Origin of the sequence: Hymenobacter aquaticus (genome assembly GCF_004765605.1) — a bacterium.
In the GTDB taxonomy this organism is placed as follows: Bacteria; Bacteroidota; Bacteroidia; order Cytophagales; family Hymenobacteraceae; genus Hymenobacter; species Hymenobacter aquaticus.
Genome location: NZ_SRLC01000001.1, coordinates 571,853 through 628,418 on the forward strand (window position 1 = coordinate 571,853; position 56,566 = coordinate 628,418).

Genomic DNA, 56,566 nt, shown 5'->3' on the forward strand with positions numbered 1-56,566 from the left:
TTCGTGGCCAAAATGCAGTTCCAGAGCAAGCACGACCAGCTGGAAAAGCTGCTGCTGCAAACCGACGAGTTCCGCGCCCTGCTGCTGTCGGGCGCCGACTTCCCCAGCCAGCACTACCACGACGTGCACCCCCACCTGGTGCGCGCCAGCCTGCCCGGCGCCTACCTCGACGTACCGGCGTTTTTCGCCGTGAAAATGTCGCTGCGCACCATCCGCCAGGCCCTGACGTTTTTTACCCACGCCGAGGAAACGCTGTATCCTACGCTGCGCCTGCTGGGCATCGGCGTGCAGGTCGACCGTAACCTGCTGGCGGCCCTGGACAAGGTGGTGGACGACGAAGGCCAGGTGCGCGACAACGCCTCGCCGCTGCTTTCCCAGCTGCGCCAGGAGCTGATCAACCGCCAGGGCATGCTGCGCAAGCAGATTGCCGGCATCCTGCGCCACGCCAAAACCGAAGGCTGGGTGCCCGGCGACGCCGAGCCCACCATCCGCGGCGGCCGCCTGGTGCTGCCCGTCATTGCTGAGCACAAGCGCCGCGTGAAGGGCCTGATCCACGACGAGTCGGCCTCGGGGCAGACGGTGTTTATCGAGCCGGAAGCCGTGTTCGAGCTCAACAACGACATCAAGGACCTCGAAAATGCCTACCAGCGCGAGCTGATCCGCATTCTGACCCACCTGACCGACCAGCTGCGGCCCCACATTCCGGATCTGCGCCGGGCCTACCAGTACCTGGGTTTGCTCGACTTCATCCGGGCCAAAGCCCTGCTGGCGGGCCGCCTGGAAGCTACGCTGCCCGTGTTGCACCCCCGCCCCCTGATTCAGTGGAAAAAGGTGCGGCACCCGCTGCTGTACCTGTCCTTCCGGGAGCACTTCAAGGATAACCCGCGCGAAGTGGTGCCCCTGGATATGGAGCTGAATCCCGACCAGCGCATCCTGCTGATTTCGGGCCCGAACGCCGGGGGTAAGTCGGTGAGCATGAAGACGGTGGGTCTGGTGCAGTACATGCTGCAGTGCGGCCTGCTCATCCCGGCCGGCGACGGTTCGGAGGCCGGCGTGTTCGACGATATTTTCCTCGACATCGGCGACGAGCAAAGCCTGGAAAACGACCTGAGTACGTACTCGTCGCACCTGCTGAGCATGAAGCAGTTCGTGACCCTGGCCGGCAAGCGCAGCCTGGTGCTCATCGACGAGTTTGGCACCGGCACCGAGCCGGCCCTGGGCGGCGCCATTGCCGAGGCCGTGCTCGACCAGCTCAACCGGGCCCGCAGCTTCGGCGTGATTACCACCCACTACACCAACCTGAAGAACTTTGCCGAGCGCACGCCCGGCATCGTGAACGGGGCCATGCGCTACGACCCCGAGCAGCTGCAGCCGCTCTACCGCCTCGAAATCGGGAAGCCGGGCTCGTCGTTTGCCATCGAAATTGCCCGCAAGATCGGCTTGCCCAAGCAGATTGTGGAGCGGGCCACCCAGCTCGTGGGCAAGGACAAAATCCGCTACGACCGGCTGCTGGAAGGGCTGGAAAAGGAAAAGGCCGACCTGGAGCAGCGCAACGCGGAAGCTGCCAAGGCCGAGCGCCGCATGAAAAAAGCCGCCCAGGAGTACCAGGACCTGCGCAAGCACCTCGACGAAACCACGCTGGAAGTGCTGCGCAACGCCAAGGCCCAGGCCAAGCTGCTGCTCAAAGACACCAACCAGCAGATTGAGGCCACCATTGCCGAAATCCGCTCGAACCAGGCCGACAAGGAAAAGACCAAGGACGCCCGGCAGAAGCTCGACACCTTCGTGCGCGAAAAGCTCCAGATGGAGCCGCCCAAGCCCAAAGCCAGCCGCGAAGCCGCCGACCCCAAAACCCTCAAGCCCGGCGACAAAGTGGCCCTCATCGGCCAGGATGGCTACGGCGAGCTGATCAGCATCAAAGGCAAAACCGCCGAGGTACTCTTTGGCGGCATGAAAACCATCGTCAAGGCCAGTCAGCTGGAAAAAGTGGGCCGGGCCGAAATCCGGGAGCGGGAGAAAAAGGCTGAAAAAGCCAGCTTCAGCTCCTCGGCCTCCCTGGGCATGGACCTGACCGGCCGCATGGCCAACTTCAGCCCCGTGCTCGACCTGCGCGGCGAGCGGGCCGAAGACGCCCTGCAAAAGGTCATGGCCTTCGTCGACGACGCGGTGATGCTGGGTATTCCGGAAATCAAGTTCCTGCACGGCCGCGGCAACGGGGTGCTGCGCCAGGTGGTGCGCGACTACCTGCACCGGGTGCGGGCTGCCGCCAGCGTCGCCGACGAGCACGCCGACCGGGGCGGGGATGGGGCCACCGTAGCCGTGCTGAAGTAGCCGATGTTTGTCAGCCAGCCCCAGCACTTTGCGTATCGCAGCAACCTGTCGGCCGAAGCCTTGCGCGCTTCGGCCGACGAGTTTATTGCCCAGCAGGGCGGCCCGCTACACCCGAACGTGTACTCCGCCAGCTGGCAATCGGCGACGGTACTTGAGCTAATGCCCAAGGGGGCCTTGCACGGACTCAAACATACCGGCCGGCAACGGGCCACGCTCGAGTTGCGGCCCGCTGCCACCGGCACGGAAGCACACCTGACCGTGTATCCGGCCACCTCCCTATCCACGCTGTTCTACGGCATCATCGTGGTGGCCCTGTGGTCGGGCTTTTCCTGTCTGCGGCACAGCCACTGCGTGCACGTGGGAATTAGCGCGGGCTTTGGCGTGCTAGGCACGGGCGCGCTACGGGTCCTGCACCAGGCCTCAACCAGGCTGCTGCGGCAGGATTTGGAACGCAGCTTCCAGCTCACGAAGCTTGCTTAGATAGACAACGAAGCTGTTCAGAAAATCGCCCGAAACTCGTTAGCCCGTCATGCAGAGGCGCAGCCGAAGCATCTCGCGTGCAGTGGTAATCAAATTACTTTGGCAACGTCAGCACGCGAGATGCTTCGGCTTTCGCCTCTGCATGACGTTCCTATTTCACTTTCTAGACAGCTTTCAGCACAAAAAAGGCGACTCCCGATTCGGGAGCCGCCTTTTTTGTGCTTGCCGCGGCGGAAATTACTCTACTGCCACGCGGCTAATCTGCGTCGATTCGGGCGGCTTCGGCCCTACGCGGTCCGCGTCTCGCGGTGGGCTTCCAGCTGGGTTACGAAGGCCGTCACCACCTCCAGCTCGGCCTCGGTGCGGACCTCGGCCAGCTCGGCCAGGGCCTGGGCGGCCCCCGAGGCCCCGCGCAGCGCCAGCTCCTTTTGCTGGGCCACGAGGCGGGCCTGCTCGGCCTCCAGCTCCAGGCGGCGGCGCGAGGTGCCGGCGGGCAGGTCGGCTAGCTGGTCGTTCACCCCATCGAGGCGGCTCTGCACGCCGATGAGGGTGTTTTTGGCGTTGTCGGCCCGGGTTTCGGCCTTGTCGCCGCGGTAGTCGAGGTTAATGTCGCGGTTGGTTAGGTCCTTGAGCAGGGCGCGGGCCGGGGTCAGGGCTTCGTCGCAGGCCGCTTTGGTGTCGAGGGCCGAAAAATCGAACGTGGGAACAGTCATAAATAGATAGAAAAGGGAAAGTGAATAACCGGTGCCGCCACCCGGCTGCACCCGGCCCACCGCCAGCGGTGGGCCGCCCTCCTAACGCAAACGCGCAGGGGTATTGTATTGCCGCTACGAAATATTCTATAACGGCAATACAATGCCGCCCGCGCTATGGCTGGGCCGTTGTATGGTCTGCCGCTCTGCCGTGGGGCGTGGCGCCGCCACTGGCTGCTCCGCCGCCCAGCACGGCCAGCTCGGCGCGCAGGCCGGCGCAGGCGGCTTGCAGCAGGCGGCGGTCGGCCTGGGCGAGCGGGCCGGTCCAGTGGCCGGCCTCCAGGGCAAAGCGCGGGTCGGCGGCCAGGGTGGCGGGGGCCCCGGGGCTGGCCAGCAGCGCCAGCCGGGCCTGGCCAGCCGCCACCCGGGCGTCGACGGCGGCCAGGGCGGCCTCGGCGCGGCGCAGGGCCTGGGTGGCCTCGTGGCGGCGGGCGGCCAGGGCCGGGAGGTGGGGTGGGGGGAGCGGGGCCCCAGCCGGGGCGAGCGGCGGCGCGGCGTGGCCGGGGTCGATGGTCAGGGCCCGGCGGGTAGGGGCGGGCAGGGCCGCCAGCAGGGCCGTGAGGGCGGCCTCGGCGGCGGCCGGCAAGGGGCGGGTGCCCGCCTCGGCCTGGGCCAAGCGGGAGCGGGTGGTGCCGAGTAAGGCGGCGGCCCCGGCCTGGGTGAGGACCAGGTAGCGGCGCAGGGCGGGCAAGGGGCCGGGACGGGGCAGGCGCATAGGCGGGGGGGGGGGCGCAAGTTGGGGAGGCGCAAATATAATTGCGCCCACCAAAATTGCGCCCCCCTAATCCTTATGATAGACTGTAGGAGAGCCAGGCTGAGTGGACAGGCCCGAAACATGCTCGGCATAAGGTTCTACGAAGCTGTTTGAGTTAAAGTACTGAAACTGTCAGTGCGGTGTAGAGACGCAATATGTTGCGTCTCCTCGTTGTTGAATCCGCTACCCTCAGATGCTAACTGTTCAACGAGGAGACGCAAAATAGTGCGTCTCTACCTCGTTCACGGCCAACTCAAACAGCTTATAAAAGTATCACTGTCCACACGCCCTGGGACGCATTTTCGTCTTAACTGACACTGAAGAACCGGCTGCCGTGGTGGAGGCCTGTACTAGCATTCTTGCAACAGCGGGGGGTAAATCACGCTAAGCTGCCTCCGGGGAGTTGTACAGGCTGTGCAGCCCGTTGCGCGGTACGCCCACTTGGCTGGGGAAATGGCACCGGGTATAGTATGAACAGTGCCGCGAGGAGTAATATTTTGTATAGGGCATCGTGTGGATGGATGGCGCACTTCATCTTGCACGCATGTCTAAATTATTTCTACCCTGCGCCATTTTGATTTTAGGAAGTATATCCTGTCAGGCGCAAAGCCCCCGCTTCGGCCTGAAAGCCGGCGTTAATTACAGCAACACCTACATTCCAAACGTCACCCGGCCCGACCGGATACTGGGCGTAGCAGCCGGCGGATTTGCCCAAGTAGCACTGTCGCAAGACGGATTCTTTCTGCTGCAGCCCGAACTGATGTATTCGGCCAAAGGCTCAGAGCAGCGTTTTCAGGGCAAAACGTATCAAGGCCGGCTCCATTATCTGGAGTTGCCGGTCTTGGCTAAAATCAATGCCGACGGGTTTGTGTTTGAAGCCGGCCCCCAGCTCAGCTACTTGCTGGCCGCTCGCAACGAAACGCCGGTCGGCACCTTCACCGACCTATCGGGGGCTAACCGATTGGTCGTGGGGGCAGTGGCCGGTGTCGGCTACCAGCTGCCCATGGGGCTGGGCCTCACCCTGCGCTATGCCAACGACCTGACCAGAATCAGTGACGCAGGGCCCCGCAGTTCCGTGTATCAGCTCCAAGCGAGCTATCTGCTCACCGGCAAATAAGCTACGCCACCAGGTATCTGAAAGGCCCAAGGCCCTCTACTGAAAGAGTGCCCTGGGCCTTTTCTATTTCTTGTCGCTACTCGTTCGGCGCTTTCGGCGCTGAGGGCTTGGCTAGGGAGCTACCAGTAGCTTACAGGTTTGTACGTTTCCTTCGACCTCCAGGCGCAGCAGGTACAATCCGCTAGGCAAGCTTAGCTCTTTCGCAGACAGCTGCAACTGCTGCCCGGCGGTGCTGCGTAGCCGGCCAACAAGAATGGTCTGCCCGGTGCTATTCGTGACGGTAAGCAGCATGGTTTTGCCCTGCGGCACCGCGTAGTGCAGCAAGAACGTATCATCGGCCGGATTCGGGGCTACATAGATATTGGCCGAATCTTTTGGCCTGACCGTCCCCAGGGGGCCATTGGTAATCGTTACGGAAAAATCCAGGTACTGCCCGCGGGTGACCGTGCAGGGCCCAGTGCCCAGAAAATTGGAATCGGTGAGGATGCGTAGGCGGAGGGGCACGTTGAGGACGGCTCCCGGCGGCAGCGGCAGCGTTCGGGAAAACGCAGTGGGGCTCACGATGCCGGACGTCCAGAGCTCACTGGTGCTGAAAGTACCGTCGTTGTTGGCGTCGAGGTAAACCCGCACGGCCCGCTGCTTGTGCCACTTCGCTGCCAACCGCTTCAAGCCCGCTACCAATCAAGGCGTAGTGGTCTTTCACCGCTTCTTTTAGCAAGCCGTCGAAATAAGGCTTTAGAATACATGCCACTATCATGGTTGGCATATTCATCTTGAGCCGTGGAAAGCGAAGAGTTAAAAATTGATTAACCGTTTCCAGGTATACAAAACCGGCGGCCCCCCACCTGGGAAGCCGCCGGTTTGGCGTTCATACTATCCGGTAAGCAGGACTACTACTCCACTACCACGCGGCTGGTCTGCGTCGACTCGGGTGTTACGATCTGCACCATGTACAGGCCGGCCCCGAGGCCCGAAGCGTCTACTTTCACTTCTTCGCCGGCACCGATGTTCTCGGTCTGGGTCAGGACGACGCGGCCGGTTACGTCGCGCAGGGTGACGGTGGCGGTGCGGGCCTTGCTGGCCTCAACCCGCAGGCGGAACTTGCCGCTGGTGGGGTTCGGGTACACCTGCACCGTGGACTGCTGCACGGTAGCGGCTTTGTTGGCCAGCACCAGGGTGCAGACCGTAATGCCGCGGTTCTGCTCGGCAATGCGGCTGGCAAACTCCTGGTAGTAGCGGTTCACCACCTTCGCGTCGTGCACCACCAGGGTGTTTTCGTCGTTGGTCGTGTTGGCCGAGGCGCTCCAGTTGTGCGAGCCCACGAATACCTGCGGGTCCGACTGCGAAGCGCCGGCGTCGATGATCATGGTTTTGTGGTGCATGATGCCGCTGGTGTTTTTCACCAGGATGCGGTTGCCCAGCGCCGTGCGGATGGTGCGGAAAATCGCGCCCGTACCGGTGTTGGCGGTGTCGTTGAGCAGGCCTTCCGAGCAATTGGCAATGTTGCGCAGCTGCACCTGGTCGCGGATGGTCTGGCCGATTTCGGCCTGGGTGATGAGCATCGTGGCGAAGTGCAGGTCGTTGTCGGCCGTGCGGATGGTTTCGAGCAGGCGGGCATTCACGTTGTCGGTGGGGCTGAACCACGATTCCACCGGCGAGCCGCCAATCAGGAAGAAGTGGGGCGTGTTGTCGGTTTTGCGGTTACCGAAGGCCGGCGTGCCGGGCGTCAGGCCCGCCGACCCCCAGATTTCCTGGAACTCAAGGGTGTAGGTACGGGCCAGGCTCTGGTCTTGCAGGGCAATGACGTTGTTGCGGTCCGTGAACAGCTGGGCGGCCGTCCAGTTCGTCGAGCCGGTCCACACCCAGGGGCGGTTGGCGTCGATGCTGTTGGCGTCAATTACCACAAACTTGTTGTGCATGATGCCCCGGTTGCTGGCGTCGTTGTCCGAGTCGCGGCCGATGCGCGGAATAGCCGCGTTCAGGGCCGGCAGGCTGGCGTTGGAGTTGGTGGCTTCGTAGATCAGGCGGATTTTCACGCCCCGGGCCTGGGCCCGGTTCAGCGCGTCGACGATGGTCTGGTTGTTCCAGTTGTAGATGGCCACGTCGATGGTTTCCTGGGCCCGGTCGATGTAGCGGGCCAGCGTGTCGGGCACGGTCTGGTTCAGGTACACGGCCGCGTTGCCGGGCAGCGCCAGGCTGGTCGTCACCGGGTTGTTGAAGTAGTTGCGGATCTTACCCGTCGAGTTCGACACGGTAATCATGGGCACGATGCCGCTGTTGGACGAGCCGTTGGCGTTGGTCGACGACACGCGCACGTAGTACACGGTGGCGGGCTGCAGGCCGGTCAGGGCTACCTGGTGGGTGGTCGTAGCCGTGGGCGTAGTCACGACGGTGCCCAGGGCGGGCGTGGTGCCGTACTCCACCTTCGTGTCGCCGGCAAACTGGGTGTTGAAGTTAACCGTGAAGCTGGTCTTGGTCAGGGCCGAGGGCACCGGGCCGTTCAGGATCTTGGGGCCGTCCAGGATAAAGTCGGCGTAGAGGCGGGGCAGCAGCTGGTAGCCGCCGGTGCCGGTGCTCGAAAACTGGCCCATTATGCCAATCACGTCGAACGGACCCGAGGGCGCGGGCTTGCCCACGATGCCGTTGGCCCCGGTCGAGGCCGAGTTCGGGCGGAGGATGAGCGTGCTCTGGCCGCTGAGGATGTAGTTGGTGTTGCCGGTAAACGTGCTGACCGGGGCGCCGGAGGCCGAGGTAATGCCCGTGTTGTCGTTGATGCGCACCAGGCGGCCTTCGTAGGCTTCGGCGTACACCGAAGTAGCCGTGGCCACGTCGACCTCCGTAATCTGCAGCGGGCGGTTTTTGGCCAGCACCGTCACCGACGTCACCGGGTCTATTTCCAGAATGCCGCTGAAGTTTTTCAGGGTGCCGCTGACTTCAATACTGTCGCCCACCACCAGGCTGGTGAAGTTGGCCGCCGTGGAATAGGCGGCCAGGCCCGCTACTTTGTCCTGCAAATAGCGAATGGCGCCCAGCTCCGAGCCGTTCGATACCGTGCCGCGCACGGTGACCGTCGCGCCCACGCCTTTGGCCCGGGCCGAGGCAATCGACTCCACGGTTTGGGCCAGGGCCGGTCGTACGCTTGCCCCGAGGGTGAGCAGGGCGAAAAGGGTAATTTTTTTCATGAAATGTGGGTAGGAGGCACTGAAAAAAAACGCGCGCAAAGAAACACAAACCCGTGTTAGCCAAAGGATAAGCTGAGGCTGCTATGGGTTTGCTGAGCAAAGCAAGTTCGGCAAGGAATAGTTCGGTCCGGAGCTTATTCGGCCCCCTCGGTGGTGCGGGTGCGGGGCGTAGAACGCTTCTTGGTGTCCGTAATCATGGGCACGGCCGGCGAGGAGGAGGTGCCCACCGCGTTGGTCGACGACACCTTCACGTAGTACACCGTGCCGGGCTGCAAGTCGGTCAGGGAGATGTTGTGCTTGGTGGTAGGCGTGGCGTTGGCCACCACTGTGCCCAGGGCCGAGGTTTTGCCGTACTCCACCTTCGTGTCGCCGGGGTTCTGGGTCTGGAACGTGACGGTGAAGCCGGTGCGGCTCATTTCCGTAGGCACCGGCTCGCCCATCACGTTGGGCAGGCCGCCGCCGAGAATGAAGTCGGTGTAGAGGCGGGGCAGAATCTGGTAGCCGCCGGTGCCGTTGGGTGCAAACTGGCTGACCACGCCCACCAGGTCGAACTCGCCGACCGGCACGGGCTTGCCCACCAGGCCATTGTCGCCGTTGGAGGCCGTGTTGACGCGGATCTGGGTGCCTTTCTGCCCGTTGATCAGGTAGTTGCTGTTGCCGTTCATGGCCGCCAGCGGGGAGCCGTTCATCGTGGTCAGGCCCGAGACGCCCTTGATTTTCACCAGGCGGCCTTCGTAGGCTTCGGCAAATGCCTTGGTCAGGTCGGCGGCGGGCATCTCCACGATGCTCAGGCGGCGGTTTTTGGCCAGCACCTTCACCGAGCTGATGGGGTCCATTTCCAGCAGGCCGTTGTAGTTCTTGAGCGTGCCGCGCAGCTCCACACTGTCGCCCAGCACCAGGGACGAAAAGCCGGGGGCACTAAGCGAGTAGGCGGCCAGGCCGGCGTCCTTGTCCTGCACGTAGCGCAGGCCACCCAGCTCGGGACCGTTGCTGACCGTACCCCGGATGGTAACCGTAGCGCCGGGGCCGGCGGTGCGGGCAGCGGAGAGGGTGGCGGGGGTTTGCGCGTAGGCGCTGGTTGCGCCGCTTGCCAGCAGCGCCAGGAGAGTAAGGGTTTTCATCAAGCTAAAAAAGCAATAAGTGGGTTGGGCGGGCCAGATTGGAAAATACAAATATGCTTATTTCCAGTCTAACCGCATTATGGATCAGGCAGAAAAAGCCCCGCATCTTTGCCAGGTTGGTTGGTAGCCGGAAAAAGCGCGCCGGCTTTACAAAATGTTAACCTCGGGGTGCAGCTCCACGCCGAACTTCTCCCGCACGGAGGCAATAATTTCGTGGGCCAGATCCCGAATGGCGCTGCCCTGCGCCCCGCCGTGGTTGACGAGCACCAGCGCCTGCCGGTCGTGGACGCCGTGGGCCCCGAAGCGGCGGCCTTTCCAGCCGCACTGCTCGATCAGCCAGGCGGCGGGCACCTTCACGCCGCCGGGCACGGGGTAGCCGGGCAAATCGGCGTACTGGGCCTTAAGCTCGTCGTACTTGGCCTGGGATATTTCCGGGTTTTTGAAAAAGCTGCCCGCGTTGCCGATCTGGGCCGGGTCGGGGAGCTTGCTGCGCCGGATCTGGATGACGGCCTCGCTCACGTCGTGGGGCGTGGGCTCGGTTTCGATGCCCATGTCGGCCAGCGTGGTGCTGATGGCCCCGTAGCTGACGTTGAGCTGGTGCTTGCGCCGCAGCTGCAACACCACGCCGGTGACGATGTACTGGTTGCGCAGCGGGCCCTTAAACACACTTTCGCGGTAGCCGAAGCCGCACTGCTCGTGGGTGAAGGTGCGCAGCTGCCCGGAGCTGATTTCCACGGCTTCGAGGTGGTCGAAGGTGTCTTTCAGCTCGGCCCCGTAGGCCCCGATGTTCTGCAAGGGCGCCGCGCCCACCGTGCCGGGAATCAACGACAGGTTTTCGATGCCGCTCAGGTTCTGGCTCAGGGCGTACTGCACCAGCCCGTGCCACGACTCGCCGGCCCCGGCCCGTACCAGGGCGGTATCCTGGGCTTCGTCCTGGGCAATGATTTCGAGGCCGGTAATCTCGTTTTTGAGCACCACGCCGTCGAAGTCCTGGGTGAAGAGCAGGTTGGAGCCGCCGCCCAGCACCAGCTTTTCGGTCTGCTGCACCTCGGGCAACGCCAGCAGGGCCCGCAGCTCCTCCACCGAGCGGAAGCGGGCAAACAGGCGGGCCTTGGCGTCGATGCCGAAGGTGTTGTAGGGAAGCAGGGAAACGTGGTGTTCGAGAGCGGGAGCCGAAGCCATATGCGGAAAGAAGTGGTTTTGGGCAAAGGTAGCCGTTTGCTGCTTGTCGGCGCGGCTGGCGGGAGCTAGCGAAATAGCGCCTCTGAAATCGTCGGGCGAAACAAAAACGGCTACTGGCTAGCCCCGCTTTTTCCCAAAAGCCAGGAGTTCAGGAAACTTATGCCCCTGAGCGTTTTCTATACTTTAATTAGCTGAACCAGTTTTCTGAACTCAATCTGGTGCGTAGCCTCACTTTGCATGCTGGCAGGCGTGGGTGGGCAGCAGTTCAGGAAAAGGAGGGTTTTCAATTGGCGCTATCTTCTGATAACGTACTCCTTAAGTAATTTTGAAAAGGCCTCCAGCGTCGTAGTGTAAGGCACTTGCTTGTTTTCTGGAGCTCCCATAATTGTATCCCAAATTTTGACGTGGTTATCCGTAAAGCGGATAATTATCCGGTACACATTGCCTTCTTCTTCAAAAGTGGTGTTGGGTGCTTCTAGGCCAGCAGCAATAGCTTCAAGTAATTGCTGTTTGTGTAAGGCAGAGGCTACCTCTATTTCAAAGAATGAGTCCAAGTCAACGTATAGCATGGTTCAGGAAAACGGTCCGAAAAGTAAAAGAAGGGTTAGGTGCTAGTCATACTTCGTTCCCGAACGTCGAAGGCGTTGCAGACTAAGTAGAAGTGAGATTTGCGGTGCTCATCAATGCCAAGCGGTGGAATGAGAGCCGGCATGAAGTCGAAGACAAATGTATCACCCCAGACCACGGCAGTTAACTCAAATAGCACTTGCATGCTAGTCCCTGGGGGAAGGCGAAACTCTTGCACCTGCTCGAAGGTCATATCGAGCAACACCCATTCGCCTTCATCGATCTGTTTCATGCACTGAACAGTCACTTGTATGGTGAGGCTTTGAGGCGCGTACTTAAGCCTTACTTCCGCCACCAAGGCATCGTGCAGATCCCCGTAGGTAGCGAAGAAGTCGGGTAGGTTGTTCATGCGGCAAGTATACGTTTGGTACTCAGCTTAGCGAAACCGTGGTTTTCATTCAAAGAGCGATACGCACCGCTCACTCTACTATAGCTCCTACTTTCTTGGGGACCATCAACCGTAATAAAAAAAGTGTTTCGACCATAGACCGAAACACTTTTAAACGTTGGGTAAGAGCAGGATAGTTAGGCCAACTCAAGCCGATCTACCGCACCCGGTAGCCGCGCAGGCTGTAAAACAGCAGATAGGCATAGCACAGCGCCGGCAGCACAAACGCCACGCGCAGCCCGCCGCCGTTGGTGGCCACCCAGCCCATGAGGGGCGGAATGATGGCCCCGCCGACGATGGCCATAATCAGGTAGGAGGAGCCCTGCTTGGTGAAGCGGCCCAGGCCGGTAATGGCCAAGGGAAACACCACGGGCCAGATAATGGAGTTGCACAGGCCGCAGAGCACCACCAGCCACAGGGCCGTTTCGCCGTGGTTGAAAATGGAAGCCAGTACGAAGAAGGTGCCGGCCGCGCACACGCCCACCAGCAGCTTGCGGGCATTGAAGCGGCTGAGCAGCGGAATGCCGATAATGCGGCCCACCATCAACCCAAACCAGTACGATGACACCAGCACGGCACCTACGGCCTTGGTGAAGCCCGTGTTGGTATCAATCGGTTCGGGGGCGTGGCCAAACAGGGCCCCGGCCCAACCCGTGGCCACGCTCAGGCCGCGTACCAGCTGCTGAGTGAAGCCGCTGAGCTGGGTGATGTTCTGACTTTCGCCGTAGCGAATCAGGAAGGAGCCCAGGCCCACTTCCACGCCCACGTACATGAAAATGGCCCCCACGCCCAGGGCCAGGTGGCGGTAGTCGAGGGCGGAGCGGCGGCCGGCGGTGCCGGCTTCGGCGGCCAGGGTGGCTTCCTCATCGGCCGGGATACTCTCGATTTCGGGCAGGCGCACCAGGAAAAACAGCACGGCCAGCAGGGCCAGAAACAAAGCCAGACCCAAGTACAGGGGCTTGACCAGCGTGGCTTCCTGCGTCAGGCGCTGCTCCAGGGGCAGGGCCGCCAGCTGGGCCTTTAGCACGGCCGAGCCGCCGAACAAGATCAGGCCGCCAATCAGCGGGGAAATGGTGCCGCCCAGGCCGTTGGCTACGCCCACGATGCTCACCCGGCTGGCCGCCGTGCGGGCCGGCCCCAGCACGCTCACGTAGGGGTTGGCGGCCACCTGTAGCAACGTGACGCCCGCGCCGAGCAAGCTCAAAGCCAGTAGGAACAAGCCAAACGTGCGCGAGTTGGCGGCCGGCACAAACAGCATGGCCCCGAAGGCCATAACCAGCAAGCCCAGCACGATACCGCGCTTGAAGCCGATGCGCTCCAGCACTTTGCCCGCCGGCAACGACATCAGAAAATAGGCCCCGAAAAACGCCGACTGCACCAAGGACGACTGCAAGTCGGTGAGCTGGCACACGTCCTTGAGGTAGGGCATGAGCACGTCGTTGAAGTTGGTGACGGCCCCGAACAGGAAAAACAGGGTGGTCATCAGCAGCATGGGCCCGGCGTAGGAGCGGGTAGCGGTGCTGGCGGAAGCGGCGGAGGAAGAGGAAACGGGAGCGGCCATGCAGGCGGGATAGGAAGAATAGTGGGGCCTTAAAGATAGGAATTACCGGCAAAGCCCGGATTTCGGCCCTAACGGCCCCAAAACGAAAGCAGCCAGCCCCCGCACCGGGAGCTGGCTGCTGGCACGGCGGCCTGGCCGCGCTTAGCCGTTGACGACGTCGCCGCCGTTGGGGTGGAGCACCTGCCCGGAGAAGTAGGAGGCGTCTTCCGAGGCCAAAAACACGTAGGACGGGGCCACTTCCGAGGGCTGCCCGGCCCGGCCCATCGGCACGTTGTGGCCGAACAGGGGCAGCTTGAGCAGCCCGATACCCGTCACGAACGGGGTCCAGATCGGGCCCGGGGCCACGGCGTTGACGCGGATGCCCTTCTTGATGAGCTGCAAGGACAAGGCCCGGGTAAACGCGACGATGGCGCCCTTAGTGGAGGTGTAGTCGATGAGCTGCTCGTTGCCCTTGTAGGCATTCACCGAGGCCGTGTTGATGACCGAGTCGCCCTCGTGCAGGTGGGGCAGCGCCGCCCGCGTGATGCGGAACATAGCAATGATGTTGAGGTTGAAAATGCTGTCAAGCTCATCGTCCTCGAGGTCGGCGAAGTCGTCGTGCCAGGTTTGCTCGGCTGCGTTGTTGACCAGCACGTTGAGCTTGCCGTACTCGGCCACGGTGCGCTCCACGATGTGCTGGCAGAAGGGCCGCTCCCGCAGGTCGCCGGCCAGCAGCAGGCAGCGGCGGCCCTCGGCCTGCACCAGCTGCTGGGTTTTCTCGGCGTCTTCCTGCTCGGTGGGGAAATACACGATGGCCAGGTCGGCGCCCTCGCGGGCGTAGTGCACGGCCACGGCCCGGCCGATGCCGGAGTCGCCGCCGGTAATCAGGGCCACTTTATCCCGGAGCTTGCCGGCGCCCTGGTAGGTGGCGCGGATGTGCTCGGGCTCGGGCGTCATTTTGGCTTCAATGCCGGGCTGGCCGGCCCGCACGTCCTGGTGCTGGGGCGGAAAAATACTGGGTTGATCAGACATGTACTACTGGTAGATAAGGTGATGGTGTGGACCTGCACTAACGTAGCTCCTCCGTCAGGGTTAGTGCGGCGGCCCGGGGCAGGCCGGGGGCGCAGTCCAGGGAAGAATGCCGACCTTTGCCCCGTACCTGAGTTTAATTCTGCCGCCTTATGTCCGAAAACCGCCGCGACGCCCCCTTTTTTATGACTGCCACCACCCAGTTTGGCCTGGAAGAAGTCTTGGCCCAGGAGCTGCGGGCCCTGGGCGCCAAAATCGAGAAAGTGGGGCAGCGGGCCATTGAATTTACCGGCACCAAGCAACTGCTCTACGAGGCTAACCTCTGGTGCCGCACCGCCGTGCGCATCCTCAAGCCCTTCGCCGGCTTCTACGCCCGCGACGAAAAAGCCCTCTACCGCGAAGTCGGCCGCATCGACTGGCAGGACTACATCCGTCCCGACCAGACCTTCGCCATTACCGCCGTGGTCAACAAGTCCACCTTCGAGCACTCCCTGTATGTGGCCCAGCTCACCAAGGATGCCATTGTGGATCAGTTCCGCAACCGCACCGGCTCCCGGCCCAGCGTCGACGTGAAGAACCCCGACATCCGCCTGCACCTGCACATGATTGAGAATGACGTGGTGCTCAGCCTCGATGCCTCGGGCGACTCGCTGCACCGCCGCGGCTACCGGCAGCAAACCAACGTGGCCCCGCTGAACGAGGCCCTGGCCGCCGGCATCATCCTGCTCACCGGCTGGGACGGCAAAAAGCCCTTTATCGACCCCATGTGCGGCTCGGGCACCCTGCTCACCGAGGCCGCTCTTATTGCCCAGCGCATTGCGCCCGGCCTGTATCACCAGGGTAAGTTCAGCTTCCAGAACTGGGCCGACTTCGACCAGTCGCTCTGGGATTCGGTGCTGATGGACGCCCGCAGCGCCCGGATCGAGGAGCCCCAGGCCTACCTGGCCGGATCCGATTTGTCGCGCGAGTACATCGAGCTGGCCCGGGAAAACGTGGCCGCTGCCGATTTGGAGGACTACATCCGCCTTGGGGTGCGCGACGTGAAAGACGCCCAGGCCCCCAAGAATGAGCCCGCCGGCATCGTGGTGTCGAACCCGCCCTATGGGGAGCGGATCGGGGAGGAGGCCCAGATGGAGGCCCTCTACAAAACCATCGGCGACACGCTCAAAACCGGCTTCCAGGGCTACGACGCGTACTTGTTCACCGGCAACCTGGAAGCCGCCAAGCGCGTGGGACTGAAAGCCTCCCGCCGCATCCCGCTCTTCAACGGCCCCATCGACTGCCGCCTGCTGAAGTACGAATTGTACCAGGGCACCCGCAAGGTTTCGAAGCCGGAGTAGCCGTATTTCGCGCAGTGGTGCGCGGTGGGAGGCGCAGGGTCTCGCAGTGTCGTTCAACGAATCACTGCGAGACCCTGCGCTTTTTTCCCCTGCGTGCCCCTGCGTGAAATGCCGTTGGCCCCGTATCTTCCGCTCCCAATTTCCCTGGTTATGAAGAAAACACTCTATACGCTGCTGCTGGCCGCAACTTTACCGCTGACGGCCCCGGCCCAGTCCATTACCCGCGTAAACCCGACCAACTGGTGGGTGGGCATGAAAACCAGCAACGTGCAGCTGCTCGTGTACGGTCCGCAGGCCGGCACCCTGACGTACAGCATCAACTACCCGGGGGTGAAGCTGCTGAAGGCCAGCCCGGTGGAGAATCCCAACTACATCTTCCTGGATCTGGCCATCAGCGCGGCGGCCAAGCCCGGCACGGTGAGCATCGTGGGCAAGAAAGGCACCCAGACCGTGACGCAGAAGTGGGAGCTGCTGGCCCGCGACAATAGCCCGAAAGGGCAGGGCGTGACCCAGGCCGACTTTATCTACCTGGCCATGCCCGACCGGTTTGCCAACGGCGACCCCAGCAACGACAAGTTTGCCGATATGGCCGACCCGAACATGGACCGCGCCAACCCGTTTTTCCGCCACGGCGGCGACTTGCAGGGCGCGGCCCGGCGCATCGGCTACCTCCAGGATCTGGGCGTGACGGCCGTGTGGTTTACGCCCGTCATCGAGAATAACCAGGGCCTGACCAACGAGGGCAACACCATGCGCGCGGCCTACCACGGCTATGGCTTCACCGACCACTACACCGTGGACAAGCGCCTGGGCGGCAACGCGGCCTACAAGGCGTACGTGCAGCAGGCCCACGCCGCCGGCCTCAAGGTGGTGCAGGACGCGGTGTACAACCACGTGGGCAACAACCACTGGTTTATTCAGGATTTGCCGATGAAAAGCTGGGTGCACCAGTGGCCCGCCTACACCAATACCAGTTACCGGCAGCAGCCCATTACCGACCCCCACGCCGCCCAGATTGACCGCAACGTGACGCTGAACGGCTGGTTTGTGCCCTTCCTGCCCGACCTCGACCAGCAGAACCCCTACGTGGCCAACTTCCTGATTCAGCACGCCATCTGGTCGGTGGAAACCTTCGGCGTGGACGCCTGGCGCATCGACACCTACATGTACAACGACCAGCCCTTCATGAACCGCTGCAACGCGGCTTTGCTGGCCGAGTACCCCAAGATTCACATCTTCGGCGAGTCGGCGGTGAGCAACGTGGTAGACCAGGCGTACTACGTCAGGAACAAGATTGATTTTCCCTTCAAGTCCAACCAGCCCGGCGGCCTGGATTTCGTGCTGGAAAACGCCATGCTGGCCGGCCTGAAGGAAGTGGGCACGCCCGCCGCCACCGGCTGGGACAACGCCGCCCAGCGCGTGTACCAGGCCCTGGCCCAGGACGCGGTGTACCAGGACCCCACCCGGCTCGTGACCTTTATCGACAACCACGACCACAACCGGTTTCTGTCGGAAGTGGGGGAGGACTTCGACCGGTATAAGCTGGGCCTGACCTGGCTGCTGACCACCCGGGGCATTCCGAGCATGTATTACGGCACCGAAATTCTGATGAAGAACTTCAAGGACCCCACCGATGCCGAGGTGCGCAAGGACTTTCCGGGCGGCTGGCCCGGCGACAAGGACGACAAGTTCACGGCTGCCGGCCGCTCGGCCAGGGAAAACGAGGCCTTCCAGTTCGTGAAAACCCTGGCCGCCTACCGCAAAGCTCACCCGGCCCTGCACAGCGGCAAGCTGATGCAGTACCTGCCCGAAAACGGCCTCTACGTGTACTTCCGCTACGACGCCTCGGGCACCGTGATGGTGGCCTCCAACACCACCGACAAGCCCGCCACGCTGCCCACGGCCCGCTTTTCGGAACGGATGAGCGGCTTCACCAAGGCCCGCAACGTGCTGACCGGCGAAACCCTCGGCAGCCTGACGACCTTGCAGCTGCCGGCCAAAACGGCCCTGGTGCTGGAGCTGGGTAAGTAGACCGCAGAACCCTGTAGAGACGTGACCTTGGGTCTCTACACGTACGCTACGAAGCCAAGTCCTGCTCAGAGCTCTTTATTTCCCGGTCCCAACCTGAGCAACCGTAGCCCCGGCGGGGCGACACCAATCGTTCAACGAAGGTGCCGCCCCGCTGGGGCTTTTGTGTTGCCGGGTGGTGGGCTACCAATAGGCCACCCCGTCGGGGCGGGCTACGAAAAGCCGAATTGGGCGCGAATACCGCGTAGTATAGGTGCGTAGCTCGTCGCAGGGGTAGCAGTTACCTAACGGATTTTACTACTGCCCCAAAAACCGTTAGGTAGGCGGCCTCCGGGCTGGGCTGCACCCGCTTATTGACCGCGCCGCACCTTTTGCCCCCGGTCGTGGTTTCTCTACCTTACCGAACTCCCGTTTTACCGTCGTATTTTTACCCCATGTTATTTGCCCCCGAACCCCTCGCGCCCACGCTGGCTTCCGCCCGCAAGGTCCTCAAGCAGTATTACGGTTACGATACCTTCCGGCCCATGCAGGAAAGCATCATTGCCAACATCATGAGCGGCAAGGATACCGTGGTGCTCATGCCCACCGGGGGCGGCAAATCGGTGTGCTTCCAGGTGCCGGCCGTGGTGCAGGAAGGCGTCTGCGTGGTCGTCTCGCCCCTTATTGCCCTGATGAAGGACCAGGTCGAGGCCCTCAAGGCCAACGGTATTCCGGCCGAGTACATCAACAGCAGCGTGGGCCAGAGCGAGCAGAACAGCATTGCCTCCGACTGCCTCAACGGCTACCTCAAGCTGCTCTACGTCAGCCCCGAAAAGCTGGTCTCGCCGGGCTTCATCCAGTTTTTGCAGCGCCTGCGCATCAGCATGTTCGCCATCGACGAGGCCCACTGCATCTCGTCCTGGGGCCACGACTTCCGCCCCGAGTACACCCAGCTGCGGATATTGCGCGAGCAGTTTCCGCGGGTGCCCATCATTGCCCTCACCGCCACCGCCGACCGCCTCACCCAGCGCGACATCCAGCAGCAGCTGCGCATGCACGAGCCCCAGGTGTTTCTGTCCAGCTTCGACCGGCCCAACCTCAACCTCATCGTGCGCCCCGGCCAGAACCGGGTGGGCAGCATCGTGGAGTTCGTCACGGCTAGGCCCTCGGAGGCCGGCATCGTATACTGCCTCTCGCGCAAGCAGTGCGAAACCCTGGCCCAGAAGCTCAAGGAAAAAGGCGTGCGCGCCGGCCACTACCACGCCGGCATGACGCCCAACCAGCGCGCCAGCGTGCAGGAAGCCTTTCTGCGCGACGATCTGCAGGTTATCGTGGCTACCATTGCCTTCGGCATGGGCATCGACAAAAGCAACGTGCGCTGGGTGATTCACTACAACCTGCCCAAGAACATCGAGGGCTACTACCAGGAAATCGGGCGGGCCGGGCGCGACGGGGCCCCGGCCACGGCCGTGCTTTACTACAGCTTTGCCGACGTGATGAGCCTGCGCGACATGCTCACCAAGGACGCCGATCCGCGCCTCTCCCAGCTCAGCCTGACCAAGCTGGAGCGCATGCAGCAATTTGCCGAAGCGGCCTCGTGCCGCCGCAAGATCCTGCTCAACTACTTCGGCGAAACCCTGCCCCAGGACTGCGGCAACTGCGACATCTGCCGCAACCCGCCCACCACCTTCGACGGCACCGAGCTGGCCCAGAAGGCTTTGTCGGCCGTGGTACGCATGCGCGAGAAAGCACCCATCGGCCTGCTCATCGACGTGCTGCGGGGCATGCGCAACCAGGCCATCATCCAGGGCGGCTACGAGCAGATCAAAACCTACGGCGCGGGCCGCGACCTGCCCTATCTGGACTGGTACAGCTACATCCACCAGATGCTCAACGACGGCCTGCTCTACATTGCCTACGAGGAAGGCTACGCGCTGAAAATCACGGACCTGGGCAAGCAGGTGCTGCAAGGCCAGCGCCAGCTGCCGATGAAGAAGTTTCAGCCCGCCGAAAAAGCCGAAAAGCAGCCCCGGGGCAAGAAAGCCGCCAGCACCGCCGGCGTGCCCACCGATGCCGCCACCCAGCTGTTCGAGCGGCTGCGGCAGCTGCGCAAGCGGATTGCCGACGAGCAGAACGTGCCCCCGTACGTCATCTTCACCGATACCACGCTCCAGGAAATGGCGGCCGAGCGGCCCGTCACGCGCACGGCCATGCTGGCCATCGGCGGCGTGGGCATGAAGAAGTTCGAGAACTACGGCGAGGTCTTTATCAAAGCTATTTTGGAGTACGGCGGCGCGCCCAACCCGGCCGATACCGAGGATAACGACGAAGACGAGGACGGCCTGCCCAGCGCCACCCGCAAGCCCCGCCGCCCCCGCGAAGCCGGCGACACCCACGAAAACACCCTCCAGCTGCACCGCGCCGGCCTGAGCATCGACGAAATTGCCGAGCGCCGCAACTTGGCCGCCAGCACCATCCGGGCCCACATCGAGACGCTCTACGCCAAGGGCCACGCCATCCGCCTCGAAGAATTCCTGAGCCAGAGCGAGTACGCCGAAATCACCACCGCCCGGGCCCAGCTCGGCGGTGAGCCCCAGCTGCGCGACCTGTTCGACCACCTGCGCGAGAAGTACGACTACTTCAAGCTCCGACTGGCTGCCCTTTACCAAAAGCGGCTGAAAGGATAATGTGCGAATGTGTTAGAATGTGGGTAATGTGCTAATGCTCAGTGTGTCGCTGCGAGAACGAAGGACATTCCGCGCCTGAAGCGGCGTCAATCTGCCCTGGACAACGAGCGGAGCGTAGTTAATCCGCCAAGCCCCGGCGCGTGCTGACGGATGGGCTTGGTGGGTGACACAAACGCCTTGAAAAGCCGGAAAGGGGAGAAATCGGGCCGCCTTCCCAATTCCGCGCAGCGCGCACGGCTGTTTCGCCACCCAGTTGCCACCGTATGAAGCTTGCTTTTGCCCTTGCCAGCAGTTTTTTGACCAGTGCCGCCTGCGCTCAACAGCTGCAGTACCCCGCTATCAAAAGCAAAGCGCAACAGCGCACTGGATTCGTGCCCCCGGGCTGGGAAATACTCGACGGAGCCACCGGCGACCTGAATAAAGACGGCCTGGCCGATGAGGTGCTGGTGCTGGAGCGCTCAGCCCGGAAAGGAACGACCGACTTGGAGCTGCCTCGAATGCTGGTTGTGCTGTTCAAATTGCCGGGAAACCAAGGCTATGTTCTGAACGCGCAAAGCAATTCGTTCATTTCAACCCACGACGACCCCGAGACGGATGAACCCTTGGCCGGCATTTCCATTACCCGGGGAGTGATGAAAATCGACTTCCAATACATCCGGCGTAATTCGCACGATGATTTGTCCACCAGCGCGTACAAATTCCGGTACGATGGCCGCCATTTCGTTCTGATTGGCGCCGACATTTCCATTACGGGCCGCATGAGTTTCACTTTCCGGCAGTACAGCTATAATTTCCTGACCCGCAAAGGGGTGCTCACCACGGGCAACCTGGGCGGAGAGGACGACCAGACCCTTACCAGGACGTTGGCGCTGCCCGTGCCCAAAACCCTTGACACCTTCGCCACGCCGGGTACCTGGACCCTTGCCGAGAATTTCATACTGTAGCGCGCTGCCCTGCTTCCCTCATGATTTGAGGATAGTAGTGAAATCCATCCGAAAAAATAATCCCTCTATTCAATCATAAGGATATACCTGCCGCGTTATATTACCTCCGCGCTTCGCCTGTTACCCATGCTTTCCTCTCTGACTTTCCCGCGCCTGCTGCAGTGGCTGGCTGGCGCGGCCGTCGCTGCTTTTACCCTGCTGATGGGCACCAAAGTGTGGCCCTACCTGTCGTTTGAGCCCGGCATCCATTTCCTGACTACCAAGTCGGAGGCTACCAACGGCAGCGGGCTGTTTCGGCTGGGCTTCTACGTGCACATCACCAGCAGCCTGTGGGTGCTGGCGGCGGGGCTGGCCCAGTTTTTTCCGCGCCTGTTTCGGGGCCGCGCCGTGTGGCACCACCGTCTGGGCAAGCTCTACATCGTTTCGGTGCTGGCGCTGGCCGGGCCTTCGGGCCTGATTCTGGCCGGCTTCGCCAACGGCGGGCTGGTGGCCAAAGTGGGCTTCGCGCTGCAGTGCGTGGTGTGGTGGCTGAGCACCTGGCAGGCCTACCGCCTGGCCCGACAGCGTCGCTGGGAGCCTCACACCGAGTGGATGATCCGCAGCTTCGCCGTGACGCTGGCCGCCCTGAGTCTGCGCTCGGAAAGCTACCTGCTCTACTACGCCTTCGGTACCAAGCCCATCGAAACATACCTCACCGTCACCTGGCTGTCGTGGACGGGTAACCTGGTGCTGGCCGAAGTCCTGATTCAGCTGGGCGCGGCGCGGCGGCTGGTGCGCTCCTTCCATGCTACCCCGGCCCGCTAATGAGCCGCTGGAAAAAATACCTGGGCTGGGGCCTGCTCCCGCTGGGGCTGCTGCTGGCGGCCCAGGGCCTGTGGTCGTGGCGGCGGCAGGCGGCCCGGCAGCGCGCCGAGGCCAGCCACGACCCGCTGACGCTGCCTTCCCGCAGTCGGCAGCTGATGGCCCTGGCCGACACGCTGACCCGGCCCGAGCGGCAGGTCCTGTTTCGGCGCTACGACCTGGCCCGGCTGTGGCAAATGAACCCCCAGGACCCGGACCCCGTGCAGAACGGCTTCGTGGGCCCCCACCACCAGCGCCTGGAAGTCGTGTTCCAGCGGGTGCGCCAGCTGCCGCGGCAGCCCGGCTCGTTTCGGGTGCGCGGGCTGCTGCGCTACCAGCACCGGATTACGCCGCTGCGGGGCCGGATTCAGCTGGAGCAAGTCCGGCAATACGGCGCGCGGGATGAGGTAAATCCTGATTTGCAGGTATATACCGCAGTCGGGAAATTTGCTTTTTGGTCGGCCCGGACCGGGCGCAAAGTGCTGCAAGGAACGGCCGCTATTGACTTTGATACGTCGGATAAGCAAGAGTATAGCTTGTATTCCGACAACGTGTCGATGGAGCACGCTACCCGGCTCTTTGCTTTTGAAGGGTATTACTACCAAGACAAGAAACGCCAGCGGGTGCTGTGGGCGGCCGACCTGATGGAGCTGGCTGAGGAAGTAGTGAAGGACTTTAACATCGGCGGCCGGGCCCTGACTATCAACCCCAGATACGCCCGCTACGGCTGGAACGAGTATTTCCAGCATGACGAATGGTGGACTGCCGCGCCGGTGGCCACTGCCCGGCCTTAACCCAATCACACCATACTCCAACCTATGCACCTGCTCATTGCTCTGCTGCTGGCGCTGCTCTTCAGCCCGGCCAGCTCACCTCCCAAGTCGCCGACCCGCAAAGCAGCTACCACACCGGCGGCCAGCTCCGCCGGGCTGCTGCGCAAGTTCAATCTGGTGCCGCTGTGGCTGGTATCGGCCCGGCCGGCCGAAGCCCAGACCATGCTGGGCTGCATGGGCCCCCAGTACCGGCCCTTCGACCTGGTGTTCGAAAAAGTGCGGCGCGACGCCAAGAATCCGGCGCTGTATCATGTGCAGGGCAAAAGCCGGGAGCGGGAGCGGCTCTTGCCCTTCAGAGGTACTATCATGCTGAGCGCCATACAGAAAGCCCGGGCTCCGTATCCGCTGGCCTCGTTCAAGGCGGCGGCGCACTACCAGGCTGCCGGTACGTTTCGGCTGGTGGAAGATCCGGCGGAAGAGGGAGCCGGCGTGTTCAGCGGCAAAGTCGTTATTACGTTTTCCCAGACGCCCACGGGCCTGGCCTACCAGCCCAGCACGCCTTATTGGTGGAACGAAAATTCTACTGGGGAAGGCTCAACCTTCACCAGCCGCTGGACGAGTAAGACGCACCCGGCTGCCATCCAGCTGGTGTGGGCCACCAATTTCATGAACATTGCCCATCATGTGATGGAGCAGTTCAACCTGTGGGAGCGGGGGCCCGAAATCAACCCGAAGTACGCCCGCGTGGGGTGGAGCAGCTACTGGCAAAACGACGAGTGGTGGGCCGATGCGCCGGAGCCTGCCTTATAACCCTGGCAAAAACACCACCATGGTCCCTACCTTTATGTATACCCAGCTACGCCGCCAAGTCATGAAAAAGTCGCTTATTCTCTTCTGCTTGGCCCTGCTGGGTAGTGCCTGCCAACACAAGCCGGCCCTGCGCGAGGCCGCCCCCGCCCCCGCGGCGGTAGAAGCTCCGGCGGCGGCAACGGCCCGGCCCGCCGCGCCTGCCGCCGCCCCCGCGCTGACGGCCGAAATGCGCACGTTTCTCCAGCAGAACGATCTGTCGGCGCTGTGGCAGAACAAGGTTGAAAACCGCAGGGAATATCCGGCCTTCTCCGGCTTTTTTGGTGCCGACCACTACCGCATTGGCTTCGTTTTCAGCCGGGTGACGCAGGATGCCCAGCGGCCGGAAGTGTTTCACGTGCAGGGTAAAAATCAGTTCAAGAAAGTCGTTACGCCGTTTGAGGGCACGCTCACCGTCACCCAGATTGCCGACCTGGACTCGTATATGGATCTGGATTCGGTGGCCATGCGCACGGCCCGGGCCTACACCGTCACGGCCGACTTTGTATTGCGGGAAAATCCGGCGGCTAAGACGGCGGGCGTCTTTCGCGGTACCGGCCACCTAGACCTGTACCGCACGGCCGACGGGACAATGGATCAGCTCATCGGTATGCCGGGCGTGGCTGATAAAAACCCCACCAAGGGCTCCGGGCTGCTGTTTGCCGGCGAGTGGACGAGCAACAGCACGGGCCGGCGCAAGCCGGTTTTGCTGGCAAATGACGTCTTCGTAATTGCTCCCGCAGTGCTCAAAGACTTCGGAATCGGCGAGCGGGGCGGCGAAATAAATCCGAAGTACGCCAAGCTGGGCTGGACGGCAATCTGGGAAAACGAGGAGTGGTGGGCCGAGCCCGGTTCCGGTCCTGTGACGGCCCAAGCCCCGGCCGACAGTTTATAGCTCCCGCTCTTGCCCGCCACAGGCTGTCTGGGCAGGGATGCGGCCCGCTGCTGGGCGCCGGAACTTTTTTTCTGAAAAATTAAAGCTAATTGAATTAGTAAAGCTGCGGGTTTGTTGCTAATTTCACGAGCCGATAACCCTTTGATGTCGAAGCCTTTCCCGGCTCCCTACCCGCGATGATAAATACCAACCTGAAATTCTGGCGGCGCGAACTGGCCCTGACTCAGGCTCAGATGGCCGAAAAACTAGGTATCAAACGCTCATTAGTAGGCGCTTACGAGGAGGGGCGCGCCGAGCCCAAGCTCAGCACCCTGGTCAACATGGCCCGCCTGTTTGGCATCAGCCTCGATTCGCTGGTCACGACTGACTTCACCAAGAAGAGCGCCCAGAAAGCGGCTTTGCGCCAGCTGGAGCCCGCCGCTACCACCCCCGAGCCCCCGTCGCCCCGCCCCGCCAACGGCCTGCGCATCCTGGCTTTGACGGTGGATAAGGAGCAAAACGAGAACATTGAGCTGGTGCCCCTGAAGGCCGCCGCCGGCTACCTCAACGGCTACGCCGATCCTGAATTCATTGAGGAGCTGCCCAAGTTCCGCCTGCCCATGCTCGGCAGCGGCGGCACCTACCGGGCCTTCGAAATTGCCGGCGACTCGATGCTGCCCATTGCCTCGGGCACGGTCATCGTGGGCAAGTACGTAGACGACTGGATGACCATCAAGGACGGCACGCCCTGCATCGTGGTCAGCGGCAAGGAAGGCATCGTGTTCAAGCGCATCTTCAACAAGCTCAAGGATGGCGCCACGCTGTCCCTGCACTCCGATAACCCCGTGTATTCGCCCTACGAAATCGGGGTGGAAGACGTGGTGGAAATCTGGGAGGCCAAGTCCTACATCAGCAGCACGTTCCCCATTGCCGACTTGTCGCTCTCGCGCCTGGCCAGCATCGTGCTCGATCTGCAGCAGCAGATGAGCACCCTGAAGAAGGCGTAACGTATCGTAGCGCGTCCTGCACAGGTCGCGCTGCCCGTAGCCAGGCCCACCCGCACTTGCAGCGGGTGGGCCTGGCTGTTTGCGGGTGTTTCTAACTTCGCCCGGCTTTGGCGCGTATGCCCTAGGCAGTTTGCCACCACACCCACATTCCGCACGTCCATGCTGAAATATATTCCCGCCACCGACCGCCACCACGCCGCGCCCGTAAGCTGGTTGAGCAGCTACTTCCTGTTTTCCTTCGCCGACTACTACGACCCCAACAACATCCACTTCGGGCCGTTGCGGGTGTTCAACGACGACAGCATCGCGCCCAACTCGGGCTTTCCGCAGCACCCGCACTCCGAAATGGAAATCGTGACCCTGGTGCTGGACGGGGAAGTAACCCACGAGGATACGATGGGCAACCAGACTACCATCCCGAAGGGCGAAGTGCAGCGCATGACGGCCGGCACCGGCCTGGCCCACGGCGAGCTGAACCGCACCGACAAGCCCCTGCACATCTATCAGCTCTGGTTTTTGCCCAACCAGAAGGGCTTAGCGCCCAGCTACGAGCAGAAAGACATCGACTTCCTGGATACCAAGAACGAGCTGGTGCCGCTGGTATCGGGCCAGAAAGTGCTGGAAGACGTGGTCTACATGAACTCGAACAGCACGATCTACTGGGCGAATCTGCGCGAGGACAAGGAAATTGAATTCAGGACCTTCCCGATTCGCAACACGTTTATCTACGTCAAGGAAGGCACAATTTACGTGAATGGCACCGAGCTGGGCCCCAACGACCAGGCCCGCATGACCGACGAGCACGTGGTGCAGATCCGGGCCAAGAAGGACGCGCAGTTCATTCTGATTGATTTGCCGGCCAGTGAGGCCAACTATTAACTCTGTAACGCGAAGCTCCCCGGCGCGCGGGGTTGCACGATGCCGTTGTTGGGCCTCTGCCCACAACTGTCGTTCTGACGCTTCGCGCAGGGGAGCTGCGCATTACTTTCGCCTGACCCTGTTGCATGACTACTGCTTTCCCCGATTCGCTGGTGCCGGCCCACGATGCCGTACGGCTGCGCACGCTCTACCAGTACGACATCGTTAATACCACCGCCGAGCCGATTTTCGACGACTACACGGCCTGGGCGGCCCAACTGTTTAACACCCCGATTTCGCTGATTTCGTTGGTGGATGATGAGTACACCTGGTTTAAGTCGGTTACCGGGGCCGAAGGAATTCCCGGCCTGCCCCGGGAGGAAAGCATGTGCTCGGCGGCCATTCTGCAGGATGCCCCCGTGGTAACATCCGACTACAAGCCCGAAAGCTGCCGCCTCATTAAGCCCGACGTGGCCCAGGCTATTGGGCTGAAGTTTTATGCCGGAGCCGCGCTGCAAATGCCCGACGGGTCCCGCATCGGCATGCTGGCCGTTATTGGCAAGGAATTCCGGACGTTGACCGGGAAGGAAGCTGCCGTGCTGGCCCGGTTGGCCCAGCTGGTGAGCCAAACCATTGAGCTGCGCCTGGGCTACCTGCGGGGCCAGCAGGAGGAAGAGTGGCGGGAGGCCCAGGCCGAGCTGGCCGACAACCTCGACGAAAACGCGGCCCTCTCGCGCTACCTGGCCAGCCGCAACAACGGCATCGACTTCGACGACGACGACGTGGCCCAGCTCATCGAGCGGCGCCTGGACAGCGTAGGCAAAGTGCTGAAGCGCCGCACGACGCTGGTGGCGTAGGCAGTCCTAGTCCTAACAAAACAAAAAGCCCGGCACGCCTGCCGGGCTTTTTTTGAGCATAGGTTTACGGGGTTAGCCCTATTTCGCGCCGGTTTCAGGCTTAAACACGTACCGGAAGCCGCGCAGCGCCGAAGGGTGGTAAATGGTGCCGTGGGTTTCGGTGGGCAGGGGCTCGTAGTGCCAGCTAAGCGCGGGGTTGGGCGTGGCTTGCAGGATGGCGGCCAGGCGGGCCGAGGCGGCGGCAATAACCGGCTCGTCGCTCGAGGTCATGTACAGGGTTTTGGCCGGGCCCTTGTAGGCTTTGATGGTGGCGGCCGCCTGCGTCACCAGCTGCTCGTTGTTCCACCACAGGCTGGGGTCGAAAGCCAGGTAGGTGTCGAACAGGTCGGGCTCCAGCAGCAGGGTTTCGACCACGAACAGGCCGGCCAGGGACTCGCCCACAATGGCTTTTTCCGGGGTGGTGCGGTAGCGCTGCTGCACCTGGGGCATCAGCTCTTGGCGGATAAACCGGCGAAAAGCGGCCGACTCGCCCACTTTGGGTGCAATCTTCTTGTCTTTCTCGTTGGTCGTGGGGCCGGTCAGGTCGCGGCGGCGCTGGGTGTTTTCGATGCCGACCAGGATGAAGGGCCGCATAGTGTTGTTGCCCACGCCCACCTGCACCAAGCCGGCCACGTGCAGAAAGTCTTCGGCCATGCCGCCGTCGGGCATGTAGAGCACCGGCAGCTGCAGCGTCTTGGATTCGGCGTAGCCGGCGGGCAAATACACGTTGATGCGCCGCGTCTCACCCAGGATTTTGGAGTCGATGGCGAAGGTTTCGCCGATGACCAGGGGCGCGGCTTTGCTTTGGGCCGTGGCCGGAAAGGCAAAAGCAGCTAGCAGGAGTAGGAGCAGAAATCCTTGATGAAGCAAACGGGGACGGGTGCTCATTGTGGTAGCTTTATGTGGTAGGAGCGGGTGGAAGCTTATTCGTTTTACATGCCAAAGCCCGGGAGAGCCGGGCTTTGGTGCGTGACTACTACAGTTGCGTTTTCCAAACATCAAGATAGTAGGCAGAACTATCGTCAGCCATTTCATCGGCGGCAGCTACCTCGTGCCAGGGAATTTCGTCGTCGGAGCTGGCGCTCAGAAAAGCAGATACGATGCTGCTGAGGTCGGCAACAAGTCTAACCTGGCAGCCAAAGGGTAGGGGTGCGGCGCTGGAAATAAGGCTAAACCGCACCTGCCCGGCCTGCTCATCGTGCCAGCAATAGAACTGCATGGGGTAGGTGGAGCCGCGAAGCGCATGCAATTGCTCACGCTTCGCGGCCACAACCTGCCGTAGCATCTGCGTTAAGCGTTCAGCAGGTAGCTGTCGGGCCTGTTCCGCCGTCAACGAAAAGGCATGCTGGTTATGCTGCGCTTCCTCAATCGTATCAGCTAGGTCCGAGCCCAGGAATAGAGGCGTTTCGGAAAAGTCCCGTGTTACCTCGGCCACAAGCTCTAATGCCTCACGCATACCCATTACATCGTGTACTTGCGGCCCTTGTTCTGCTCTTTTAAATACGCCATCAGGGGCTGGAAGTAGTCGACCATGGCGCGGGCCGAGAGGTCTTCGCCGGTTTTCTCCTTCAGCACCTGCCGCCAATCTTTGCTGGCCCCGGGGCGCATGATGTCGGCCAGGAACGAGCCCACTTCCTTGCTGCCGTAGTAGTTAGTGGCGTACGGGTCCTGCTTGAGGATTTTCTTGGCAATATGGTCGTGGAGCTGAAACAGGATGACGTACGACAGGGCGTAGTCGTAGTACTGGGCCGGGTCGTCGTTGATGTGGGTTTTGGTGGCCGGGTCGAGGAAGTTTTCCCCCCGCGTGGTGGGCGGCACGATGCCCTGGTACTTTTTCACCAGCTCCCACCACTTGGCGTTGAGCTGGTCGGCGGGCAGGTTGTCGGCGTAGAAGCTGTTTTCCCACTCGCTCATCACCCCCGAGGAGAAGGGGATGAACGTCACGTAGTTCAGGGCCTCCTTGAGCAGGGTCTGGGTCTGGTCGGTCTTGGCTTTGGCGTCCTGCAAGCCCAAGCCCACCAGGAAGGGCTTCTGGGTGGCGGCCAGGCCCATCAGGCTGCCCATGGCCTCGTGGTAGGCGCGGTTGGCCCCGGAGCGCAGCAGCACCGGCACTTCGGGGTTGGCGTAGGTCAGGTAGTAGTAGATGTGGCCCAGCTCGTGGTGGGTCGTCTCGTACCACTCGGTGTTGGGCTCCACGCTCATCAGGCTCCGGACGTCGTTATTCAGGTCCATGTGCCAGGCCGAGGCGTGGTTGTTCTTCTTGTAGGTGGCACCCTTGGGCAAGGGGTACAGGCTGCTTTTCTCCCAGAACACCGGCGGCAGCTGCTGAAAGCCCAGGCTCTGGTAAAACCGCTCGGCCTGCTTTACCTGCCACTCGGTGCCTTTCTTAGCCAGCGTCGCATCCAGGTTCACGCCCTTCACGTCGACCATGGCGCTCCAGTCTTGGCCCCAGCGGTTGGGCAGCCAGGAGGCGGGCAGGTAGTCGGGCACTTGTTTCTGGCCGTACTGTTTGGCCAGCTCGTAGCGGGCGTAGGTGTGCAATTCACGGTAGAGAGGCCGCAGCTCCTCGTTGATTTTGCGCACCAGCTGCATCATTTCCTCCCGGCTCATGCCGTAGTCGGAGGCCTGGTAGGTGAAGTAGTCGGGGTAGCCCAGGGCCTGCACGGTCTGGTTGCGCAGGCCGCGCAGGTTCAGCAGGCCGTCCTTGAGCGTGGGGCCAATGGCCTTGCTGGCTTCCCAGATGGCCTGCCGCTTTTTGGGGTCCTTTTCCTTGCGCAGCAGCTCGTCCAGGTCGTTGGTCGTCACCGACTTGCCCGCGTACTTGTAGTCGAAGCCGTAGAGCTTCTCGGTCTGCTGGGTTTCGGCCTTGATGCGGCGCTTCACCACGTCGGCAATGGTCTGGGGCGAGTTGGCGGCGTTATACAGGGCCGTTTGCAGCTGCTTGACCTGGATTTCGCTGAGCTGATCCTTGTGCTCCAGCAGCTGACGCAAATCGGCAATGTTCTGGCTGCTGCCGGTAAAGGCGGCCATAGCCTCGTTGGCCCGGGCCGTAGCGGCCGAGTTGGTGGTGTCGCCAGCCACGATGCGGGTGTTGGAGCGCCACTCCGCCTCCGACGACTGGGTGTACAGCTTCTGGTACTGGGCCGAGTAGTTGGCCAGGAACTCATCGGCCTGCCGGCCCCAGTCGACGGGCGCGGGCGGGGTAGCGGTCTGCGCCGGGGCGGCATCGGCGGCCGGGGTAGTAGCGGTGGCCGTTCTAGCCGTGGGCGCGCAGGCCCAGAGCGCCGAGCCCAGCGTAGCCAGGGCCAGGCCCGAAATCAGTGGTTTTTTCATTGGAAAGGAAGTGGAGCGGGAAGAGGAAGCGGATATTTCGCTGGCTAAAATAGCCACTTGCCGCTGAATGCTCCATTACTGGTCGTTTGCTTCCGCTTTTTAACGGTTGCTAAAACACGGAAGCAAATGCTCTCGGTTTTTGAAGTCCGCTAAAAACCGAGAGCAAAGAGACGAAAGAAATTGCTCTCGTTTTTTGGATGTTGCTAAAACCTGAGAGCAAAAGGGGTAAGCAGCAGGCGCTGCTACTGGCCGCCCGCGTGTAGAGACGCATACTTGCGTCTCCTCGTTGAATCGAAGGTCAGCGTGGCTAACGCTAATCGTTGCTGCGGCGCGGCCTTGGCCGTTCAACGACGAGCCGCAAGTATGCGTCTCTACACGCGGGCGGCGGGTTATTGCGGTATGGAAAAGCCCTTTCCGGCCGGGGCGGAAAAGGGCTTTCGGGCAAAAGATCGGAATGGGCTGCGTAGCGGACGGAGGGCTTCGGCGGTGCCCCGTAACAACGGCTGAATTATGCGGCCTGGGCTTCTTGCTGCTGCATGTGGCAGTCTTTGTACTTCTTGCCGCTGCCGCAGGGGCAGGGGTCGTTGCGGCCGAACTTGCGCTTGGAGCGCAGGGTTTTGAGCCATTCGCGCGGGTCGGTGGCCCACTGCCGGAAGCGGCTGCGCGGATTCTGGCGGAAGGCCAGCAGCAGCAGGCCGTAAAGCTCGGGGTGTTCAGCCTGGAGCTTTTCGGGCTTCTCGAAGAAATATTCCGTCACGACGGCAAAAAACTCCGCTTCGTTGGTGCCCGCGTAGTCGTTGATTTCGGAGCGGCCGGCCCGGATGGCGGCAATTTCGCGCGCCATGACGGCTTCCCACTCGGGGCGCAGGGCCGCCGGAAACGCCAGGGCCGGCACCCCGTCAATCACGCCGTCGGCTTCGTCGAGCAGGTGGGCAAACTCGTGGATGCCCACGTTCTGCTTGTCCATGCCGTCGCGGAAGCCCTGCTCCAGGGAGGCCTTGGAAAGGTGCATGTAGTGGGAAGTCTGGAAGTTGCGTACCGAGCCCAGCAGCGTGCCGGCCAGCGGCGCGTGCTCCCGGCCGGCGTCCTGGCGCTCTTTCCAGGCGTCGGGCACCACCAGCACCTCGCTCAGGTGGCCGTACTCCCAATCGGGAAAGCCGAACACGGGAATGATGGCCGAGGCGGCCACCAGCACCCGGGTCACATCGTCGATGTCGGTCTGGATGCCGGTAATGCGGGTTTGGGCCAGAAATACCTGCACGCGCTTCTCGAACCGCGCCTTTTCCACGTCGGAGAGGGACAGGTAAAAGGCCACGCGGTTGGTCAGGATGTCGCGCCAGGCGGCCGGAAACTCCGTGGCCAGGGCGGCGGCCTTCACCCGGGTGGCGCGGGTAACGTAGCGGTAAAACAGGAAGACAATAACCGCCAGCACGGCCAGCCAGACAACGTAATTCATGGCCCGGTAAACGCGTCCCCCGCCATTTGGTTATCGAAAAGTCGGGGAAAGCCGAACAAGTGCCTGGGCTACAGCCGGGGCAAATGCTCCCGCAGCCGCTCGCGCAGCAGCTCGACCAGCAGCGGGGCCAGAAACTGGAATTTGTCGGGAATGCGCAGGTTGATGATGGGCTTGCCGGCCAGCTCCGCCCCAAACTTGGCGCGCAGGAGTTCGGCGTGGCGGCGCTCCATCACGAAAATCACGTCGGCCCAGCCCAGGTGCCCGGCCTGCACCCGCACCCGGGCGCCCGGCTCAGTGCCGGCCGAGCGGGCCTCGTAGTGCGGGTGTCCGTCGAAAAGCCGCTCGGCCGTGAGGCTGCGCCAGCGGTTCTGGCTGCAGATGAACAGCAGCTGGCGCGGTTCGGTGGTTGGGGAGTCTAAAATGGGGTAGGCTACTTTTTGAGGGTGAGTCTTTCGATGGCGGCCAGCAAAGAGTCCCGGTTTTTGGCCGACTTAATAAACGTCGGCAACCGTTCAACCATTGGCGAGAAGTCAGGAGCTTGACGCTGGCGTAGCTTCGCCTGAACGTACTGCTTCAGATGCTGAAGATGCTCGTAGTTGTACGCCCACAATGTGTCCGCGCCAAACGGCACCTGAAGCCACAGCTCGGTGCCGAAATGCGGCTCGATTTCTCCCCCTTGCGCTATAGGTAATACACAGCCCTCGTACGTGGGAGTAAACTTGTTTGTGTGGTCACAGTCCGGGCAGGTGAGGCGAATAAAGCTGGTCTTTTGCTTTACGGCCGGAAGATTAACCTTCAGCCGATATCCACAATCCGGACAGTATTGGTTAACGGATAATGTATAAAGCATCCGTTGCGCTAGGCACCGATGACAAGCGTAGCAATGAAACTCGTACTGGCCGGAAACTGAGTTTTTGCGGACTTCCGCCCGGTTTCGGCAATGCGGACATTCGACGACGAACGTATTGGTGAAGCTGTAAATAGTGCGAGGGCCGCCGGTGAAGCGACTAGGATTTTTGTCTTCCATCGGGCTAGCCCTCACAGTATAGCTTGTTTACTCCACCACCGAAACCCGAATCTTGCGGCCTTTGATCTTGGCGCCGGTCACGCGGTTGGCTACTTCCTGGGCCTGCTCCCGGGGTACGGCCACGTAGCTGTAGTGGTCGAATACCTCGATATGGCCGACGGCGTCGCGCTCCAGGCCACCGTGGGCCACGAAGGTACCCACCAGGTCGTGGGCACTGACTTTGTCGCGGCGGCCGGCCGAGACGTGCAGGGTGGTGCTGGTGGGGCGGGGGGCCTTGGGCGCGGCCGGCGGCAGCTTGGGCGCGTGCATGTCCTGCCACTTGATGGTTTCGGCCACCGGCCACTTCTGCACGTGCTTCTGCTCGTGGGGCGTGGCCAGGATGTGGGCCACGCCCTCGGCGCCGGCCCGGGCCGTGCGGCCGGCCCGGTGCTGGAAGGAGTCGGCCTTGTCGGGCGCGTCGTACTGAATAACCGTGTCGAGGGCGGTTACGTCGAGGCCGCGGGCGGCTACGTCGGTGGCTACTACCACCTGGCTGGAGCCGTTGCGCAGCTTCATCAGGGCTTTGTCGCGCTCGGGCTGAGGCATTTTGCCGTGCAGCACCTCGGCCGCCACGCCCCGGCCCTGCAGGAAGCGGGCCAGCTCGGAGCACTTCTCGCGGGTGTTGCAGAAGATGAGGGCGCGGCCGGTCTCGGGCTGGTGCAGCAGGTGCAGCAGGGCGGCGGGCTTCTTCTCGATGGGGCCCACGTGGCCGCGCAATGACAGGTTTTCGGGCAGCGTGCCTTCGTCTTCCCCGGCATTCACTACCCGGGGCCGGGTCAGGTTCTTGCGAATCAGATCCAGCACCTTATCCGACATCGTGGCCGAGAACAGCAGCGTCTGGCGGCGGCGGGGCAGGCGCTTGATGATTTCGACCAGCTCATCCTGGAAGCCCAGCTCCAGCAGCTTGTCGGCCTCGTCCAGGATCAGGACTTTGAGCTGGTTGGGAATAATGGTGCGGCGCTCGAAGTGGTCGAGCAGGCGGCCGGGCGTGGCCACCACGATGTGAGGAGCCTGCTTGAGCGAAGCCGTTTCGTCGCGGAAGGCGTGGCCGCCGTAGAAGGCCGCCACCCGCAGGTTGGGCACGTATTTGCCGAGCTTCTTGAGGGCGTCGCGCACCTGCAGGGCCAGCTCCCGGGCCGGCACCAGCACGATAATCTGTACCGCGTCGAGCTTCACATCCACCTGGTGCAGGATGGACAGGCCGTAGGCGGCCGTTTTGCCCGAGCCGGTGGGGGCCTGGCCCACCACGTCCTGGGCGGCCAGGGCCATCGGAATTACTTGCTCCTGAACGGGTGTGGGAACGGTAAAATTCAGCTCTTCCAGGGCTTGTAACAGGGACGGCGCGAGGCCAAGGTCGGCAAAAGAGGGCATGCGAAACGGTATAGTACAAAGGCAAAGGTACGGCGGATTTTCGCGGCAGCCGCAGGGTGGGGTTGGGATAGTAAGCAAGTAAGCAAGCAAGCCGCTGTTCTGCTCCGCAAGTCTGCCGACGTGCCGCGTGGCCCGGCGGGAAGGCTCGCCGCGCCGCGCACTTCACTCATTCACTCATTCACTCATTCATTCACCGCCTACCACGTTCCCGAGGCGCCGCGGTGCCGGGGTTCGGCGGGCAAGTCGACCAGGCGGTAGCGCACGGCGTTTTTCTTGGGCCGGATATCCAAGCCCACGTAGTGCGCATACACTTTGGTAAAGCAGGCCCCGAAGTAGAAAATCATGGCCGAGTAGAACACGAACAGCAGCACCAGCACGATGCTGGAGGCGTGGCCGTAGATGGGGCCCAGGTTGCGCGGCACCAGCAGGTGACCCAGGGCAAACTCGCCCAGGTCGATGAGCACGGCCGTGAGCACCGCCCCGCGCAGCACGGCTTTCCAGGGCACGCGGGCGTAGCTCAGGTTGCGAAACGTGACGCCAAACCACACGGCCAGAATCAGCAGCGACACGAGCTGGTTGAGGGCCTGCACCAGAAAGTAGCCGAAGTTGGGGTCGAAGCTGCGGATGTAGTCGGCGAAGAAAGCCAGCAGCGCGTCGCTCAGAAAGGCCACCAACGAGAGCAGGCCCGTGGTCAGGAGCAACCCCAGGGAGCGGGTGCGCTCCTTGAGCATCTTGCTGAAGCGGCCGGTGCTGCGGTTGGAGCGCACCTGCCAGAGCTGGTTCAGCGAGTTCTGAATCACCACGAACAGGGTGGTGGCAATAAAGAGCAGAAACCCGAAGCCCAGCCAGGTAAACAGGCGGCTGCGCTCAATATTGCTGACGTTCAGCAGAATCTGCTCGACCAGCTCGGCCGCCGAGGTGCCCAGCAGGGCCGAGAGCTTATCGAGCAGCAGCTGGCGCACGCCCGAGGCCGAATACACCGAGCCCAGCAGCTGAATCAGGATAATCAGGATGGGGGGCAGGGCAAACGTGGTGAAAAAAGCCGTGGCCGCCCCGAGCCGCAGCGGGTCGTTCAGGGCAAATTCCTGGGCCGCCCGGCGCAGCAGCAGGAAGAAATCTGTCCAGACTTTTCGCCGGGGCTGCCCCGGCTGGCGTACATTTGTCATCGGTTTCGCGTACGAACTTCAGCGCAAAGCCGTTTGGTGCGAATAGCGAAGGTAAGGTGCCGGCGTCGTACTGCCCAGACTCTTTCTAGCCCGCCTTGCCCGTGTCGTCCTCCGTTCCACCCGTGCTGCCCCCGGCGCCGCCCCAACGCCCCAGCTGGCGGCAGCGGGTGCTGGAGCCCCTGCGCAACATTCTGCGCCAGGGCCTCACGCCGCCCCAGCTGGCCCTCACGGTAGCCCTGGGCGTGCCCCTGGGCCTGGTGCCCATTCTGGGCATTACCACCGTGCTGGCGTCCTTTGCCGCCGTGCGCCTGCGCCTGAACGTGGCGGCCACGCTCATCGTCAGCCACCTGATGAGCCCCTTGCAGCTGCTGGTGCTCATTCCGCTCCTGCGCTGGGGGGCCCGCCTGCTGGGCAACGGCCAGGGCCCCGAGCTGACCATCGCCCAGCTGCGCACCCTCTTCGCCCACGACTGGAGCAGCGCCCTAAGCCTGCTGTGGCGGGCCGGGGTAGGGGCCGTGCTGCTCTGGGCGGTGCTGTCGGTGCCGCTGGGGCTGCTGCTCTACTTTGGCTCGAAGCCCGTGTTCCGCCGGCTGCTGGCCCGGCAGGCCGTGGTGCCGGCGTAGAGCTGTCTTGCGTTCAAGAAAAAGCCTCAGTCGCAATGGCTTGTTCTTACCCAAATCTTTCGAAAAGCCAGACGTTCACGAAACGCGTCGCAACGCTGAGTTTCGTGAACGTCGAAAGGGGAATCAGTTTCTTGAACTCGGCCGAAACTGTCGAGGCTTTATAAAAAAGGGCTCCCGATGATGGGTCGAAGCTCTCTTCGGGTACTGGTTGATGGGTGTGTATCTACATCGTGCCCTGCTACATGGGGCTATAAAAACCTCATTCCACTACTAATTGAGCCGTTGCCTTGTCGCAGCGCACCGTGTAGATGCCCGCCGCCAGTTCCCGCAGGTCCAGTCGCAGTGAGCTAGCCGCCGCCGGCAGCGTAACGGACCGGATTACGCGCCCCAACCCGTCAATCACCTGAACTTGACGAGAGTAGGCCACAGCGGGCAAACTCAATGTTGCGCTGGCCTGGGCCGGGTTGGGATACAATCCGAGTACTGCCCTGCGGGGAGAAGCTGTGGCCAGTGGGCCTTGCGGCTCGTTATAAATTCCGAAAAAAGCCGAAACCTTATTGGTTTCTCTGGGACTAAAAATTGACCCTCCTCCCACAGTCGTAAAGTTTCCACCGGCGCAGACTTCTCCATCCCGCCCCACCGCTAATGCCTCAACCGACCCGTTCAATCCGGAACCCAGGCTGCTCCAGGTGCTGCCATTCCACTTGGCAACGTATACGGCATCGTATACTGGTGATGCCGCGACGGAAGTAAAGGAGCCCCCGATGTAGACGTTGGCGCCATGGGTAGCAATAGCCCGAACGGTTTGATTCGCGCCTCCCCCTAATGCGCTCCAGGTGCTGCCATTCCATTTGGCTACGCGGTTGGCAGGTACCCCGGCAATGGAGGTAAAGCTACCACCAACATAAAGGTCAGAGCCGCTGGCTGCCATTGCCAAAACGCTTCCACTGCCCGCGCCCAACGCGCTCCAGACGCTGCCGTCCCACTTGGCAACCAGGCACGCGGGCAGGCACGGGCCTCCTGCGCCCGCGACGTATAAGTCGGGGCCAATAAAAACCATCGCACTGCCGGCCCCTTGCAGGCAGCCAACACTACTCCAGGAAGCGCCATTCCACCGGAACACCCCACCTGCTACCACTCCAGAGGAAACAGGAATGCCACCTGAGATGTAGAGGCCGCCAGGGCCGGCCGCCATGGCATTTATATGGCTAACGTCACCCAGATCTGACCAGGTGCTGCCATTCCATCGGGCTACTCTATTACTAAGACCGGAGCCTGAGGCAGTAGGGCTTTGAAATGATCCGCCAGCGTAGACGGTAGCGCCGCTCACCGCTAAGTGATAGACGCCGCCCGTAAAGCCAGGATGCATGGCCAGGCCACCACCAACTGAACTCCACGTAGTTCCGTCCCATTTGGCTACGCAGCCAGTAAAGATGTTTCCAATCCGGTCGAAAGACCCGCCCACATAGACCTGGGTTCCGCTCACCGCTACGGCCCGAATAGTCCCGCCGTTTCCCGGACTCACTGCACTCCAGACTGAACCATTCCATTTGGCGACGGAAAACGCGGTAACGCCCCCCGCTGCGGGAAAATTTCCACCGGCGTACAGGTCCGGCCCATTCTTCGCCAAGGCAAAGACATCCCCGCCACCCTTATCCTCGTCAATGCCACTCCCCACCGTGCTCCAGGCGCCACCATTCCACTTCGCAATCCGACGGACTGGTGCGCCCCCGGCCTGCGAGAAGGTGCCGCCTGCATACACCTCTGTGCCTTGCACGGCCAACGCAAACACGCCCCCGCCGTCAATTCCTCCGCCGAGTGGAAGCCACGCTCCGTTTTCCCATTTCGCAACCTGTTTTGCCTCTACACCGCCGGCTTGAGTAAATCCGCCTCCTACGTACACGGCAAAGCCCGCCACGGCCACGGCCTTGACCTCGCCGTTTACGCCCGTGCCCAGCGCCAGCCAGGTACTTCCTGCCCACAAGGCTACCCCGCCAGCGGCTACCCCGCCCGCCTGCGAAAACCGGCCGCCCACGTACACCCCCATTGGATTCACGGCCAGGGCATTCACGTTGTCATTGGTGCCAACTCCCAGGGCGCTCCAGCTGCTTCCACTCCACCGAGCAATTCTGTTCGCCGGGTTGCCACCAGCCTGCGTAAAGCTACCGCCCACATACAGATCAGCGCCATCCAGGGCCAAAGCAAATACGGTGCTGTTCACTCCGGCACCCAAGGCGCTCCAGGCATTTCCGCTCCATTTGGCTATTCGATTAGCCGCCAGACTCCCAACGAAGGTAAAAGATCCCCCCACGTAGAGGTCTCCATTGGCTGCCAAGGCCAATGCATTGACCCCGACGCCTGTTCCGCCATTCGTCCCTCCGCCCAGCGCAGACCAAGAAGTACCATCCCATTTGGCGATGTTTCGAGCAGCAGTATTCCCCACCGCGGTAAAGGTTCCGCCGATATACACTGTACTGCCGGAAGCAACGATGGCGTTTACCCGGCCATTGGTTCCGGCTAGCGCAAATCCGTCCTGCCAAAACTGGTCTCCAGCTCCTGCAACAGAAGCACTATGAAAGACAGGGCGGCCATCCGGGGCGGTGCTCATCGTGAAATCGTGGGCATCGAAGGAGCCAGTAATGCCGGTTCGCAGCGTTCCATCGGGGTTTAGCGCGTGGGCCAGGGAAGTAGCCAATGGGGCCTCGCCACTTGGCAGAGGAGCAGCAAAACCGGGCCTGGCCCAGCACAGACACAGCAGCAGTGCCCAACGAGTAAATAAGTTGTTTAGTAGCAGCCGGGTAGCAGAGGTATGCATAGCAGAACGACGACGAGTGAAGAAATCATGTAAAGATTAAACACCCGGCAAAGTATGACAATACCTACTTTTTGGTATTTTGATTTTTGTATTATTTCGATATTACCAACGGTAAGGTGCAACACTGCACCGTACGGGCATTCCAGCGCCGGTATCTAAACGTTCGCCGAGAAATGAATGCTGGGGCTCGTATGTCTTGATCAACAGGACAAGTCAGGCTTATCTTAAGCCTCTGGTTATCATAACGGAACATATATCGGCCAAGAGTATGAACAGGTAGTAATCCATGGGGGCTCGTTGACACCAAGGGTTTTTCCGTGAACTACCGGCATTCATAAAACGGTCCTTTACATCAACACGAGCGGTATGTGCTGCCCGGCGTGTTACAGTCTCTGTTTGCTGAGATGCCAGCAATACGAAAAAGGCGTTCTGGCTATTAGCCGGAACGCCTTAGACGATTTAGGTAAGCCCCGGCCGCAATGGCCGAAGCTTTCTGGTTGGTGAAAAACTAAGCTTAGGCTTCGGCCCGTTTGTAGACGGGTTCGGCTTGTAGGAAATACTGGTTCAGCGGCTCCGGGGAGGCTTTGTCCAGCACCATCACGTCGACCAGGTCGTTTTCCTGAATGTTGCCCTGCATGACGGGGCCCATTTCTTCGAGGAAGGCGGGGTCGTTGTCGTCGGTGTAGAAGGCCAGCAGCAGGCGCGAGGGCGTGGTGTTGTCCTGGAAATGCACCACGGCCACGTGCGCCGCTTCCACCTGGGGCTTGCTCAGGGCAAATTGCCGCAGGGCCTCGATAATCTTGGCGTGCTCTTCGGTGGGCGCGCCCAGCATCACCTGCACGTTGCCGGGCGCCGCCTGGGCCAGGTTGCTGCTGAGCAGCTCGGCAATTTCGGTGGCGGGCAGCATCTTGCCCACGGTCGAGAAGGGGTTTAGGGCGCAGTCGGCTCCCTGCACCATCTGGAAGAAGTCGAGGCCGCGCAGGCGCATGTAGGGCAGCAACTCGTCGGTGCCTTCGGCTTCGAAGATGCGCTCCTTGGCGGTGAAAACCGGGATTTTGCCGTCGTTGAGCACTTGCAGCTGAATTTCCATGCCTTCCACCGGCGTCACTTCACCGCCGGGCTCGCCTTCCTTCGGAATCGTGACCACGAACACCTCCTCATTGAGCAGGGCCTGGTAGAAGCCGGGCCGGAACTCGGGCATGGTGGCGGCGTTGAACAGCAGCTGCTCCAGCACGTTCAGGGGCTCGAAGTGGGGCATGCTGGGCAGCTCCGGAATCGGCATCTGGGGCATGGGCATCGACGGAGCGGGCGCGGCCGGCGTGGGCGAGGTGTAGCTGGAGCCTTTGTAGCGCGGCCCGGCGGGAGCCGATGCGTCGGGAGCGGGAGCCGACGGGGCCGCGCCGGGGGCGGCGGGAGCCGGGGAAGCAGGCGCCTGGGGCGCCGGTTTGTTGGATTTCAGAAAGTCGAAGAGACCCATAGGACAGAGTAGATTGGATATGCAAGCTAAGGAGGTTTGCGGAAGAATGCCGCCAAAAATGCTCCTTGCTATGACTTTTATGGTAGCAATTTGGTTCCCAGCGGGTTTTGGTCAGGGCTTAGCGCCCGTCGCTGGCCCCGCAGCCTTGCAGCTGCTCGGTCACTTCCCGAATCGTGAAAATCTCGCCCTTATTGCCCCAGGAAGTCTGCACGAAGTTCAGGATGTTGGTAATCTGGGAGTCGGTCAGGTGGGAGTCGGCCGGGGGCATCACCTGGTTGAATTCCACTCCATTCACCAGCAGCGGGCCTTTCACGCCCTTGCGCACCAGGCAGGCCAGGCTGCCCCGGCTTGTGGTCAGGTAGTCGGAGCCGGCCAGGGGCGGAATCAGGCGCTTGAGGCCTTCGCCCTGCGCCCCGTGGCAGTTGGCGCAGTGGGTCTCGTAGAGCTTGGCGCCCTCGTTCTGCCGGTTGGAAAAGCAGCTCATGACGCTCAGGCTCCCGGCCACCACGGCCAGGGCGCGCAGGTACCACAGCGGCTGCTGCAGCGCGCTCATGGGGCTTTTTTCTGCTTGGCCGCCTCTTCCTGGAGCAGCACGGGCAGCTCCTTGATCAGCCGGTCTACTTCCTCTTTCACCATGCCGTCGTACACGCCGCGAATATGCCGCTCGGAGTCAATCAGGGCAAAGGTGCCGCTGTGGGCGTAGCCGCCGGGCACGCCGCTGTCTTTCTGGGCGGCCGTCATGTAGCGCTGGGCCAGGCTGAAAATCGTGTCGTGGGGGGCAGTGGCGAAGTGCCAGCGGCTGGCATCCTGAATGCCCAGGCGCTGGGCGTAGTCGCGCAGCACCGGGATGGAGTCGTGGGCCGGGTCGATGGTGTGCGACAAAAACAGCACCTGCGGATTGCCCTTGAACTGCTCGTAGACGCGCAGCATCTCGCTCTGCATCTTGGGGCAGATGCTGGGGCAAGTGGCGAAGAAGAAGTCGGCCACGTAGACCTTGCCGGCAAACGTCTGGTTGGTAATGGTCTTACCGTCCTGGTCGGTCAGCGTGAAGCTGGGAATGGCGGCGAAGATGGTATCGGCCGGGCCACCGTCGGCGCGGGGCCGCACGTCCCGCTCCCCGATGTAGGGCAGGGCCTGGGCCGTATCATTTTTATCGGAGCAGGAGGCAAAGGCCAGGGCACTGCTGGCCGCTAGCAAAGCAACCTGGCAGGCGCGGCGAAACGAGGAGAAAATCATTGAGCGGGGGCGTTAGAAGAAGGGGCAGCCAGCTGTAAAACCAGCTTGGCCGAGTCAAGGTTCTGGCGCATCAGCCGGCCCACCGAATCTATTTTCTGCTGTTGCCCGGCAAAGTAGCGCAGCTTGGCGGCGGCGGCCACCGAGTCGGCGGGCTTGCGGTACTGGTGCATCCAGCCCATCATGGCCGCATCGGCTTGCAGCAGGTTGCGGCGCTGCCGGCCGGCCAGCACCGTGTCGGGCCCCGGGGACTTTTGCAGTTTCTGGCGCAGGTCGTAGAGCTGGCCCATCTGGGCCATGAGGGTATCGTGGCTGGCCAGCACGGCTTTTTCGGCAGCCTCAACTTGCTGCTGCTCAGTGGGGCCGCTGCCGCAGGCAGCTACCAGGGCTGCGCAGCCCACGGCCAGCAGCAGGGAAGGACGGAAGGTAAACACGCGGCAAAGGTACGCCACGCGGCCGGCACTCGCACGCTACAGGAGCCGGCCGGGGTTACCACCAATGCTGGCTGCCGTACTGCCAGAGCCAGGCCGTCAGCGTCCAGAGGCCCCAGATAAGCGCGCCCAGAAAGATCAGAAAGCCGATGAGCACCACCGTGAGCAGCGCCCGGCCGCTGCCCGCGTGCTTGCCCTCGGCGTAGTGGGCCCGCAGCAGGGCCACGTTTCGCTCGTTGCTTTTATAGGCGAAGTCGAAGATGTTGCCCAGAATGGGAATGGCGCCCACGATGGTGTCAAGCAGAATGTTGAGCACCATGCGCACCACCACGGCCCCGCTGGCCCCGTGCCGCATCATGGTCATGAGCAACGCGCCCGAAACGGCGAAGGTGGACAGGTCGCCGACGACGGGCAGCAACCCCAGAAGCGGGTCGAGGCCGAAGCGGAAGGAGGTACCGGGCAGGGTAAACTGGCTGTCCATGAGGCGGGCCACGCGCTCCACCCAGCGCAGCCGCTCGTCCTGGTCGAAGGTAGCGGCCACGGGGTTCGGAAGATTGGTTTGTCGGGTCGGGGTAGCCATAGTGCGGAGGGGTTTGTGCTTTTAACGCACGTCCCGCCAAAACGATGGGCGGATTCCGTTTAGCGTAGCCAATCAAACCCGCGGCTCGTAGGTTATACTTGTTCGATACCGTTTCACCACAACCACACACTACATGGAAACTCGCAATTTGGGCCAGCAGGGCCTGCGCGTCTCGGCCCTGGGCCTGGGCTGCATGGGCATGTCCGACTTCTACGGGCAGCGCGACGACGCGGAAAGCACCCGCACCCTGCACCGGGCCCAGGAGCTGGGCGTCACCTTTTTCGACACGGCCGACATGTACGGCCCTTACCTGAACGAGGAATTGGTCGGCCGGGCCTTCCAGGGCCGGCGCCAGCAAGTGGTGCTGGCCACCAAGTTCGGGATTCAGCGCGACCCGAACGACCCCACCAAGCGCGGCGTGAATGGCCGCCCCGAGTACGTGCGCCAGGCCTGCGAAGGCAGCCTCAAGCGCCTGGGCACCGACTACATCGACCTCTACTACCAGCACCGCGTCGACCCCAGCACGCCCATCGAGGAAACCGTGGGGGCCATGAGCCGTTTGGTGGAGGAAGGCAAAGTGCGTTTTCTGGGCCTCTCGGAGGCCGCCGCCGACACCGTGCGCCGGGCCCACGCCGTGCATCCCATTTCGGCGTTGCAAACCGAATATTCGCTCTGGAGCCGTGACCCGGAAGACGAGATTCTGCCCACGGTGCGCGAGTTGGGCATCGGCTTCGTGCCCTACAGCCCCCTGGGCCGCGGCTTCCTGACCGGCCAGATCCAGAAGTTTGAGGACCTCGACCAGGACGACTACCGCCGCCACACGCCCCGCTTCCAGGGCGAGAACTTCCAGAAAAACCTGGACCTGGTAGCCCGCATCAAGGATTTGGCCGGCCAGAAAGGCTGCTCGGCCAGCCAGCTGGCCCTGGCTTGGGTGCTGGCCCAGGGCCCGGACATCGTGCCAATTCCCGGCACCAAGCGCATCAGCTACCTGGAAGAAAACCTGGGGGCCCTGGAGGTGCAACTCACGGCCGATGAGCTTCGTCAGCTCGACGAAATTGCCCCCAAAGGCGTGGCCGCGGGCCTGCGCTACCCCGAGCAGATGATGCGCAGCGTCAACGGTTAGCTGACCGGCTTTCGTTGCAATGAATAAAAAAAGGCCCGTGCATGCAGCACGGGCCTTTTTCTTGGGTAGTTAGGGAGCTTATTTTTTGCGGATGTCGCCGCGAATTTCACCCTGCGGGTATGCCGCCGAGTGAATGTTCACATACAGGCCGTTGGTGAGCAGCTTGTCGGCCTGGTCGGCCGTCAGCGTCACGGTGCCGGTGATGGGCGAGGCTAGTTTGTCGAAGGGAACGGCTACGCCGCCCGCTACGCCGGGGCCACCCAAGTGAATATGGCCGGCCGTGGCGGTAATGCCTTGGTACGTAACGGTGTAGGCCAGTTGCTTGGTGCCGCTGTTGTAGGTGCCCGTGAAGGTGCCGGTGGCCGTGGAGTTGTTGGCCGGGGTTTGCTGGGCTCCGTTAATCGTGGCCGTGGTTTCGGTGGTCGTCGCGGCTGGCGCAGTCGTTTCGTCGTCTTTGCTGCAGGCGGTAAACAGGGTAGCGGCCGACAGGGCCAGGTAGAGGTAAGCTTTTTTCATATGAACGGGGTGCAATAGAGGTGAGAGAAGCTGGTGTGTGGGCAGATACTACGAAGCCGCCGGTAGAAGCGGATTTATAGAAAAACGATTTTAGACAAATATTTTACCCCGCTGCCGGTAAGGCGCAGAGTAACAGGTGGTCGGCAAGATAAATGGCTGCCAGTTGCCTTACCGCTTGAGCGGGGGCAGCAGGTCAATCAGGCCGTCCTCACTCACGACGATGGCCACGCAGGCGTAGCGGCTGCTTTCCACGTAGCGCACGGCAGAGTTGAAGCGGGAGCCGCGCGAGGAGTCGCCTTTTTCCGTGGCCAGCCCGTCCAGAATGGCCCCAATGGCGTAGCACACCCCGCTGGGGTCGATGAACACGGCCCCGTCGATGTTGGTGACCAGGCGTAGCACCGAGGGCGTCATGATGCGGGGCGTCACGCGGAAGCACTGGCGGGTGAGGCGCACCGCTTCCTGGGCGGCCCCTTCCGAAATCACCAGGATGGTGCCATTCGTTTGCTTGGTGGCGTTCTGGGTGAGCTCCCACAGGTAGGCAATGCCCGGCTCATCGACGTGGGGAAAAACGCGCCCCACCGCTTTGGCGAAGTTCTCGGCATCGACGCGGCCCTGGGGCAGGCGCGGGGTATTCGACACTACTTTCATCATGACCTGACCGGCGTGGCTCAGCTCCCAGCTGTAGTGCTTGGTGAAGTGCACCGTGAACAGGGGCTCGTAGTGCGGGTCGCTGGGCTCTACCACGTGGCCCAGCCCAAACACGTCGGAGGCGTCCGTAATCAGCGACGTGCGGCCCTCGCTCAGCTCCAGTAGCTTCCGGATGGAGCGGTGGTCGCGCAGCGGAATCGGGGTTTCCAGGGTCAGCACGGGCACTACGGCCGGGTGGTGGCGGCGTGCCACGAGCATGGTGCCCACGCCCTCGTCGCCCTCGTGGCGCAGGGCCGCCACGCCGTTGCAGGCATCGTAGAGGCCGTGGGTGCCGGCGGCGGCGCGCAGCATAAAGCGGCGGCCGGCGGCGCGCAGCACCTCGTTGTAGTCCCGGTCGAGCACGGGCCGGTCCTCATCCGTATCCGATTCGCGCAGGGCCCGGGAGCAGTCCTGCAAAAATTCGTACACGGCCGCGTTCAGCAGCGACGGGGCGCGGGTGCCCCGCTGCTGCACCGGCAGCGAGTAGTAGCTGTGGTAGGCTTCGCTGGAGAGCTGCAACACCACCACGACCAGGTAGCCGTGCAAGCTCACGGGCAGCGAGCAGAAGCTGATGCGGTCTTCGCCGCGCGCCTCGGTCAGGTCGGTGAGCAGGTGCAGGGTGGCGCGGCGCATTAGGTCGTACCAGCGCAGCTTCTCGTAGCGGTCCTGGTCGGTGGAGTACAGGTGGTACACCATGTCGCGGGGGCCGTCGGGCTCGAGGGCGGCGGCCTGGGCCTTCACGTCGGCAAAATCGGCCGGGGAGTAGCGGTGGGTGGCGGGCTCAATGACCACGGCCTGGGGCTCGTCCGTCTCGCGGGCGGAGGCCAGGCCCAGCAAAAAAACTTCAGGCTTCAGGTTGCGGTCAAGCAGGTTGAAAATGCCATCGGCGAACAATTGGGCCGTGACACGGAATAGACTTTGATGGTCCCACATGGGCATTCTGGGGGGCGGGCAAACAAACGAGAGGAAGGGCGTACTGCGGAAGGTACGGGAAAACCCCGCATAAGGTAGTACTCGGGCGGCGCAACATTGTGCCGCCGGGGCCCAACAAGCGGGCCCGATGCTGGTTATGAGCAGGAGAAAAAGCCCGGTTCCGGCTTGCCATTGCTCCGGCAGAAGCGTAACTTAGGAAACCAGAGCCTTTTGTGTCCCCGTGTTGTCAGCGCCTAACGGCTACCGTTATGTTTATTGATATTCTGCTGGCTTTTTTCTGCGCGTTATCCTTCCTGCCGCTGACGACGGGGTACTGCGCCTACAGCTACGGCCGCTCGTTCTGGCTGTGGTTCACGCTGGGGTGCGTGCTGCCCATCGTGTCGTTCTTCATTCTGTTTGCCCTGCTCTACCGCAAGGAAATGGACCGGGGCGAGCAGCTGCTGGCCGAGGCCAAAGCCATTCTGGCCGCCGACGAAGCCCGGGCCCGGGGCGTAAAAATCGAAGACGAGGAATAACCCCCCGCCAGATTCGACCAGTCGGCCACCAACCCTCAGCCCCGGCCCGCCAGCCACTGCCGCACGCCCTGGGCAACCCAGGCCCCGGTACTGAAGCAGCCCTGCAGCAAATACCCGCCGGTGGGGGCTTCCCAGTCCAGCATTTCGCCCGCCACAAATACGCCCGGCCGCCGTTGCAGCATCAGGTGCTCGTCCACTTCAGCCCAGGCCACGCCCCCGGCCGTAGAAATGGCTTCTTCCAGGGGCCGCAGCCCGGTTACCGGAATCGTAATGTTCTGAATCAGAGCCGCCAGGGTTTCGGGGGTAGCGCCGGCCTCGGCGGGTGCCAGCTCGCGCAGCAGCGTGGGAATGGGAAAGCCCAGGCGCAGCGTTTTCTCCAGGTAGGCCGCCAGCGACTTGCCCTTACGCGGCGCCTGTAGCTTCTGCCCCAGCTGGGCCAGGGTCAGGTCGGGCTTGAGGTTGAGCAGCAGCGGGGCCGGGGCTGGGGCCGCCAGGGCCGCGCGCAGGGCCGGCGTCAGGGCGTACACCGGGGTGCCTTCCAGGCCGTAATCGGTCAGTAGCAGCTCGCCGCGCACGGTGTGGCCGTTGCAGCTGAGGGCAATGTTCTTGAGCGGCGCGCGGCCCACCTTCTCCCGGAAAAAAGCCGACCACGCCACCTCGGCCCCGCAGTTGGATGGCGCAAACGGCTCCAGCTGCACGCCCGCCTCGGCCAGCGCCGTGGTCCACTGGCCGTCGGAGCCGGTTTTGCTCCAGCTGGCGCCGCCCAGGGCCAGCACCGTGGCCGCCGGGTATAGCGTGTGCTCCTGCCCGCTGGCTTCCTCGCGCAGGCGCAGGCCGTGGTCGGGGGTGAAGCCCAGCCAGCGGTGCCGCACCTGAATCTGCACGCCCAGGGTGTGGAGCCGATTCAGCCAGGCCTTGAGCACCTGCGCGGGCTTGTGGTCGTCGGTGGGGAAAATCCGGCCACTGGTGCCCACGAACGTGGTGATGCCCAGCCCTAGCAGCCAGCGGCGCAATTGCTCGGGCGAAAAATGCTCCAGGAAGCGCTGAAAGCTGGCCTGCCGGGTTCCGTAGCGTTGCGCGAAGGCCGGCAGCGGCTCGGCATTCGACAGGTTGAACCCGCCGTGGCCCGCCACCAGAAACTTGCGCCCAACCGTCGGCCGGGCGTCGTAGACCCGGACCGCGTGGCCCGCTTCGGCCAGGTGCTGGGCCGCCAGCAACCCCGCCGGCCCACCCCCGATAACGGCAATAAAAGGCGTCATAGATACAAAGCTAATCGGGCCGCAAGGTACGGCGCGCGGCGGGTAAACGCGGGTGCTGCCCCAGCGGAAAGAGGCATCGGGCGGCGGGAAAATCGGCGGCGGCTGCCTTAGTGCCGTATAGCGGAGCTGATACCTGGACTTTCTTCGCGCTTATGGGGCCGTATTCTATTCTGATTGGGCTAAGTATAGCCGTCATTCTCTCGTACCTGTTCGATCTGGCCGCCCGCGCCACCAAGGTGCCCTCGGTGCTCATGCTGCTGCTCACCGGCATTGCCCTGCGCCAGGCCGCCGACTACTTCGACTTCGCCGTGCAGGTGCCCTCGGTGGTGCTGCAGATCTTCGGCATCATCGGCCTGATCATGATTGTGCTGGAAGGGGCTATGGACTTGAAAATCAGCCGCGACAAAGCCCCGCTGATCCGCCGCTCCTTTTTTGCCGCCGCCCTGATGCTGGTGGTGCAGGCCCTGGCTATTGCGGCGCTCCTGCACGCCTACGTGGGCGCGTCGTGGCAGAGCTGCCTGGTCAATGCCATTCCGCTGGCCGTCGTCAGCAGCGCCATTGCCATTCCGAGCGTGGCGGGCCTGTGGGGCGAAAAGCAGGAGTTTATCGTCTACGAAAGCACGTTTTCCGACATTCTGGGCATCATGTTCTTCAACTTCGCGCTCCAGGACGACTTTGCCCAGGGCGTGTCGGTCATCACCTTCTCGCGCGACGTGCTGGCCATCGTGGTGGTGGCCGTGCTCAGTACCCTGGCCCTGGCCTTCCTGCTCGACCGGATCCGGCTGCACATCAAGTTCTTCCTGATTTTCGCCTTCCTGATTCTGATGTACAGCGCGGCCAAAAAGCTGCACTTGTCGTCGCTGCTGCTGGTGCTCGTGTTTGGCCTGGCCGTGAACAACGCCGAGCTGTTTCTGCGGGGCCCGCTCAAGCGCTGGTTTCGGCCCGAGCGCCTGGCTTCCGAGCTGCACCAGCTCAAGAGCATCACCGCCGAGTCGGCCTTCCTGATTCGCACGTTCTTTTTCCTGCTCTTCGGCTACTCCATCACCCTGGCCAGCCTGCTGAGCGTGTCGCTGCTGCTACAGGGCGTGCTGATCGTGGCCGTGCTGGTGGCTATCCGCTACGTGTACCTGCGCTTTGTTGCCCGCACCGAGCTGATTCCGGAGCTGTTCATCGCGCCCAAAGGCCTGATAACGGTGCTGCTCTTCTACAGCATTCCGCCCGAGCACCTGATTGGCGAAATCAGCGAAAACATCCTGTTCGTGGTTATCCTGCTCACCGGCGTCCTGATGATGATCGGCCTGCTGCTCACCCGCGAAGAACCCGAAATCGGGGAATATTAGGGTAATGTGGTTGAATGTGCGGAATGTGCGGAATGTGGTTGAATGTGAGAAATGTGGAGAATGAAAGGACGTGTCAGTGTGAGCAACGCGAAGCAATCCGTCCTCTGAAATGTGCCGAGCCTTCTAAGATGAAAAGCCCTGGCCCATGTACCGCGAAGTTCTACTTCGCGAGTCGTTGGAGCCGGCTGCACAACCATCGTGCAACGCCTCGCGAAGTGGAACTTCGCGTTACAAGCAAAAGCCCTTTCCCGCGTGAGCAGGAAAGGGCTTTCTGGTGAAAGGGAGTTTGGTGCCAGCAGAGCACGGATTGACGCCGCTTGACGCGCGGAATAACTCACGCCTCACACTGACACGTCCTCACATTCCCCCACATTCGCACATTCCCCACATTAAAAATCATTCCGTTTCTTTCAGCAGCTGGCGGCGGTAGCTGGCCAGGATGGCAGACTTGAGGATGAAGCCGGCGTAGCGGCCATTGCTGACGACGGGCAAAGCCCAGGCGTTGAGCTGTTCCATGCAGCGCAGAATGTCGAGCATGGTGTCGTCGGGGTTGACGATGGCCGGCGGGGGCGTCATCAGGTCGCGCACCTTGGTGGTGGTGTAGTGCTCGTCGTCGAAGAGGGCGTCGCGCACGGTGTCGAGGGCCACGATGCCGGCCAGGCGGCCCTCGGCGTCGACCACCGGAAACAGGTTGCGCGTGGCGTGGCGAAACACCATTACCAGCTCGCCTAGGGTGCTGTCGGGGCTCACGGCCACGAAGTCCCGGCTCACCAGCGACATCGGGTCGAGCTGGGCCAGCAGGCTCCGGTCCCGGTCGGCGTGCATATATACGCCCCGGGTTACGAGCTTGCGGGTGTACACCGAGTAGGGCTCGAAGTAGCGCGTAATCAGGTAGGAGCTGGAGCACACCACCATCAGGGGCACAAACAGCGCGTAGCCGCCGGTGATTTCGGCAATCAGGAAGATGGCCGTCAGGGGCGCGTGAATGACGCCGGCCAGGGTGCCGGCCATACCCAGCACGATGAAGTGCACTTCGGAAATGGGGTAGAGGCCGCTCAGATTAATCAGGCGGGCAGTGACGAAGCCCACCAGCGCGCCGGCAAACAGCGAAGAGCCGAACATGCCCCCGTTGCCGCCCGAGCCCACCGTAATGCAGGTGGCAAACACCTTGAGCAGCATACTGGCCACGGCCACCAGCAGCAGCGTCCAGACGTTTTCGTCGCGGTATACCGAAAACACCGAGCCGTCGGTGAGGCGCTCGGGCTGCCCGCCCAGCAGCAGCTGCACGATGTTGTAGCCCTCGCCGTAGAGCGGCGGGAAGACGAACACCATAATGCCCAGGGCCAGGCCCCCCAGCAGCACCTTGCTGAACGTGCCCTTTTGACGCTCGAAGTACTTGTCGGCCAGGAAGTACACCCGAATCATGTACACCGACAGCAGCGCCGCCATCAGGCCCAGCACAATGTAGAAGGGAATGGCCTGCACCGGCCAGGTGGTGGTAATCAGCACGAAGGGCTGGCCCGCGTACAGCGACTTGGACACCACCGTGGCCGTGGCCGAGGAAATGAGTAGGGGAATAAAAAACGGGGCCGACAGCTCCGACAGAATTACTTCCACGGCAAACAGCACGCCGGCAATGGGGCTGTTGAAGATGGCCGCCACGCCCGCCGCCGCTCCGCACCCCACCAGCAGGCGCCGCTCGCGCCGGCCCACCCGCAGAATGCGGCCCACGTTGGAGCCCAACGCCGAGCCCGTCACCGAAATCGGGGCCTCCAGACCGGCCGAACCACCGAACGTCACGGTCAGAAACGAGGTGATGAGCTGGGAATAGAGCTTGCTGCGCGGCACGATGCTGCCCTGGCGCGCGATGTTGTAGATGATGGGGCCGATGCCCCGGCTCAGGGCCCCGTTCAGCACGTAACGCGTGAATAGCACGGTGAGGCCGATACCGATGATGGGGTAGAGGAACAGGGCAAACACCCGGTCCTGCTCGGGCACCCAGGAATAGAGCAGCTCCTGGGCCTTCTGCACCGAGGTTTTGAGCACGACGGCCGCCAGACCGGCCAGGCCGCCCACCAGCACGCTCACCAGAATCAGGTAGACCCGGTCGTTGACGTGGCGCAGGCGCCACAGCAACAGGGGGCTGAGAGTTCGGTGAAGCAGGGTTTTGGGCATCGGCAGGGGAACGGAGGAAAACAAGGGCGAGCATGCCGCAGCTCGACTATCCTAACTCAACGCATGATAGCGAAAAACGGGTATGCCTGGGCCCGGAAAGCCGAAAAAAACTACTGCGCCACAGTTTGCACGGCGTAGCCCTCCTCGCGCAGGCCTGCTTTTACGTCGCGCATCAATTCGCTTTTCAGCGCCAGCGTACCGCGGCGGTAGTCTTCGGAAAACGTCCAGAAGTAGGCGCGCAGGTCGGCGGTGGTGGCGCTGGCTTTTTCCAGGATGACGTAGGGCGTATGCGGTTCCTTTTGCTCCACGTTCGGGTTGGCGCGCACGTAGTTGAGCAGCAGGTCGGCGGCGCGCTGGGAGGTGCCCTGCTCCCCCAAATCTACCGTCACCAGGAAATCCTGGCGGATGTAGCCGTCGCGGGTGAAGTTGATCAGGGGCTCGCGCAGCACCATGGCGTTGGGCAGGAAGATGTGCTTGCCGTCGAAGGTCTTGATGATGGTGACGCGCAGGCTCAGGTCCTCGACTTTGCCCACCAGGTCCTTGATTTGGACCGTGTCGTGAATGTGGAAGGGGCGGTTGAAGGCCAGCACCACGCCGGCCAGGAAGTTTTCGGCAATGTCTTTCAGGGCAAAGCCCACGATGAAGGCCGACAGGCCCGCGCCGGCCACCACCCCGCCCACAATGGCGTAGAGGCCCACGACTTCCATGGCCAGCACCGCCCCGGTCAGAATCAGGGCCCACTTGCTGAAGCGCGTCAGGAAGTCGGCCATCAGCGGGTCGTGCGACTTGGCGCGCAGCTTACCGCCGATCAGGCTGCTCAGGTGGTTGGCCACGAAGATGGCCAGCACCAGCACGACGAAGGCAATCAGGAGCTTGGGAGAAATAAAGAGAAACTGTTGCCAGTAGGTATTCAGAACGCGCTGTAGATCGGAAAACATGCCCTAAGGTTAAGTACACACCCTGGACTGCGGCGCCCCTCGGCTGGCGCAGTCCCGAGGCCGGTTGTACGCAGGGCATCCGGTGCGGGGTTCGGCCGGGCTTAGGCGGGGCGGTTCAGCAGCTGCCGGAAAAAGAGCGTGCCCAGCCCGTAGGCTACCGCGTCGAGCGGGTCGCCGACGTGGCGGGACGAGAGCAGGGGCAGGGCCAGCTCAAACCAGACCGACACGTAGAGCCAGGCCCCCAGCAGCCACGAATCGGGCAAAATGAAGGCGGCGCGGCGCTGTACCCAGCGCCGCTGCACCACCAAAGCCAGGGTCAGAATGACGGGCATGGCCAGCAAATCGGACAGGTAAGCCGTGACCAGGGGCGGCAGCGGCCGGTGCCAGAGGCGGGCGTTGAGCTGGTACGCCAGGTACGTCAGCAGGGGCAGCCAGAAGGCGGGGCGGCCAAACTCGCGGGGCAGCTGCATCTAGCCGGCCGCCAGGGTGAGAAACCACAGAATAAACGACACGGTGGCGGCAAAGGCCAGTTGCCCGCTCCGGATGATTTGCTTGAAGAACCGCACCAGGCCCTTGTCTTCGGGCTTTATCTCCAGCAGCATGAACTGGGGCAGGGGCGCTTTGGCCTCTTCTTCGCGCCGCTGCTCGCTGCGGTTGCGCACCGGGTCGAGCAACTGCCCGCACCGCTCACACACGTCGTCCGACTTCTGCTGCCACCGTGACCAGAAACCGCAGTGGGGGCATTTCTTGGCGGCGGAAAGGGGAGAGGCGTCGTTCATGCGGCAAAGGTAAGACCTACCAACTTGATGCGCCGCCGGGCGTCCTCACCCGCTTTACGTGGTAGTTTACCGTAAACCCGTATACTTTGCCTCCAATAATCTATTTCTATGGATGCTGCTATCTGTCGGGGAGCGTTGCTGGGGCTGGCCGTGGCCGATGCGCTGGGCGTGCCCGTCGAGTTTGAAAGCCGGGCCCGCCGCCGCCCCGACCCGGTAACCGCCATGCGCGCGTACGGCACTCACCACCAGCCCAGCGGTACCTGGTCGGATGACTCTTCCCTCACGTTTTGCCTGGCCGAGTCTCTGGTCTACGTGGGAAGCTACGCCATCGACACCCACGATTTGAGCCGGCGCTTTATCAACTGGCTGGACCACGGCTACTGGACGCCCCACGGGCAGGTGTTCGACGTGGGCATAGCCACCCGCGAAGCCATTGCCCGGCTGCGGGCCGGCGTAGCACCCGAAAAAGCCGGCGGCCAGCGCGAGTACGACAACGGCAACGGGGCCCTGATGCGGATTCTTCCTTTGGTGTTTCATCCGCGCTGGCAGCGGGCCGATGCCGCGGAGCGCCAGCGCCTCACGCACCAGGTTTGCAGCCTCACCCACGGCCACTACCGCTCCACGCTGGCCTGCTACCTCTACCTGGAAATGGCCTGGGGTCTGTTGCAGGGCCTCACGCCGGCTCAGGCCCAGCAGCGGCTGCGCCAAGACGTAGCGCCCGGACTACTGCCCAGGCTGGCCAAGGAAATCCACCATGTTGAGCGGGTACTGGATGCCGGGCTGGCCCTGGTGCCGGAGGCCGATATCCAGTCGTCGGGCTACGTGGTGCATACCCTGGAAGCGGCCCTGTGGTGCCTGCTGCGCGGTGAGGGGTACGCCGATACGGTGCTCAGGGCCGTTAACCTCGGCGACGATACCGATACCACCGGCGCCGTGGCCGGCGGCCTGGCCGGGCTCTGCTACGGCGTTGCGCAGCTCCCCGCCGACTGGCTGCAAGTGCTGGTAAAGCGCGCCGAAATAGAAAATTTAGCTGATCGGCTTAGTGGGCTGAAATAAGAGCATCAGCAAAATAAATAAGAACGTCATTCCGAGCGCAGCCGAGGAATCTCGCGTGCTGACGTCTGATTAGTAATCAAACGATGCCACGCGAGATTCCTCGGCTGCGCTCGGAATGACGTTCTTTTGGGTGTGTAAATTACTGACCTACAGCTCCATGATGTCCTCGTTCCAGAGCGTGGGTTCGGCCTGGACGAACTCGTTCATCATGTCCACGCACTCCTGCAAGTCCAGGTCCACGACTTCCACGCCGTGGCTTTCCAAGAAGGCCCGCGACTCGCCGAACGTGCGCGACTCGCCCACCATCACCTTCGGAATCTTGAACTGCACGATGGTGCCGGCGCACATGTAGCAGGGCATCAGGGTGGTGTAGATTACCGTGTCGCGGTAGCTGCGCTGGCGGCCGGCGTTGAAGAGGCAGTCCATTTCGCCGTGCTTGATGGGGTTGTCTTCCTGCACGCGCTTGTTGCGGCCCCGGGCCACGATTTTGCCGTCGCGCACCAGGACCGAGCCAATTGGGATACCGCCCTGCTGGCGGCCCTGCCGCGCCTCGTCGATGGCGGCCTGCATGAATTCGTCCATGATATTTCGTTTTTGTGGGAAGTAGAGAGGTGAAGAAAGTAAAGGTAAGGCGCCCAAGCAGGTTTTTCAGGCTGGCTCCGATAAAATCGGCTGTCATCCTGAGCAAAGCGAAGGACCTTCCTCCATGTTCTGCCAAAGCGTAATTCAATGTGCGATATCCTTACCGTTGAACCTTGCCAAGGTCAAAACACAGTGGTAAGAGCGTTGGTGGGGTAGGTGAGGAAGGTCCTTCGCTCTGCTCAGGATGACATACAAAATAAATGAGCTACTACCGGGCGCAAATGCCCTTGTACGGGCAGTACTGGCACCGCTCCAGGTCGTCAGTTTTGCGGATAGGCTCCAGCGGGTCCATGATTTTGCGGGCAAACTCGGTAAGCAACTCTTCGCCCTTTGCCACGAACGAAGTGCCATCCTCCGTCAAAAAAGCCATATCGGCGGTCATCGGGCCGGCCGTGAGGTTGCGCAGGGAAATAATGGCGGCATCGGCGGCGGGGCGGCCGGCGCGCTCCAGCATGAAGCGGTAGAGCCAGAGCTGCCGCACCTTGTCGGCCGAGGAGGTGGCGTCGTGGAGCAGGCGCTCGGTGGCCGCGGCGGCATCGTCGCCGCGCTTTTGCAGCTTTAAATCGTAGGGCTGCACCAGGCCGGTTTTGTAGTCGACCACGCGCAGGCGGCCGTCGGGTAGCTCGTCGAGGCGGTCGGTGTAGCCAAACACAATCATATCGAAGGCTTCTCCCGAAGGCAGGGTCACGGGCACCCGGGAGTCCAGGATTTTTTCCAGGGCCACAATGCGCAGGGGCAGGGCTCCAGGCGTAGCGGCCAGGCCTTCGAGGTAGCGGCGCACAAGCTGGCCGGCTACCTGGCCCAGCACGTGGTTAAGACCTTCGTCGGGGCGGGCGTGGCGCTCGTCCTTCTCGTGGCGCAGCGCCCGCTCCAGATGCTGCGGCACCAGGCTCAGCAGCACCGGAATATCCTCGGCCGTTATGGCTTGCTGCTTGTCCACAAAGGGCTGAAACAGCGTTTCCAGCGTTTCGTGCACGACTGTACCGAAGCTGTCGGCTTCCAGCTTTTCCTCCACCTCGTCGTTTTCCTTGAACTTGGCCAGGCGGGCAAAGTAGAACTGCAACGAGCAGTTCAGGTACTGATTCAGGGCCGAGGGGGAAAGGCCCTTTTCCAGTAGCTCGCGCAGGGAAGCCAGCATTTCGGCGTCTTTCTCCAGCACCAGGTCCCCGCCGTACTCGCGCCGGGCCGCCGAGTCGGGGGCGTCGTCGAGCACGCTGGCCGTGAGGTCGCGCAGGGTCAGGCGCGGGTTCTGGGGCAGCAGGTCATTCTCGATTTGCAGCAGAAACCGGCTCCGCTCCCCGGTGCGGGTGCCCTCGGCCCCGGGCAGCACGTGCAGCAGATCCACGCGGCGGGCCCGCTGCAGCAGGCGCCAGAACTGGTGGGCCGTGGCGGCTTCGTGGTCGGCGTAGGTGGGCATGCGGAACTTGGTCAGCACGTCGTAGGGAAACAGCGAGGAGTTGTTCTTGGGGGCCGGCAG

General features: G+C 62.5%; 52 protein-coding genes (2 of these 52 cut by a window edge). 19 read left to right on the forward strand and 33 right to left on the reverse strand.

Features of this window, described 5'->3' with window-relative positions; genetic code table 11:
- On the forward strand, positions 1–2,331 hold the 3' portion of the coding sequence (locus E5K00_RS02345; protein ID WP_135461291.1) for an endonuclease MutS2. 93 nt of this gene lie to the left of the window's left edge; the window shows 2,331 of its 2,424 coding nt (coding positions 94–2,424); its start codon lies beyond the left edge, outside the window; the stop codon is at positions 2,329–2,331.
- A gap of 3 nt (positions 2,332–2,334) precedes the next feature.
- Positions 2,335–2,811, forward strand: coding sequence for a hypothetical protein (locus E5K00_RS02350; protein WP_135461293.1), 477 nt, complete (start codon positions 2,335–2,337; stop codon positions 2,809–2,811).
- A 287-nt stretch (positions 2,812–3,098) separates the two neighbouring features.
- Here the strand turns inward: E5K00_RS02350 and E5K00_RS02355 are convergent, their stop codons facing one another.
- Both E5K00_RS02355 and E5K00_RS02360 read right to left on the reverse strand, forming a co-directional pair.
- Entirely contained in the window at positions 3,099–3,524 is a 426-nt protein-coding gene (locus E5K00_RS02355; RefSeq protein WP_135461295.1) for a hypothetical protein, read from the reverse strand.
- Between the two features lie 154 nt (positions 3,525–3,678).
- Complete coding sequence (locus E5K00_RS02360) at positions 3,679–4,278, reverse strand: hypothetical protein (RefSeq protein WP_135461297.1); 600 nt, start codon at positions 4,276–4,278, stop codon at positions 3,679–3,681.
- A gap of 556 nt (positions 4,279–4,834) precedes the next feature.
- On the opposite strand from E5K00_RS02360, the gene E5K00_RS02365 reads away from it, so the two are divergent.
- On the forward strand, positions 4,835–5,434 hold the full coding sequence (locus E5K00_RS02365) for a porin family protein (RefSeq protein ID WP_135461299.1): 600 nt from the start codon (positions 4,835–4,837) through the stop codon (positions 5,432–5,434).
- 111 nt (positions 5,435–5,545) lie between these two features.
- Here E5K00_RS02365 and E5K00_RS02370 read toward each other — a convergent pair whose 3' ends face one another.
- The 8 genes from E5K00_RS02370 to E5K00_RS02405 form a co-directional block, all read right to left on the reverse strand.
- Positions 5,546–6,103, reverse strand: coding sequence for a T9SS type A sorting domain-containing protein (locus tag E5K00_RS02370; RefSeq protein ID WP_167856721.1), 558 nt, complete (start codon positions 6,101–6,103; stop codon positions 5,546–5,548).
- Between the two features lie 224 nt (positions 6,104–6,327).
- On the reverse strand, positions 6,328–8,616 hold the full coding sequence (locus tag E5K00_RS02375) for a phospholipase D-like domain-containing protein (RefSeq protein WP_135461303.1): 2,289 nt from the start codon (positions 8,614–8,616) through the stop codon (positions 6,328–6,330).
- Positions 8,617–8,750: 134 nt separating this feature from the next.
- Positions 8,751–9,737: a fibronectin type III domain-containing protein gene (locus E5K00_RS02380; protein ID WP_135461305.1), complete on the reverse strand. Its 987-nt coding sequence runs from the start codon at positions 9,735–9,737 to the stop codon at positions 8,751–8,753.
- 147 nt (positions 9,738–9,884) lie between these two features.
- Positions 9,885–10,919, reverse strand: a complete 1,035-nt coding sequence (gene murB, locus E5K00_RS02385) for a UDP-N-acetylmuramate dehydrogenase (RefSeq protein WP_135461307.1) — start codon at positions 10,917–10,919, stop codon at positions 9,885–9,887.
- A gap of 293 nt (positions 10,920–11,212) precedes the next feature.
- Positions 11,213–11,488: a hypothetical protein gene (locus E5K00_RS02390; protein WP_135461309.1), complete on the reverse strand. Its 276-nt coding sequence runs from the start codon at positions 11,486–11,488 to the stop codon at positions 11,213–11,215.
- Positions 11,489–11,523: 35 nt separating this feature from the next.
- Positions 11,524–11,895, reverse strand: coding sequence for a hypothetical protein (locus tag E5K00_RS02395; protein WP_135461311.1), 372 nt, complete (start codon positions 11,893–11,895; stop codon positions 11,524–11,526).
- A gap of 196 nt (positions 11,896–12,091) precedes the next feature.
- A complete protein-coding gene (locus E5K00_RS02400) occupies positions 12,092–13,495 on the reverse strand; it encodes a sugar MFS transporter (RefSeq protein ID WP_135461313.1) in 1,404 nt (467 codons plus the stop codon).
- Between the two features lie 141 nt (positions 13,496–13,636).
- Positions 13,637–14,506, reverse strand: a complete 870-nt coding sequence (locus E5K00_RS02405; RefSeq protein WP_135461315.1) for an SDR family oxidoreductase — start codon at positions 14,504–14,506, stop codon at positions 13,637–13,639.
- Between the two features lie 182 nt (positions 14,507–14,688).
- Between E5K00_RS02405 and E5K00_RS02410 the strand changes: the two genes are divergently transcribed.
- The 11 genes from E5K00_RS02410 (at position 14,689) to E5K00_RS02460 (ending at position 27,536) form a co-directional block, all read left to right on the forward strand.
- On the forward strand, positions 14,689–15,843 hold the full coding sequence (locus E5K00_RS02410) for a THUMP domain-containing class I SAM-dependent RNA methyltransferase (RefSeq protein ID WP_245328190.1): 1,155 nt from the start codon (positions 14,689–14,691) through the stop codon (positions 15,841–15,843).
- A 150-nt stretch (positions 15,844–15,993) separates the two neighbouring features.
- Complete coding sequence (locus E5K00_RS02415; RefSeq protein ID WP_135461319.1) at positions 15,994–17,874, forward strand: alpha-amylase family glycosyl hydrolase; 1,881 nt, start codon at positions 15,994–15,996, stop codon at positions 17,872–17,874.
- Positions 17,875–18,305: 431 nt separating this feature from the next.
- Complete coding sequence (gene recQ / locus E5K00_RS02420; RefSeq protein WP_135461321.1) at positions 18,306–20,537, forward strand: DNA helicase RecQ; 2,232 nt, start codon at positions 18,306–18,308, stop codon at positions 20,535–20,537.
- A 263-nt stretch (positions 20,538–20,800) separates the two neighbouring features.
- A complete protein-coding gene (locus E5K00_RS02425; protein ID WP_135461323.1) occupies positions 20,801–21,481 on the forward strand; it encodes a hypothetical protein in 681 nt (226 codons plus the stop codon).
- Between the two features lie 126 nt (positions 21,482–21,607).
- The gene (locus E5K00_RS02430) at positions 21,608–22,285 is read left to right on the forward strand and encodes a DUF2306 domain-containing protein (protein WP_135461325.1); all 678 of its coding nucleotides are present in this window, start codon (positions 21,608–21,610) and stop codon (positions 22,283–22,285) included.
- On the forward strand, positions 22,285–23,115 hold the full coding sequence (locus tag E5K00_RS02435) for a hypothetical protein (protein WP_135461327.1): 831 nt from the start codon (positions 22,285–22,287) through the stop codon (positions 23,113–23,115). Before E5K00_RS02430 ends, E5K00_RS02435 begins: the two co-directional genes overlap by 1 nt.
- Positions 23,116–23,139: 24 nt before the next feature.
- Positions 23,140–23,904, forward strand: coding sequence for a hypothetical protein (locus tag E5K00_RS02440; protein ID WP_135461329.1), 765 nt, complete (start codon positions 23,140–23,142; stop codon positions 23,902–23,904).
- Between the two features lie 61 nt (positions 23,905–23,965).
- Complete coding sequence (locus tag E5K00_RS22940) at positions 23,966–24,835, forward strand: hypothetical protein (RefSeq protein WP_210114267.1); 870 nt, start codon at positions 23,966–23,968, stop codon at positions 24,833–24,835.
- 176 nt (positions 24,836–25,011) lie between these two features.
- Positions 25,012–25,821: a LexA family transcriptional regulator gene (locus E5K00_RS02450; protein WP_135461331.1), complete on the forward strand. Its 810-nt coding sequence runs from the start codon at positions 25,012–25,014 to the stop codon at positions 25,819–25,821.
- A 159-nt stretch (positions 25,822–25,980) separates the two neighbouring features.
- Positions 25,981–26,700, forward strand: coding sequence for a pirin family protein (locus E5K00_RS02455; RefSeq protein ID WP_135461333.1), 720 nt, complete (start codon positions 25,981–25,983; stop codon positions 26,698–26,700).
- A 125-nt stretch (positions 26,701–26,825) separates the two neighbouring features.
- A complete protein-coding gene (locus E5K00_RS02460) occupies positions 26,826–27,536 on the forward strand; it encodes a GAF domain-containing protein (RefSeq protein WP_135461335.1) in 711 nt (236 codons plus the stop codon).
- 78 nt (positions 27,537–27,614) lie between these two features.
- Here E5K00_RS02460 and E5K00_RS02465 read toward each other — a convergent pair whose 3' ends face one another.
- From E5K00_RS02465 to E5K00_RS02500, 8 genes are all read right to left on the reverse strand, one after another.
- Complete coding sequence (locus E5K00_RS02465) at positions 27,615–28,463, reverse strand: alpha/beta hydrolase (protein WP_135461337.1); 849 nt, start codon at positions 28,461–28,463, stop codon at positions 27,615–27,617.
- 88 nt (positions 28,464–28,551) lie between these two features.
- The gene (locus tag E5K00_RS02470; protein ID WP_135461339.1) at positions 28,552–29,031 is read right to left on the reverse strand and encodes a hypothetical protein; all 480 of its coding nucleotides are present in this window, start codon (positions 29,029–29,031) and stop codon (positions 28,552–28,554) included.
- A 5-nt stretch (positions 29,032–29,036) separates the two neighbouring features.
- The gene (locus E5K00_RS02475) at positions 29,037–30,908 is read right to left on the reverse strand and encodes a M2 family metallopeptidase (protein ID WP_135461341.1); all 1,872 of its coding nucleotides are present in this window, start codon (positions 30,906–30,908) and stop codon (positions 29,037–29,039) included.
- Between the two features lie 508 nt (positions 30,909–31,416).
- On the reverse strand, positions 31,417–32,364 hold the full coding sequence (locus tag E5K00_RS02480; RefSeq protein WP_135461343.1) for a M90 family metallopeptidase: 948 nt from the start codon (positions 32,362–32,364) through the stop codon (positions 31,417–31,419).
- Positions 32,365–32,432: 68 nt separating this feature from the next.
- Positions 32,433–32,642 carry a hypothetical protein gene (locus E5K00_RS23030; RefSeq protein ID WP_245328191.1) on the reverse strand — a complete coding sequence of 70 codons (210 nt, stop codon included), beginning with the start codon at positions 32,640–32,642 and terminating at the stop codon, positions 32,433–32,435.
- 152 nt (positions 32,643–32,794) lie between these two features.
- The gene (locus tag E5K00_RS02490; protein WP_135461347.1) at positions 32,795–33,391 is read right to left on the reverse strand and encodes a hypothetical protein; all 597 of its coding nucleotides are present in this window, start codon (positions 33,389–33,391) and stop codon (positions 32,795–32,797) included.
- 27 nt (positions 33,392–33,418) lie between these two features.
- A complete protein-coding gene (locus E5K00_RS02495; protein ID WP_135461349.1) occupies positions 33,419–34,801 on the reverse strand; it encodes a DEAD/DEAH box helicase in 1,383 nt (460 codons plus the stop codon).
- 197 nt (positions 34,802–34,998) lie between these two features.
- Entirely contained in the window at positions 34,999–35,967 is a 969-nt protein-coding gene (locus E5K00_RS02500; protein ID WP_135461351.1) for a YihY/virulence factor BrkB family protein, read from the reverse strand.
- A gap of 101 nt (positions 35,968–36,068) precedes the next feature.
- On the opposite strand from E5K00_RS02500, the gene E5K00_RS02505 reads away from it, so the two are divergent.
- The gene (locus tag E5K00_RS02505) at positions 36,069–36,590 is read left to right on the forward strand and encodes a DUF2062 domain-containing protein (RefSeq protein WP_167856722.1); all 522 of its coding nucleotides are present in this window, start codon (positions 36,069–36,071) and stop codon (positions 36,588–36,590) included.
- A gap of 259 nt (positions 36,591–36,849) precedes the next feature.
- Here E5K00_RS02505 and E5K00_RS02510 read toward each other — a convergent pair whose 3' ends face one another.
- The 6 genes from E5K00_RS02510 to E5K00_RS02535 form a co-directional block, all read right to left on the reverse strand.
- Entirely contained in the window at positions 36,850–39,285 is a 2,436-nt protein-coding gene (locus E5K00_RS02510) for a T9SS type A sorting domain-containing protein (RefSeq protein WP_167856723.1), read from the reverse strand.
- 634 nt (positions 39,286–39,919) lie between these two features.
- Positions 39,920–40,882 (reverse strand): enhanced serine sensitivity protein SseB C-terminal domain-containing protein, encoded by a 963-nt coding sequence (locus E5K00_RS02515; RefSeq protein WP_135461358.1) that lies wholly within the window; start codon positions 40,880–40,882, stop codon positions 39,920–39,922.
- Between the two features lie 118 nt (positions 40,883–41,000).
- Positions 41,001–41,435, reverse strand: coding sequence for a c-type cytochrome (locus E5K00_RS02520; RefSeq protein WP_135461360.1), 435 nt, complete (start codon positions 41,433–41,435; stop codon positions 41,001–41,003).
- Positions 41,432–42,118, reverse strand: coding sequence for an SCO family protein (locus E5K00_RS02525; protein ID WP_167856724.1), 687 nt, complete (start codon positions 42,116–42,118; stop codon positions 41,432–41,434). Before E5K00_RS02525 ends, E5K00_RS02520 begins: the two co-directional genes overlap by 4 nt.
- Positions 42,115–42,549, reverse strand: coding sequence for a hypothetical protein (locus E5K00_RS02530; protein WP_135461362.1), 435 nt, complete (start codon positions 42,547–42,549; stop codon positions 42,115–42,117). The genes E5K00_RS02525 and E5K00_RS02530 overlap by 4 nt, the downstream gene beginning before the upstream one ends.
- A gap of 55 nt (positions 42,550–42,604) precedes the next feature.
- On the reverse strand, positions 42,605–43,126 hold the full coding sequence (locus tag E5K00_RS02535; RefSeq protein WP_135461364.1) for a DUF4112 domain-containing protein: 522 nt from the start codon (positions 43,124–43,126) through the stop codon (positions 42,605–42,607).
- 133 nt (positions 43,127–43,259) lie between these two features.
- Between E5K00_RS02535 and E5K00_RS02540 the strand changes: the two genes are divergently transcribed.
- Entirely contained in the window at positions 43,260–44,249 is a 990-nt protein-coding gene (locus tag E5K00_RS02540) for an aldo/keto reductase (protein ID WP_135461366.1), read from the forward strand.
- A gap of 78 nt (positions 44,250–44,327) precedes the next feature.
- Here the strand turns inward: E5K00_RS02540 and E5K00_RS02545 are convergent, their stop codons facing one another.
- Both E5K00_RS02545 and E5K00_RS02550 read right to left on the reverse strand, forming a co-directional pair.
- Positions 44,328–44,765: a CHRD domain-containing protein gene (locus tag E5K00_RS02545; RefSeq protein ID WP_135461368.1), complete on the reverse strand. Its 438-nt coding sequence runs from the start codon at positions 44,763–44,765 to the stop codon at positions 44,328–44,330.
- A 168-nt stretch (positions 44,766–44,933) separates the two neighbouring features.
- Positions 44,934–46,391 carry a diadenylate cyclase gene (locus E5K00_RS02550; RefSeq protein ID WP_135461370.1) on the reverse strand — a complete coding sequence of 486 codons (1,458 nt, stop codon included), beginning with the start codon at positions 46,389–46,391 and terminating at the stop codon, positions 44,934–44,936.
- Between the two features lie 242 nt (positions 46,392–46,633).
- On the opposite strand from E5K00_RS02550, the gene E5K00_RS02555 reads away from it, so the two are divergent.
- A complete protein-coding gene (locus E5K00_RS02555) occupies positions 46,634–46,900 on the forward strand; it encodes a hypothetical protein (protein ID WP_135461372.1) in 267 nt (88 codons plus the stop codon).
- Positions 46,901–46,935: 35 nt separating this feature from the next.
- On the opposite strand, the gene E5K00_RS02560 is transcribed toward E5K00_RS02555, so the two are convergent.
- Positions 46,936–48,159 (reverse strand): TIGR03862 family flavoprotein, encoded by a 1,224-nt coding sequence (locus E5K00_RS02560; protein WP_167856725.1) that lies wholly within the window; start codon positions 48,157–48,159, stop codon positions 46,936–46,938.
- A 152-nt stretch (positions 48,160–48,311) separates the two neighbouring features.
- Here E5K00_RS02560 and E5K00_RS02565 point away from each other — a divergent pair, with 152 nt between their 5' ends.
- Complete coding sequence (locus E5K00_RS02565; RefSeq protein ID WP_135461376.1) at positions 48,312–49,499, forward strand: cation:proton antiporter domain-containing protein; 1,188 nt, start codon at positions 48,312–48,314, stop codon at positions 49,497–49,499.
- Between the two features lie 396 nt (positions 49,500–49,895).
- Here E5K00_RS02565 and E5K00_RS02570 read toward each other — a convergent pair whose 3' ends face one another.
- The 4 genes from E5K00_RS02570 to E5K00_RS02585 all read right to left on the reverse strand — a co-directional run bounded on the left by E5K00_RS02570 (position 49,896) and on the right by E5K00_RS02585 (position 53,391).
- Positions 49,896–51,674: a chloride channel protein gene (locus E5K00_RS02570; protein WP_135461378.1), complete on the reverse strand. Its 1,779-nt coding sequence runs from the start codon at positions 51,672–51,674 to the stop codon at positions 49,896–49,898.
- A 110-nt stretch (positions 51,675–51,784) separates the two neighbouring features.
- Positions 51,785–52,612, reverse strand: a complete 828-nt coding sequence (locus tag E5K00_RS02575) for a mechanosensitive ion channel family protein (RefSeq protein WP_135461380.1) — start codon at positions 52,610–52,612, stop codon at positions 51,785–51,787.
- 101 nt (positions 52,613–52,713) lie between these two features.
- Positions 52,714–53,082, reverse strand: coding sequence for a magnesium citrate secondary transporter (locus E5K00_RS02580; RefSeq protein ID WP_135461382.1), 369 nt, complete (start codon positions 53,080–53,082; stop codon positions 52,714–52,716).
- Positions 53,083–53,391 carry a hypothetical protein gene (locus tag E5K00_RS02585; RefSeq protein WP_135461384.1) on the reverse strand — a complete coding sequence of 103 codons (309 nt, stop codon included), beginning with the start codon at positions 53,389–53,391 and terminating at the stop codon, positions 53,083–53,085. It lies immediately after the preceding gene.
- A gap of 108 nt (positions 53,392–53,499) precedes the next feature.
- On the opposite strand from E5K00_RS02585, the gene E5K00_RS02590 reads away from it, so the two are divergent.
- Positions 53,500–54,447: an ADP-ribosylglycohydrolase family protein gene (locus E5K00_RS02590; protein ID WP_135461386.1), complete on the forward strand. Its 948-nt coding sequence runs from the start codon at positions 53,500–53,502 to the stop codon at positions 54,445–54,447.
- Between the two features lie 147 nt (positions 54,448–54,594).
- On the opposite strand, the gene E5K00_RS02595 is transcribed toward E5K00_RS02590, so the two are convergent.
- Together E5K00_RS02595 and E5K00_RS02600 are read right to left on the reverse strand one after the other, a co-directional pair.
- Positions 54,595–55,029: a nucleoside deaminase gene (locus E5K00_RS02595; protein ID WP_135461388.1), complete on the reverse strand. Its 435-nt coding sequence runs from the start codon at positions 55,027–55,029 to the stop codon at positions 54,595–54,597.
- Between the two features lie 268 nt (positions 55,030–55,297).
- A protein-coding gene (locus E5K00_RS02600) for a PD-(D/E)XK nuclease family protein (RefSeq protein ID WP_135461390.1) crosses the window boundary here: on the reverse strand, positions 55,298–56,566 show its end. It continues 1,698 nt past the right edge of the window; only the last 1,269 of its 2,967 coding nucleotides appear in the window; the start codon falls outside the window, past its right edge; it ends in the stop codon at positions 55,298–55,300.

Coding starts and splice junctions, on each gene's coding strand:
- E5K00_RS02350 (WP_135461293.1), top strand. CDS start 2,335: ATGTTTGTCAGCCAGCCCCAGCACTTTGCGTATCGCAGCAACCTGTCG.
- E5K00_RS02355 (WP_135461295.1), bottom strand. CDS start 3,524: ATGACTGTTCCCACGTTCGATTTTTCGGCCCTCGACACCAAAGCGGCC.
- E5K00_RS02360 (WP_135461297.1), bottom strand. CDS start 4,278: ATGCGCCTGCCCCGTCCCGGCCCCTTGCCCGCCCTGCGCCGCTACCTG.
- E5K00_RS02365 (WP_135461299.1), top strand. CDS start 4,835: ATGGATGGCGCACTTCATCTTGCACGCATGTCTAAATTATTTCTACCC.
- E5K00_RS02375 (WP_135461303.1), bottom strand. CDS start 8,616: ATGAAAAAAATTACCCTTTTCGCCCTGCTCACCCTCGGGGCAAGCGTA.
- E5K00_RS02380 (WP_135461305.1), bottom strand. CDS start 9,737: ATGAAAACCCTTACTCTCCTGGCGCTGCTGGCAAGCGGCGCAACCAGC.
- murB (WP_135461307.1), bottom strand. CDS start 10,919: ATGGCTTCGGCTCCCGCTCTCGAACACCACGTTTCCCTGCTTCCCTAC.
- E5K00_RS02390 (WP_135461309.1), bottom strand. CDS start 11,488: ATGCTATACGTTGACTTGGACTCATTCTTTGAAATAGAGGTAGCCTCT.
- E5K00_RS02395 (WP_135461311.1), bottom strand. CDS start 11,895: ATGAACAACCTACCCGACTTCTTCGCTACCTACGGGGATCTGCACGAT.
- E5K00_RS02400 (WP_135461313.1), bottom strand. CDS start 13,495: ATGGCCGCTCCCGTTTCCTCTTCCTCCGCCGCTTCCGCCAGCACCGCT.
- E5K00_RS02405 (WP_135461315.1), bottom strand. CDS start 14,506: ATGTCTGATCAACCCAGTATTTTTCCGCCCCAGCACCAGGACGTGCGG.
- E5K00_RS02410 (WP_245328190.1), top strand. CDS start 14,689: ATGACTGCCACCACCCAGTTTGGCCTGGAAGAAGTCTTGGCCCAGGAG.
- E5K00_RS02415 (WP_135461319.1), top strand. CDS start 15,994: ATGAAGAAAACACTCTATACGCTGCTGCTGGCCGCAACTTTACCGCTG.
- recQ (WP_135461321.1), top strand. CDS start 18,306: ATGTTATTTGCCCCCGAACCCCTCGCGCCCACGCTGGCTTCCGCCCGC.
- E5K00_RS02425 (WP_135461323.1), top strand. CDS start 20,801: ATGAAGCTTGCTTTTGCCCTTGCCAGCAGTTTTTTGACCAGTGCCGCC.
- E5K00_RS02430 (WP_135461325.1), top strand. CDS start 21,608: ATGCTTTCCTCTCTGACTTTCCCGCGCCTGCTGCAGTGGCTGGCTGGC.
- E5K00_RS02435 (WP_135461327.1), top strand. CDS start 22,285: ATGAGCCGCTGGAAAAAATACCTGGGCTGGGGCCTGCTCCCGCTGGGG.
- E5K00_RS02440 (WP_135461329.1), top strand. CDS start 23,140: ATGCACCTGCTCATTGCTCTGCTGCTGGCGCTGCTCTTCAGCCCGGCC.
- E5K00_RS22940 (WP_210114267.1), top strand. CDS start 23,966: ATGAAAAAGTCGCTTATTCTCTTCTGCTTGGCCCTGCTGGGTAGTGCC.
- E5K00_RS02450 (WP_135461331.1), top strand. CDS start 25,012: ATGATAAATACCAACCTGAAATTCTGGCGGCGCGAACTGGCCCTGACT.
- E5K00_RS02455 (WP_135461333.1), top strand. CDS start 25,981: ATGCTGAAATATATTCCCGCCACCGACCGCCACCACGCCGCGCCCGTA.
- E5K00_RS02460 (WP_135461335.1), top strand. CDS start 26,826: ATGACTACTGCTTTCCCCGATTCGCTGGTGCCGGCCCACGATGCCGTA.
- E5K00_RS02465 (WP_135461337.1), bottom strand. CDS start 28,463: ATGAGCACCCGTCCCCGTTTGCTTCATCAAGGATTTCTGCTCCTACTC.
- E5K00_RS02470 (WP_135461339.1), bottom strand. CDS start 29,031: ATGCGTGAGGCATTAGAGCTTGTGGCCGAGGTAACACGGGACTTTTCC.
- E5K00_RS02475 (WP_135461341.1), bottom strand. CDS start 30,908: ATGAAAAAACCACTGATTTCGGGCCTGGCCCTGGCTACGCTGGGCTCG.
- E5K00_RS02480 (WP_135461343.1), bottom strand. CDS start 32,364: ATGAATTACGTTGTCTGGCTGGCCGTGCTGGCGGTTATTGTCTTCCTG.
- E5K00_RS02490 (WP_135461347.1), bottom strand. CDS start 33,391: ATGGAAGACAAAAATCCTAGTCGCTTCACCGGCGGCCCTCGCACTATT.
- E5K00_RS02495 (WP_135461349.1), bottom strand. CDS start 34,801: ATGCCCTCTTTTGCCGACCTTGGCCTCGCGCCGTCCCTGTTACAAGCC.
- E5K00_RS02500 (WP_135461351.1), bottom strand. CDS start 35,967: ATGACAAATGTACGCCAGCCGGGGCAGCCCCGGCGAAAAGTCTGGACA.
- E5K00_RS02515 (WP_135461358.1), bottom strand. CDS start 40,882: ATGGGTCTCTTCGACTTTCTGAAATCCAACAAACCGGCGCCCCAGGCG.
- E5K00_RS02520 (WP_135461360.1), bottom strand. CDS start 41,435: ATGAGCGCGCTGCAGCAGCCGCTGTGGTACCTGCGCGCCCTGGCCGTG.
- E5K00_RS02525 (WP_167856724.1), bottom strand. CDS start 42,118: ATGATTTTCTCCTCGTTTCGCCGCGCCTGCCAGGTTGCTTTGCTAGCG.
- E5K00_RS02535 (WP_135461364.1), bottom strand. CDS start 43,126: ATGGCTACCCCGACCCGACAAACCAATCTTCCGAACCCCGTGGCCGCT.
- E5K00_RS02540 (WP_135461366.1), top strand. CDS start 43,260: ATGGAAACTCGCAATTTGGGCCAGCAGGGCCTGCGCGTCTCGGCCCTG.
- E5K00_RS02545 (WP_135461368.1), bottom strand. CDS start 44,765: ATGAAAAAAGCTTACCTCTACCTGGCCCTGTCGGCCGCTACCCTGTTT.
- E5K00_RS02550 (WP_135461370.1), bottom strand. CDS start 46,391: ATGCCCATGTGGGACCATCAAAGTCTATTCCGTGTCACGGCCCAATTG.
- E5K00_RS02555 (WP_135461372.1), top strand. CDS start 46,634: ATGTTTATTGATATTCTGCTGGCTTTTTTCTGCGCGTTATCCTTCCTG.
- E5K00_RS02560 (WP_167856725.1), bottom strand. CDS start 48,159: ATGACGCCTTTTATTGCCGTTATCGGGGGTGGGCCGGCGGGGTTGCTG.
- E5K00_RS02565 (WP_135461376.1), top strand. CDS start 48,312: ATGGGGCCGTATTCTATTCTGATTGGGCTAAGTATAGCCGTCATTCTC.
- E5K00_RS02570 (WP_135461378.1), bottom strand. CDS start 51,674: ATGCCCAAAACCCTGCTTCACCGAACTCTCAGCCCCCTGTTGCTGTGG.
- E5K00_RS02575 (WP_135461380.1), bottom strand. CDS start 52,612: ATGTTTTCCGATCTACAGCGCGTTCTGAATACCTACTGGCAACAGTTT.
- E5K00_RS02580 (WP_135461382.1), bottom strand. CDS start 53,082: ATGCAGCTGCCCCGCGAGTTTGGCCGCCCCGCCTTCTGGCTGCCCCTG.
- E5K00_RS02585 (WP_135461384.1), bottom strand. CDS start 53,391: ATGAACGACGCCTCTCCCCTTTCCGCCGCCAAGAAATGCCCCCACTGC.
- E5K00_RS02590 (WP_135461386.1), top strand. CDS start 53,500: ATGGATGCTGCTATCTGTCGGGGAGCGTTGCTGGGGCTGGCCGTGGCC.
- E5K00_RS02595 (WP_135461388.1), bottom strand. CDS start 55,029: ATGGACGAATTCATGCAGGCCGCCATCGACGAGGCGCGGCAGGGCCGC.